Source organism: Enterococcus sp. GPZ-007 (assembly GCF_059374735.1).
Genome location: NZ_JCAFYN010000003.1, coordinates 57,672 through 115,342 on the forward strand (window position 1 = coordinate 57,672; position 57,671 = coordinate 115,342).

57 protein-coding genes and 2 tRNA genes (2 of these 59 cut by a window edge) are annotated in these 57,671 nt (G+C 41.4%); 9 read left to right on the forward strand and 50 right to left on the reverse strand.

Annotation, left to right across the window (positions count from 1 at the left end; translation table 11 throughout):
* The 3 genes from AC4J95_RS03035 to tyrS form a co-directional block, all read right to left on the reverse strand.
* A protein-coding gene (locus tag AC4J95_RS03035) for a deoxyribonuclease IV (protein ID WP_494548555.1) crosses the window boundary here: on the reverse strand, positions 1-750 show its 5' portion. The gene continues 141 nt to the left of window position 1, outside the view; the window shows 750 of its 891 coding nt (coding positions 1-750); the start codon lies at positions 748-750; its stop codon lies beyond the left edge, outside the window.
* Positions 751-772: 22 nt separating this feature from the next.
* Positions 773-1,678: an AEC family transporter gene (locus AC4J95_RS03040; RefSeq protein WP_494548556.1), complete on the reverse strand. Its 906-nt coding sequence runs from the start codon at positions 1,676-1,678 to the stop codon at positions 773-775.
* Between the two features lie 169 nt (positions 1,679-1,847).
* Positions 1,848-3,110: a tyrosine--tRNA ligase gene (gene tyrS / locus AC4J95_RS03045; protein WP_494548557.1), complete on the reverse strand. Its 1,263-nt coding sequence runs from the start codon at positions 3,108-3,110 to the stop codon at positions 1,848-1,850.
* A gap of 329 nt (positions 3,111-3,439) precedes the next feature.
* Between tyrS and AC4J95_RS03050 the strand changes: the two genes are divergently transcribed.
* The 4 genes from AC4J95_RS03050 (at position 3,440) to AC4J95_RS03065 (ending at position 7,584) form a co-directional block, all read left to right on the forward strand.
* A complete protein-coding gene (locus tag AC4J95_RS03050) occupies positions 3,440-5,830 on the forward strand; it encodes a transglycosylase domain-containing protein (protein ID WP_494548558.1) in 2,391 nt (796 codons plus the stop codon).
* A 158-nt stretch (positions 5,831-5,988) separates the two neighbouring features.
* Complete coding sequence (locus tag AC4J95_RS03055; protein ID WP_316404264.1) at positions 5,989-6,210, forward strand: DUF2829 domain-containing protein; 222 nt, start codon at positions 5,989-5,991, stop codon at positions 6,208-6,210.
* A complete protein-coding gene (locus tag AC4J95_RS03060; protein WP_494548559.1) occupies positions 6,207-6,959 on the forward strand; it encodes a 3-oxoacyl-ACP reductase in 753 nt (250 codons plus the stop codon). Before AC4J95_RS03055 ends, AC4J95_RS03060 begins: the two co-directional genes overlap by 4 nt.
* A 118-nt stretch (positions 6,960-7,077) precedes the next feature.
* Positions 7,078-7,584, forward strand: a complete 507-nt coding sequence (locus AC4J95_RS03065; RefSeq protein WP_494548560.1) for a QueT transporter family protein — start codon at positions 7,078-7,080, stop codon at positions 7,582-7,584.
* Positions 7,585-7,615: 31 nt separating this feature from the next.
* Here AC4J95_RS03065 and treC read toward each other — a convergent pair whose 3' ends face one another.
* Together treC and treP are read right to left on the reverse strand one after the other, a co-directional pair.
* Positions 7,616-9,238 (reverse strand): alpha,alpha-phosphotrehalase, encoded by a 1,623-nt coding sequence (treC, locus tag AC4J95_RS03070; RefSeq protein WP_494548561.1) that lies wholly within the window; start codon positions 9,236-9,238, stop codon positions 7,616-7,618.
* 16 nt (positions 9,239-9,254) lie between these two features.
* Positions 9,255-11,201, reverse strand: a complete 1,947-nt coding sequence (gene treP / locus AC4J95_RS03075; RefSeq protein ID WP_494548562.1) for a PTS system trehalose-specific EIIBC component — start codon at positions 11,199-11,201, stop codon at positions 9,255-9,257.
* A gap of 327 nt (positions 11,202-11,528) precedes the next feature.
* Here treP and treR point away from each other — a divergent pair, with 327 nt between their 5' ends.
* On the forward strand, positions 11,529-12,251 hold the full coding sequence (treR, locus tag AC4J95_RS03080) for a trehalose operon repressor (protein ID WP_494548563.1): 723 nt from the start codon (positions 11,529-11,531) through the stop codon (positions 12,249-12,251).
* Positions 12,252-12,316: 65 nt separating this feature from the next.
* On the opposite strand, the gene ccpA is transcribed toward treR, so the two are convergent.
* Entirely contained in the window at positions 12,317-13,321 is a 1,005-nt protein-coding gene (gene ccpA / locus AC4J95_RS03085; RefSeq protein WP_316404255.1) for a catabolite control protein A, read from the reverse strand.
* Between the two features lie 195 nt (positions 13,322-13,516).
* Between ccpA and AC4J95_RS03090 the strand changes: the two genes are divergently transcribed.
* Positions 13,517-14,617 carry a M24 family metallopeptidase gene (locus tag AC4J95_RS03090; protein WP_494548564.1) on the forward strand — a complete coding sequence of 367 codons (1,101 nt, stop codon included), beginning with the start codon at positions 13,517-13,519 and terminating at the stop codon, positions 14,615-14,617.
* A 38-nt stretch (positions 14,618-14,655) separates the two neighbouring features.
* Here AC4J95_RS03090 and AC4J95_RS03095 read toward each other — a convergent pair whose 3' ends face one another.
* The 33 genes from AC4J95_RS03095 to AC4J95_RS03255 all read right to left on the reverse strand — a co-directional run bounded on the left by AC4J95_RS03095 (position 14,656) and on the right by AC4J95_RS03255 (position 44,106).
* A complete protein-coding gene (locus AC4J95_RS03095) occupies positions 14,656-15,135 on the reverse strand; it encodes a helix-turn-helix domain-containing protein (RefSeq protein WP_494548565.1) in 480 nt (159 codons plus the stop codon).
* Positions 15,136-15,325: 190 nt separating this feature from the next.
* The gene (locus AC4J95_RS03100) at positions 15,326-15,892 is read right to left on the reverse strand and encodes a YtxH domain-containing protein (RefSeq protein ID WP_494548566.1); all 567 of its coding nucleotides are present in this window, start codon (positions 15,890-15,892) and stop codon (positions 15,326-15,328) included.
* Positions 15,893-15,894: 2 nt separating this feature from the next.
* Complete coding sequence (locus AC4J95_RS03105) at positions 15,895-16,332, reverse strand: DUF948 domain-containing protein (protein ID WP_316404249.1); 438 nt, start codon at positions 16,330-16,332, stop codon at positions 15,895-15,897.
* 117 nt (positions 16,333-16,449) lie between these two features.
* On the reverse strand, positions 16,450-17,010 hold the full coding sequence (locus AC4J95_RS03110; protein ID WP_316404247.1) for a TetR/AcrR family transcriptional regulator: 561 nt from the start codon (positions 17,008-17,010) through the stop codon (positions 16,450-16,452).
* Between the two features lie 165 nt (positions 17,011-17,175).
* On the reverse strand, positions 17,176-18,069 hold the full coding sequence (gene galU / locus AC4J95_RS03115; protein ID WP_316404246.1) for a UTP--glucose-1-phosphate uridylyltransferase GalU: 894 nt from the start codon (positions 18,067-18,069) through the stop codon (positions 17,176-17,178).
* Positions 18,070-18,088: 19 nt separating this feature from the next.
* The gene (locus tag AC4J95_RS03120; protein ID WP_494548567.1) at positions 18,089-19,108 is read right to left on the reverse strand and encodes an NAD(P)H-dependent glycerol-3-phosphate dehydrogenase; all 1,020 of its coding nucleotides are present in this window, start codon (positions 19,106-19,108) and stop codon (positions 18,089-18,091) included.
* Between the two features lie 153 nt (positions 19,109-19,261).
* The gene (lgt, locus tag AC4J95_RS03125) at positions 19,262-20,092 is read right to left on the reverse strand and encodes a prolipoprotein diacylglyceryl transferase (RefSeq protein WP_494548568.1); all 831 of its coding nucleotides are present in this window, start codon (positions 20,090-20,092) and stop codon (positions 19,262-19,264) included.
* Between the two features lies 1 nt (position 20,093).
* Complete coding sequence (hprK, locus tag AC4J95_RS03130) at positions 20,094-21,029, reverse strand: HPr(Ser) kinase/phosphatase (RefSeq protein WP_494548569.1); 936 nt, start codon at positions 21,027-21,029, stop codon at positions 20,094-20,096.
* A 299-nt stretch (positions 21,030-21,328) separates the two neighbouring features.
* Positions 21,329-21,691: a phage holin family protein gene (locus tag AC4J95_RS03135; RefSeq protein ID WP_316404241.1), complete on the reverse strand. Its 363-nt coding sequence runs from the start codon at positions 21,689-21,691 to the stop codon at positions 21,329-21,331.
* A complete protein-coding gene (locus AC4J95_RS03140) occupies positions 21,691-22,026 on the reverse strand; it encodes a PspC domain-containing protein (RefSeq protein WP_316404239.1) in 336 nt (111 codons plus the stop codon). The genes AC4J95_RS03135 and AC4J95_RS03140 overlap by 1 nt, the downstream gene beginning before the upstream one ends.
* 25 nt (positions 22,027-22,051) lie before the next feature.
* Positions 22,052-23,602, reverse strand: coding sequence for a daptomycin-sensing surface protein LiaX (gene liaX / locus AC4J95_RS03145; protein WP_494548570.1), 1,551 nt, complete (start codon positions 23,600-23,602; stop codon positions 22,052-22,054).
* 133 nt (positions 23,603-23,735) lie between these two features.
* Positions 23,736-24,620, reverse strand: a complete 885-nt coding sequence (locus AC4J95_RS03150; protein ID WP_494548571.1) for an SDR family oxidoreductase — start codon at positions 24,618-24,620, stop codon at positions 23,736-23,738.
* A gap of 4 nt (positions 24,621-24,624) precedes the next feature.
* Positions 24,625-25,041, reverse strand: a complete 417-nt coding sequence (locus AC4J95_RS03155; protein WP_494548572.1) for a MarR family winged helix-turn-helix transcriptional regulator — start codon at positions 25,039-25,041, stop codon at positions 24,625-24,627.
* A 123-nt stretch (positions 25,042-25,164) separates the two neighbouring features.
* Positions 25,165-25,842, reverse strand: a complete 678-nt coding sequence (phoU, locus tag AC4J95_RS03160) for a phosphate signaling complex protein PhoU (RefSeq protein ID WP_316404232.1) — start codon at positions 25,840-25,842, stop codon at positions 25,165-25,167.
* Between the two features lie 27 nt (positions 25,843-25,869).
* Positions 25,870-26,625, reverse strand: a complete 756-nt coding sequence (gene pstB, locus AC4J95_RS03165) for a phosphate ABC transporter ATP-binding protein PstB (protein ID WP_494548573.1) — start codon at positions 26,623-26,625, stop codon at positions 25,870-25,872.
* A gap of 17 nt (positions 26,626-26,642) precedes the next feature.
* Positions 26,643-27,443, reverse strand: coding sequence for a phosphate ABC transporter ATP-binding protein PstB (gene pstB, locus AC4J95_RS03170; protein ID WP_494548574.1), 801 nt, complete (start codon positions 27,441-27,443; stop codon positions 26,643-26,645).
* A 50-nt stretch (positions 27,444-27,493) separates the two neighbouring features.
* Entirely contained in the window at positions 27,494-28,381 is an 888-nt protein-coding gene (pstA, locus tag AC4J95_RS03175) for a phosphate ABC transporter permease PstA (RefSeq protein ID WP_494548575.1), read from the reverse strand.
* The gene (gene pstC / locus AC4J95_RS03180; RefSeq protein WP_494548576.1) at positions 28,374-29,306 is read right to left on the reverse strand and encodes a phosphate ABC transporter permease subunit PstC; all 933 of its coding nucleotides are present in this window, start codon (positions 29,304-29,306) and stop codon (positions 28,374-28,376) included. Before pstC ends, pstA begins: the two co-directional genes overlap by 8 nt.
* Before the next feature lie 233 nt (positions 29,307-29,539).
* Positions 29,540-29,794, reverse strand: coding sequence for a helix-hairpin-helix domain-containing protein (locus AC4J95_RS03185; RefSeq protein WP_494548577.1), 255 nt, complete (start codon positions 29,792-29,794; stop codon positions 29,540-29,542).
* A 6-nt stretch (positions 29,795-29,800) separates the two neighbouring features.
* Positions 29,801-30,193 (reverse strand): VOC family protein, encoded by a 393-nt coding sequence (locus AC4J95_RS03190; RefSeq protein ID WP_494548578.1) that lies wholly within the window; start codon positions 30,191-30,193, stop codon positions 29,801-29,803.
* Between the two features lie 69 nt (positions 30,194-30,262).
* Positions 30,263-31,039 (reverse strand): helix-turn-helix domain-containing protein, encoded by a 777-nt coding sequence (locus AC4J95_RS03195; protein WP_494548579.1) that lies wholly within the window; start codon positions 31,037-31,039, stop codon positions 30,263-30,265.
* A 76-nt stretch (positions 31,040-31,115) separates the two neighbouring features.
* A complete protein-coding gene (locus AC4J95_RS03200) occupies positions 31,116-31,964 on the reverse strand; it encodes a phosphate ABC transporter substrate-binding protein PstS (RefSeq protein ID WP_494548580.1) in 849 nt (282 codons plus the stop codon).
* A gap of 213 nt (positions 31,965-32,177) precedes the next feature.
* Entirely contained in the window at positions 32,178-33,626 is a 1,449-nt protein-coding gene (gene cls / locus AC4J95_RS03205; RefSeq protein ID WP_494548581.1) for a cardiolipin synthase, read from the reverse strand.
* Positions 33,627-33,686: 60 nt separating this feature from the next.
* A complete protein-coding gene (locus AC4J95_RS03210; protein WP_316404219.1) occupies positions 33,687-34,124 on the reverse strand; it encodes a GNAT family N-acetyltransferase in 438 nt (145 codons plus the stop codon).
* 49 nt (positions 34,125-34,173) lie between these two features.
* Entirely contained in the window at positions 34,174-34,494 is a 321-nt protein-coding gene (locus AC4J95_RS03215) for a DMT family transporter (RefSeq protein WP_316404381.1), read from the reverse strand.
* A gap of 358 nt (positions 34,495-34,852) precedes the next feature.
* Positions 34,853-35,737, reverse strand: coding sequence for a permease-like cell division protein FtsX (gene ftsX / locus AC4J95_RS03220; RefSeq protein WP_494548638.1), 885 nt, complete (start codon positions 35,735-35,737; stop codon positions 34,853-34,855).
* Positions 35,730-36,419 carry a cell division ATP-binding protein FtsE gene (gene ftsE, locus AC4J95_RS03225; protein ID WP_016181267.1) on the reverse strand — a complete coding sequence of 230 codons (690 nt, stop codon included), beginning with the start codon at positions 36,417-36,419 and terminating at the stop codon, positions 35,730-35,732. Before ftsE ends, ftsX begins: the two co-directional genes overlap by 8 nt.
* A 97-nt stretch (positions 36,420-36,516) precedes the next feature.
* Positions 36,517-37,627 (reverse strand): peptide chain release factor 2 gene (prfB, locus tag AC4J95_RS03230; protein ID WP_494548582.1). Its coding sequence is split into 2 segments (ribosomal slippage): positions 36,517-37,554 and positions 37,556-37,627, totalling 1,110 coding nucleotides; the frame shifts between segments, so codons are not numbered across the junction.
* 623 nt (positions 37,628-38,250) lie between these two features.
* Positions 38,251-40,782 (reverse strand): preprotein translocase subunit SecA, encoded by a 2,532-nt coding sequence (secA, locus tag AC4J95_RS03235; RefSeq protein ID WP_494548583.1) that lies wholly within the window; start codon positions 40,780-40,782, stop codon positions 38,251-38,253.
* Between the two features lie 267 nt (positions 40,783-41,049).
* Positions 41,050-41,595, reverse strand: coding sequence for a ribosome hibernation-promoting factor, HPF/YfiA family (gene hpf / locus AC4J95_RS03240; RefSeq protein ID WP_316404215.1), 546 nt, complete (start codon positions 41,593-41,595; stop codon positions 41,050-41,052).
* Positions 41,596-41,733: 138 nt separating this feature from the next.
* Positions 41,734-42,399, reverse strand: coding sequence for a ComF family protein (locus AC4J95_RS03245; protein ID WP_494548584.1), 666 nt, complete (start codon positions 42,397-42,399; stop codon positions 41,734-41,736).
* Positions 42,389-43,693 (reverse strand): DEAD/DEAH box helicase family protein, encoded by a 1,305-nt coding sequence (locus tag AC4J95_RS03250; RefSeq protein WP_494548585.1) that lies wholly within the window; start codon positions 43,691-43,693, stop codon positions 42,389-42,391. Before AC4J95_RS03250 ends, AC4J95_RS03245 begins: the two co-directional genes overlap by 11 nt.
* Before the next feature lie 131 nt (positions 43,694-43,824).
* A complete protein-coding gene (locus AC4J95_RS03255; RefSeq protein WP_494548586.1) occupies positions 43,825-44,106 on the reverse strand; it encodes a DUF7662 domain-containing protein in 282 nt (93 codons plus the stop codon).
* Between the two features lie 110 nt (positions 44,107-44,216).
* Between AC4J95_RS03255 and AC4J95_RS03260 the strand changes: the two genes are divergently transcribed.
* Positions 44,217-44,858 (forward strand): YigZ family protein, encoded by a 642-nt coding sequence (locus tag AC4J95_RS03260; protein ID WP_494548587.1) that lies wholly within the window; start codon positions 44,217-44,219, stop codon positions 44,856-44,858.
* Positions 44,859-44,867: 9 nt separating this feature from the next.
* Here AC4J95_RS03260 and AC4J95_RS03265 read toward each other — a convergent pair whose 3' ends face one another.
* Positions 44,868-45,572, reverse strand: coding sequence for a GntR family transcriptional regulator (locus tag AC4J95_RS03265; protein WP_316404208.1), 705 nt, complete (start codon positions 45,570-45,572; stop codon positions 44,868-44,870).
* 363 nt (positions 45,573-45,935) lie between these two features.
* The gene (locus AC4J95_RS03270; RefSeq protein ID WP_494548588.1) at positions 45,936-50,177 is read right to left on the reverse strand and encodes an acyl-CoA dehydratase activase-related protein; all 4,242 of its coding nucleotides are present in this window, start codon (positions 50,175-50,177) and stop codon (positions 45,936-45,938) included.
* Positions 50,178-50,353: 176 nt separating this feature from the next.
* Between AC4J95_RS03270 and AC4J95_RS03275 the strand changes: the two genes are divergently transcribed.
* Positions 50,354-50,962, forward strand: a complete 609-nt coding sequence (locus AC4J95_RS03275; protein WP_494548589.1) for a TetR/AcrR family transcriptional regulator — start codon at positions 50,354-50,356, stop codon at positions 50,960-50,962.
* Between the two features lie 57 nt (positions 50,963-51,019).
* On the opposite strand, the gene AC4J95_RS03280 is transcribed toward AC4J95_RS03275, so the two are convergent.
* On the reverse strand, positions 51,020-51,190 hold the full coding sequence (locus AC4J95_RS03280; RefSeq protein ID WP_494548590.1) for a hypothetical protein: 171 nt from the start codon (positions 51,188-51,190) through the stop codon (positions 51,020-51,022).
* Between the two features lie 308 nt (positions 51,191-51,498).
* Here AC4J95_RS03280 and AC4J95_RS03285 point away from each other — a divergent pair, with 308 nt between their 5' ends.
* Positions 51,499-52,374 (forward strand): helix-turn-helix domain-containing protein, encoded by an 876-nt coding sequence (locus tag AC4J95_RS03285; protein ID WP_494548591.1) that lies wholly within the window; start codon positions 51,499-51,501, stop codon positions 52,372-52,374.
* An 898-nt stretch (positions 52,375-53,272) separates the two neighbouring features.
* Here the strand turns inward: AC4J95_RS03285 and AC4J95_RS03290 are convergent.
* From AC4J95_RS03290 to AC4J95_RS03325, 8 genes are all read right to left on the reverse strand, one after another.
* Positions 53,273-53,344, reverse strand: a tRNA-Gln gene (locus AC4J95_RS03290).
* 1 nt (position 53,345) lies between these two features.
* Positions 53,346-53,429 (reverse strand) — tRNA-Tyr (locus AC4J95_RS03295).
* An 82-nt stretch (positions 53,430-53,511) separates the two neighbouring features.
* Positions 53,512-53,742 (reverse strand): DUF2969 domain-containing protein, encoded by a 231-nt coding sequence (locus AC4J95_RS03300; protein WP_316404596.1) that lies wholly within the window; start codon positions 53,740-53,742, stop codon positions 53,512-53,514.
* A 76-nt stretch (positions 53,743-53,818) separates the two neighbouring features.
* The gene (locus AC4J95_RS03305; RefSeq protein ID WP_494548592.1) at positions 53,819-54,463 is read right to left on the reverse strand and encodes a CBS domain-containing protein; all 645 of its coding nucleotides are present in this window, start codon (positions 54,461-54,463) and stop codon (positions 53,819-53,821) included.
* A gap of 3 nt (positions 54,464-54,466) precedes the next feature.
* Entirely contained in the window at positions 54,467-55,168 is a 702-nt protein-coding gene (locus tag AC4J95_RS03310) for an ABC transporter ATP-binding protein (RefSeq protein WP_494548593.1), read from the reverse strand.
* A complete protein-coding gene (locus AC4J95_RS03315; RefSeq protein WP_494548594.1) occupies positions 55,168-55,944 on the reverse strand; it encodes an ABC transporter ATP-binding protein in 777 nt (258 codons plus the stop codon). Before AC4J95_RS03315 ends, AC4J95_RS03310 begins: the two co-directional genes overlap by 1 nt.
* Entirely contained in the window at positions 55,925-56,899 is a 975-nt protein-coding gene (locus tag AC4J95_RS03320; protein WP_494548595.1) for a branched-chain amino acid ABC transporter permease, read from the reverse strand. The genes AC4J95_RS03315 and AC4J95_RS03320 overlap by 20 nt, the downstream gene beginning before the upstream one ends.
* Before the next feature lie 9 nt (positions 56,900-56,908).
* Positions 56,909-57,671, reverse strand: partial view of a branched-chain amino acid ABC transporter permease gene (locus AC4J95_RS03325; protein WP_316404605.1) — the 3' portion only. It continues 116 nt past the right edge of the window; only the last 763 of its 879 coding nucleotides appear in the window; its start codon lies beyond the right edge, outside the window; the stop codon is at positions 56,909-56,911.

Below are 57,671 nucleotides of genomic sequence, written 5' to 3' on the forward strand. Positions count from 1 at the left end.
CAATTTTTCATGATGCACGATATAATTCAGCGCGTCAAAGCCAATCGTTCCAAAACCAATATTCGCATGACGATCCTTGTGGGAACCCATCGGATTTTTCGAATCATTTACGTGAACCACTTTTAAACGATCCAAGCCAATCACGCGATCAAATTCTTCTAGTACACCATCGAAATCATCCTTCACATTATAACCTGCATCATTTGTGTGGCAGGTATCAAACGTGACCGAAAGCTTTTCATTCAACGTCACCCCATCAATGATATACGCCAGCTCTTCAAAGGTTTTGCCTAGCTCTGTTCCTTTTCCTGCCATTGTTTCCAAAGCGATTTGCGCGCGTTGATCTTTGGTCAGTACCTCATTCAATCCTTTGATGATTTGATCTAAACCAGCCTTTTCGCCTGCGCCAACGTGCGCTCCAGGATGCAAAGTAATCTGCATTGCCCCTAAAGCCTCTGCTCGCATGATTTCATCCCGTAAAAATTGAATAGCGAATGGAAACATCTCCGGCTTTTTCGTATTGCCCAGATTAATGATATACGGGGCATGCATGACGATATTCGACAGACCGTGCTCCTTCATGAATGCCTCTCCCGCAGGAATATTCATTTCATCAACCGGCTTGCGGCGGGTATTTTGCGGTGCGCCACTATAGATCATAAACGTTGATGCTTCATAGCTGGCTGCCTCCTGCGCTGCGCCCAGTAGCATTTCTTTTCCTTTCATACTTACATGAGAACCAATTAACATAAAAACCTCCAGATTTTTTATTTTATAGGAATAACAATAGACTCGTCATCAACGGCAAACTGATCAGAAAACTTAGAGACGAGGTAAACCCAACCACTTCCGCTCGCATTCCTGCAGCCACACTATTGATCACGCCAAATGTCGGAATCGGTCCGACTGAAACAAGACATAAAACGACTTTGATGATAGCCGGTAACGGCAGCAGCATGAATAGAACTGTCAGTAGTAATCCAGCCCCATACTTAATCGCTAAGACACGAGCCACTAAAGCTAGATCCTTTTTCGGTAAACGAAGCTCCAAAAACAAGCCAATCATGAACATCGATAAAAAGGTATTCGCATTTGCGATCGGCTGTGCCATCTGAAAGAACGCTTGTGGCAGATCAATCTGCAAGATTCGTAAAGACAGCATGATCAAATAGCAAAGAAACGGAACCGAACGAAACAAACGACTGAGAACCTTTTTAGCACCAGGACTTTCCATGTTGCTCCCGCTGATACCCTCGATCACTACATTTGACCCACCTGCCAGCATGACACTATTACCGATATCAAAAAAGGATAAGATCGGAATCGCTTGCGGCATGAAGCTTTGGACAAAGGGGATTGCAAAATTTCCAATATTATAGCCAGAAACACCATACATTAAGAACTCTCGCTCGACTCGTTCCTGCTTCTTTGATAACAAATGGCCAATAATGATCATCACGAAATTTAACAGTAATCCAGCTAAAATCAGCAACAGCAATTGATTCTTTACCACCAAGGATTGCAGATTCACAATGATCGCTGCCGGCAACGTGACATTGACAACGATTTTCGAGATCATCGAACCATCTGCCTTCATCAAAACGTTGAAGCGCTTCGTTAAATAGCCTATTACGATAATAACAAATAATCCCAACGAATTTAATAAAACTGCTCCCACACACTCACTCCTATATCGTATTAAGTGACTTGCCTATAGCTTGATTCTTTTTATCCTAATAGGTTGCTAAAAAAGAAACTAAGACTCATCTAATCTTTAAAACGCTTTCCATCACTACATAGAAAGAGGATTGCTCCAAAAAATGGTACAATCCCTTCCTTAGTTTTAACTAAAATTGTAAAACAAAATATTTCTTCTTGCCGCGACGAATAACGATGTACTCATCTGACAGCTTATCTTGATCACTTAATGTATAAGTTACATCCTGTACACGATCGCCATTGACGTAGATTGCTCCATTATTGATGTCTTCACGTGCTTGACGTTTGGATTTTTCAATCCCTGCTGTCAATAGGATTTCAACTAAATTCAAGTCATCTTCCGCTTGAACCTGGTAGCTTGGTACATTTTTGAATCCTTGTTTGATTTCATCAGCATTCAAGTTTTTCACATCACCGCTGAATAACGCCTCAGAAATATGGACTGCTTGATTATACGCTTCTTCACCATGAACCAAAACAGTCACTTCTTTAGCCAACGCTTTTTGGGCTGCTCTTTGCTCAGGTGCCGCAGTGAACTCTGCTTCGATTGCGGCAATCTCTTCTAAGCTTAGGAACGTGAAGTATTTCAAGAATTTAACGGCATCACGATCATCCGTGTTGATCCAGAATTGGTAAAATTCGTATGGTGAAGTTTTTTCGGCATCTAACCAAACAGCATTCCCCTCAGTTTTACCAAATTTTGTACCGTCTGCTTTTGTAATTAAAGGCATCGTCATACCAAACGCTTGCTTACCTTCTTCACGACGGATCAGTTCGATCCCTGAAGTGATATTGCCCCACTGATCGCTGCCGCCTAATTGTAAAAGACAGCCATAACGTTTATTTAATTCATAGAAATCGTAAGCCTGCAGCAATTGGTACGCAAATTCCGTGTAAGAAATCCCCGATTCGATTCGGCGTTTAACACTTTCCTTACTCATCATGTAATTGATCGTAAAGTTTTTACCGACATCACGTAAAAAGTCGATCAATTTCAGCTCACCCAACCACTCGTAGTTATTTGCGACGATCGCTGGATTTTCTTTGTTTTCGAAGTCAATAATCCCTGAAAGCTGATTCTTGATACTTTGCGACCAGCTTTGAACAGTATCTAACGTATTCAATTGACGTTCTGCATCCTTAAATGAAGGGTCTCCGATCATTCCAGTACCGCCGCCAACCAAAGCGATTGGCACGTGTCCGTTCTGTTGGAAACGACGCAACGTCAAAATCGGTAGTAAATGACCAATGTGCAGGCTATCTGCGGTCGGGTCAAAGCCGATATATAGTTTAACAGACTCTTCGTTTAATTGTTTTTCTAGGGCTGCTTCATCTGTTACTTGAAAAATTAAGCCACGGGCTTTTAGTTCTTGAAAAAAGTCTGAATGCATGTTTTATCCTCCTAATTATTCTTGATGCTCTAACAAAATGTTAGGCATATGCTCATTACGCATATCATTCCTAAATGATTTATACTTTCCCATATTAACCGAAAAAACACGGAAATAAAAGCCATTCATCAGATTTATTCCAAGTTCTAGCCCATTAGAATCGGACATATTCTAAAATGATCAGTCACAATATAATAATGCTTGTTTTGTTTTACTTAACAATTAGTTGAAGTTTTGATTACAAACATTGCATCCGCTTGTTAATAGAAGTAAAACTTTGCTATAATTCAACAGATAATTAAAATGTAGAATCTAATGAGGTGGACTTTTTGGCTCACAAGAAAAAAATAAATAAGCAATCGAAAAAGGGCAGCAAAAGCAAATCAAGAACTAGTCTTGGAGGGCCTTTTGCACTAAACGTCTCTTTACGAGTGATTAAGTCCTTATTGCTGGGCTTCATTGTCGTGCTCTTTTTAGGCGGCATGCTCGTCGTCGGGATCGGCGCTGGGTATTTTGCCCATCTTGTCGAAGGGACACCGACGCCGACAAAATCAGAAATGAAGCAAAAAGTCGGCGATATCGCGGAATCGTCAAAATTACTCTATTCAGATGATCGCGAAATTGCGACGATTCAAGCAGATCCAATTCGCGAAAAAATCAATTCTGATGAAATTTCTCCGTGGGTAAAAAAAGCTTTAGTAGCGACCGAGGATGAAAACTTTTATGAGCACCGAGGAGTTGTTCCAAAAGCTGTCGTACGTGCCTTATTAGGGGAAGTCGTTGGATTTGGTGCTGGTTCTGGTGGTTCAACCATAACGCAGCAATTGATTAAACAACAAGTATTGACCAATGAAACTTCCTTCAAGCGAAAAGCAAATGAGATCGTCTTATCTTTAGATTTAGAGAAATATCTAAGCAAAGATGAAATTTTAACTGCCTATTTGAATGTCTCTCCATTTGGCCGTAATAACAAAGGTCAGAATATTGCTGGTGTTGAAGAAGCAGCTATTGGCATTTTTGGTGTCCATGCAAAAGATTTAAATTTACCACAATCCGCATTTATCGCTGGATTGCCGCAAAGTCCTATATCTTATAGTCCCTATACCAACACGGGAGATTTGAAACAAGACTATTCACTGGGAATGGATCGAAAAGATGATGTGCTCTTCAATATGTACCGAGAACAAATGATTTCCAAGAAAGAATATGAAGATGCTAAAAATTACGATCTGGCAAAAGATTTCCAAGGACGTCAAGATGTAGAAGTTCAGCAACATGGCTTCCTATACTACACTGTTTATAATGAAGCAATCAGCATCGTAGCGAAGCAGCAGGCGAAGGAAGATGGCGTCAGCGATGCCGATTACAACAAAGAAGACGTCCGCAATCGCTACGTTGAACAAGCCAAAGTCAAAATGCAAAATCAAGGTTTGGTGGTTAAATCAACGATTGATAAAAATATTTATGATGCCATGCAACTAGGGGTCGCTGAATATGGTCAGTACTTAGATGATGGCTCTGGTGCTACAATCGAACCAGGTACAGTCATGATGGACAATAAAACCGGCCGCATCTATGGTTTCATCGGCAGTCGTGATTACAACACGAACCAAAACAATCATGCCTTTGATACAGCACGACAAGCTGGTTCATCGATCAAGCCAGTGTTAGTCTACGGACCAGCAATCGATCAAGGCTTATTAGGCAGTCAAACAAGAATCGCCGATTTCCCTATGAAGTATCAACATGGAAAAAATGCGGGCAAAGAATTGAAAAATGCAGAAAATGATGGATCGAAAACCTTCCAAACTGCTCGACAAGCCCTTGTCCAATCGACAAATATTACTGCCTACCATGTTTATCAGGATTTGCTGACAAATAAAGGCTCCGATCAATTTGCCTATGACAATTACTTGAAGAAAATGAATTATCCGACTTCAGACAACTGGGGAGTTGAATCCGCACCATTAGGAACCACAGAGGTATCGACTCTAACTGAAGTCAACGGTTTCCAAACGTTGGCTAATGGCGGTGTCTATCAGCAGGGCTACCTAATCGACTCAATTACAGACAGTACCGGAAAAGAAATTTATAAGCATGAGGAAGCACCCGTTCAAGTGTATTCGAAAGCAGCTGCATCCATCATGAACGACATGATGCGCAGTGTCATAAATGAACAGCATACCACCCCATTCAAATCTATTCTAAGCGGCGTAAATTATTCGCTAAGTACAGCGGACTGGGTTGGTAAAACCGGGACGACTGATAACTATACCGACAACTGGTTGATCGTCTCCACACCTACCATCACATTAGGTACCTGGACTGGTCGGGATGATAATAAACCGATGTTGGGTGATAATGCAGGAAATCGGACAGCGACTTACATGGCGTATCTGGCTGGTCGTATCTATCAAGTCAATCCAAGTGTCTTTGGAGAAGAGGAAAAATTTGAATTATCGGATGATGTCAAACAAATCAAGGTATCTGATTTCACCGGCTTGAAGCCTGGAAAAGTCAGCCATAATGGAACAAACTATCAAGTACCAAGCGGCGAAGCTACTTCCCTTTGGGCGAAAGACGGTCCGGCAGAAAATTCTTATGAATTTGGTATCGGCGGCACTGACGATGATTACAAGACATATTGGAACACCCGTAACAAACTAAATGCCAAAGAAAAAGAAGACAAAGAAGATGAAGATGCAAAGACAGATGACTAATCTTCTCAAGGCAAAAAGCTGAACGATCAGCTTTTTGCCTTTTTCTATATCTTTGCTATTTAACAAAGTAGCGTACTTCTGATGACCTACCTTGTAGCTGGTCCTGCTTTTTGGTATTCTAGCAAAAGAAATCATTTTGAAATGATGGAGGAAAAAACATGACATTTGAAGAAATTTTACCTGAGTTAAAAAAAGGAGCTAAGATTATCCGCGCAGGCTGGGGCGGTTTTGAATTATATGTGACCTTGGTTGAAGGAGAAGTTTTTGACGGTTCGCCAGTTACTCCCTATTTCTTGATCAAAACGGCAGATGAAGGCTTCTCAAGCTTTGCTCCGACAGTTTGCGATATCTTAGCCGAAGATTGGAAGATCGTTGAATGATGAGCTTCGATTTTTCGAATAAAATCGTTTTTGTCACAGGTGCAGCCTCCGGTATCGGTGCGGCTCAAGCCTCCACTTTCTTGGAATCCGGCGCACAGGTCTTCGCTTTTGATCAACAAACAGCGGGTCTACAAACATTAAAGGATAGTTTTCCCGATCGTTTTGAATTCTTGATTGGAGATGTTCGAGACAAAAAACGACTGCAATCTGCGATCAAAAAATGTCACGAAGTATTCGGCACAGTCGATATCCTGCTAAATACTGCTGGCGTATTGGATGACTACTTGCCGCTGGACCAAACAGACGAAGAGCTGTGGGAGCAAATTTACGAGATTAATGTTAGAAGTATGTTCACACTGACTAAATTATTACTACCTGAACTACTGGATAATCATGGAACAGTCATCAATATGGCTTCAATCGCAGGTCTGGTGGCAGGCGGTGGCGGCATCGCCTACACCACTAGCAAGCATGCGATCGTCGGATTTACTAAGCAACTCGCTTTGGATTACGCGGACAAAGGGCTCCATATCAATGCAATCGCACCTGGAGCGATTAGGACCCCGATGAATCAGGCTGACTTTATCGGTGATGGTCAGATGGCCAAATGGGTCGCTGAAGAAACACCTGTCAAACGCTGGGCAAAGCCTGAAGAAGTAGCCTATGCAACCCTGTTCTTAGCAAGTGCTGAGGCTCGTTATATGCAGGGAAATATTTTACCAATCGACGGCGGCTGGTTGCTAAAATAGCTTGCAATTATTTTAAAATCCTCTAAGATATAGGTTAGCGAGAAATTCGCACTGCGGCACTTCAATCCTTTGGTCGCAGTTATTAACGAGACGCTGTCTTGTAAAGGAGAATGATAAAATGCATCTTGAAAAAAGTACAGCACAACGCTGGACTACCACTGACACAGCCAAAATGGCTGTTGTGACAGGACTTTATGTCGCTGTTACGATCGTTCTATCCGTCATTAGTTTTGGCGCGATTCAATTCCGCCTTGCGGAAATGTTCAACTTCCTACCACTTTTCAACAAACGCTATACCATCGCAGTAACCCTAGGAGTAGCAATCGCAAACTTGGCTTCCCCACTTGGTATCGTCGATGTATTATTCGGCAGTATCTCCACACTGATTGTTTTGCTGATCTGTCATGGTGTTACTAAAAATATCACCAGTCTTAAGAAAAAAATGATCATCACCGCTTTGATTTTCGCCTTTTCGATGTTTACAGTCGCGGGTCAACTGACCTTCTTCTATCAAGCACCGTTTTTCTTCAATTGGCTGATCATCGGTTTAGGTGAATTACTTTCTATGTCATTAGGTGGCGTGCTGATTTACTTAGTGAATAAACGAGTCGATTTAACGAAATAAAACGCGCGAGCATTTTTGCTCACGCGTTTTTTTAACGATAGATTGCAATCGTTTGATAGGATTTTAATGTCATTTCTTGTTCAAGAGTTTCTGTATCATAATTTCCAATCAGTACTTTACCTGATAAAAACTCCTCTGGCAGTGCAATCGTCGTCTCCTGTGGAAAGAAATTATTAAGAACCAATAATGAATGATCTTCTAGTCGACGAACATAACCGTAAATCTGTGGATGCTCCGGTAAAAAGGCTTCATAGCTTCCACTTGCAATCACCGGGTACTCTTTTCTCAGCTTGATCAACCGTTGATAATAATTAAAGATCGAACCTTCTTGTAATTCTTTCGCTACATTTATTTCATCAGCAGACTTTCCAACCCCTAACCATGGAGCAGCCTTTGAGAAACCGCTGTATTCTCCGCTGTCCCATTGCATCGGTATGCGAGAATTGTCACGAGACTTCGCTTTGACAATCTTAAAAGCTTCTTGTTCTGATTTTCCAGCGGCTAGCAGCTCCTGATAGGCATTTAGGCTTTCAACATCTACATATTGTTTCATTGTGTCGAAGTCCGGATCCAGCATGCCAATCTCTTCTCCCATGTAAATATAAGGAGTCCCGCGATTTAAATGAATCGAGCTAGCCAACATTTTAGCGCCAGCGACTCGATAGTTATCCACATCAATGAAACGGTTTAGTGCTCGCGGCTGATCGTGATTATTCCAGAAAAGTGCGTTCCAGCCGCTTCCCTCGCTCATCTGCGTTCCCCACGTATGAAACAATTCCTTCAGCTTGGCAAAATCAAATGGCATTTGAGTCCATTTTTTCCCGTTTTCGTAATCTACCTTTAAGTGATGAAAATTAAAGGTCATATTCAGTTCTTCACGCTCAGGATTTGTGTATAAAATACAATCTTCTATAGTGGTAAAGCTCATTTCACCAACCGTAATGATTTCATTATCCTTCCCGTAAGTGGCTTGATTCATCATGTGAATGAACTCATGAGCGATTGGACGATCAGTATACGCTGGTTTGCCATCATATTCTGGACAATCCTCCAATACTTCATCCTTGCCGATTACATTGATCACATCAAAACGGAAGCCTTTAATGCCCTTATCCATCCAAAAACGCAGTACTTCAAACAACTCTTCACGTACCTGTGGATTTCGCCAGTTCAAATCAGCTTGTGTAACATCATATAGATGGAGATAGTATTTTCCAGTATCGCCAAAGGGCGCCCAGGCATTTCCACCAAATTTAGAGACCCAATCGGTTGGCTCATCCCTTAAAATAAAGTAATCTTGATATTTCTTGTCACCGGCTAATGCCTTTTGAAACCATTCATGTTCAGTAGAAACATGATTGAACACCATATCCAGCATAATTTCAATGTTGTGCTCTTTTGCTGTTGCCATCAAGCTTTCAAAGTCACTCATCGTACCGAACACTGGGTTAATTGATGTATAATCAGCGACATCATAGCCATTGTCATTTTGTGGACTTGGATAGATTGGGCTCAACCAAACCATATCCACGCCTAATCGCTTTAAGTATGGCATTTTTTGTTCAATTCCCGGCAGATCACCTATTCCGTCCTGATCCGTATCCAAAAATGATTTAGGATAAATTTGGTAAATTACCTTCTCTTTAAAACTCATGTTGTCCTCCAGCTTTCTATAGTTCTGTCGCAAGTAAGATTTTTTCATTGTTTGTAACAGCTGCTTCTTCCATTAAAGGATCTACTTGGAAATCAGTTGAATTTGTCACGATGATCGGTGTTTGCACTTCATAACCTGCTGCTTTGATCGCCTCAACATCGAACTCCATCAATAGCTGACCTTTTTTCACGCTGTCCCCCTGTTTCACGTGGCTAGTAAAATGTTTCCCTTCCAGCTGTACAGTGTCGATCCCGATGTGTATCAACACTTCCGTTCCTTCCGTGCTGACTAATCCAATAGCATGTTTGGTTGGGAAAAGCAAACTGATCTGTCCGTCAAACGGTGCATACAATTTCCCTTCACTTGGATCGATTACGACGCCTTGCCCCATCATTCCTTCGGCAAAAACCGGATCTTTAGCACTGCTTAATGGATGCAGCATGCCAGCGATCGGTGCGAATAATTCAACGATTGTTCCGGGTTTTTTTGTTGTTTCACTACCTAATGTTGGAACATTACCTTCTTCCATACGATCAAGCTTGTTGAATAAGCCAATTCGGCGGAAGGTTAAGGTTAATAAGAATGGAACAGCAATCGCGATTACCATACCGATGGCAAAGATCAAATAGTCTTGCGGGCGAATGGCTAAAATCCCTGGCAACCCGCCGACTCCGATTGACAATGCTCTTACTTTGAATAGAGTCACGAATAACCCTGCGGCACCACTACCGATCATGGCTGCGATAAATGGATAGGTGTATTTCAGGTTGATCCCGAACATCGCAGGTTCAGTCACCCCTAGCCAAGCAGAGATAACGGATGGAATTGATACTTGTTCTTCTTTTTTATTGCCGCGATGAGCAAATACAACCGCTAGAACCGCCGCTCCTTGAGCGATATTTGACAAACAGATCATCGGCCACAAGTTCGTTGAGCCAAAGTCAGCAATTAATTGAGAATCGATTGCTAGTGTTGTATGATGCAGTCCGGTTATAACTAGCGGTGAATATAATGCTCCGAATATACCGCCGAACAACCAACTGAAGCTGGAGGTTAAACCAGCATTCACAACCGCAGAAATCGCCGTTCCGATTTTCCAGCCGATTGGTCCTAAAATGATATGTGCGGCTAAAATCGTCGGAATCAATGAGAAGAATGGGACAAAAATCATTGAAACTGCTTCTGGGACATGTTTACGGAAGAATCGCTCTAGATAAACGAGTAAGAAACCAGCCAGCATTGCTGGAATAACTTGTGCTTGGTAACCAATCTTATCCACCGTAAAGAATCCGAAATCCCACGTCCAATTCTTAGCGATCTCTGCGGCAGTTGTACCATTAACTGCGTAGGCATTCAGTAGCTGCGGAGAAACTAATGTAATCCCTAAGACAATTCCAAGGATCTCAGTCGCTCCCATCTTACGGGCAATGCTCCATGTAATACCCACTGGCAAGAAATGGAAAATCGCTTCGCCCGGTAACCACAAGAACCCATTAACACCGTTCCAAAAAGTTGAAGCCTCAACGATCGTCTGCCCATTGAGCCAGCCCATCGGTACAGCTTCTAAAATATTCCGAAATCCTAAAATCAAACCGCCGACAATAATTGCTGGTAATAATGGTGTAAAAATTTCTGCTAAAACAGTAATGGCACGTTGAATTGGATTTTGATTTTGTTTCGCGGCTGACTTGGCTGCTTCTTTAGAAACCCCTTCGACACCTGAAACTGCGGCAAACTCGTTGTAAAATACTGCAACATCATTTCCGATAATTACTTGAAACTGACCTGCGTTCGTAAACATTCCTTTAACACTGGGAATATCCTCGATTCGCTCCTCATCTGCCTTTTTTGGATCGTTCAAAACAAAACGCATCCGTGTGGCACAGTGAGTGACTGCGGAGATATTTTCCTTGCCACCAATGGCCGCCAGCAGGTCCTTTGTGTCCTTCTCATATTTTCCCATCTTTTTTCCCTCCGAATAATTTTTAACTTGTATGGATAAGTTCAGCTGATATGTTTACTATAAAGGGTAGAAGCTTTTTTGTAAATCGCTTACATTTAGAGCATTTCGAAAAATATGAGAACTTTCTAATTTAAATAGAGAATAACAAGTTTTATAAACTAAATGTCGGTATTATGTATGCCAACAGGTTGGCTAATAACCCAACAAGTCTACCAAAAAATAAAAGTTTTCTCATTTTATCTTTCAATGCCCACTAGAAAGCGTTTTACTTTTAGATTTCTTATTTGTATAATTAATATACATATACGGACAAGTTAGGAGGATACGATGAAAAATTATGAAGTAATCTATCAAGCAATCGAGCGTGGGATTTTAAAAGGCGTTTATGAAGCGGGCTCTTACCTGCCGAGCGAGAATAAACTGCGACAAACCTACCATGTATCAAGAGATACTATTCGGAAAGCTTTGTCTCTATTAATGGCGAATGGCTACATTCAAAAAATTCAAGGAAAGGGTTCGCTTGTCTTGAAGCGAGAACAATTACGTTTTCCCGTTTCTGGTCTGACCAGCTTCAAGGAGCTGCAGAATTCTTATGGTTATGAAAGCAGTACGAATGTCGTCAGCCTGAAAAAAATTACAATCAATGAACGAGACGCCCAGGTAACTGGCTTTGAAGTAGGTTCTGTCTGCTGGGAATTGATTCGTACTCGAGCGATCGATAAAAAAAAAGTCATCCTCGACAAAGACATTCTACTAACAACGATCGTACCAGAGTTAGATACTGAGATTGCTAAGGATTCGATCTATCGCTATTTTGAGAATCAATTGGGATTGAATATTTCTTTTGCAGAAAAAGAAATCACGATCGATGCCTTAACAGACGAAGACCGTGATCTGCTGGATCTTAATCAACACGATATCAATATCGTTTCGGTAAAAAGTCGTGTCTTTATCAGTGACGCCCGCCAGTTTCAATATACTGAGAGCCGTCATCAGGTTGATAAATTCCGCTTCTTCGATTTTGCGAGACGTCATCCTTCTACCATGTAGCCGCCAAGTTCTATTGAGTATCAAAAAAAGTGCCAAAATCATTTTTTGATTTTGGCACTTTAACTTTATTCTTTTGTTGAACCTTTTTCGAAGATGCCATGAGGCAATTCGATCGTTTTTTGTTCGATTTCTTCTTTGTTCATCATTTTTGTCAATAGACGCATTGCTACGGCACCGATATCATACAATGGTTGAGTCACACTGCTTAGACGTGGACGAGCTACTTCAGTAAGCAATGAGTCATTGCTTGTGATGATTTCGAAGTCTTCTGGCACTTTCACGCCTTTGTCGATCAAGCCATCTAATAAACCGATTGCTAATTCATCATCAGTCACATAAGCTGCTGTCGCACCGCTGTTCAAGATACGGTCAGTCAATGCCAAGCCTTCTTTGAAGTTGTACGGTGCTTCAAAGATCAAGCCTTCATTATAGTCTAAACCATTTTCAGCTAAAGCTTCTTTGTAGCCTCCCATACGAGCTTGTCCGTTGATCGCGTCGATCAACGCACCGCTGATGAAAGCAATTTTCTTATTGCCGTGTTTAGCTAATAAGTCGATTGATTCTTTTGTTGCTGCTTTGTAGTCGATGTTTACACTCCCAACTTGTTCATCAGGATCGATTGAACCAGCCAAAACGATCGGTGTTTTTGAACGAGAGAATTCCGCACGGATCTCATCAGTGATTCGATGACCCATGAAGATCACGCCGTCTACTTGTTTCGCTAATAAGTTGTTCAGCACGTTCACTTCTTTTTGTGCTTCGCCGTCAGAGTTGGCTAAAATAATATTATATTTGTACATCGTCGCAATATCGTCGATTCCGCGAGCTAATGATGCAAAAAACATGTTGCTGACATCAGGAATGATGACACCGACTGTCGTTGTTTTCTTGCTTGCTAGTCCTCGTGCGACAGCGTTTGGACGATAATCTAGACGTTCAATAACTTCTAACACCTTTTTACGTGTTGTTGGTTTCACATTGGGGTTGCCGTTGACCACACGAGAAACGGTTGCCATTGAAACGTTTGCTTCGCGGGCAACATCATAAATCGTAATTGTTTGCTTTTCCATGGATATGCTCCTTTAAAATTGTTTTCAGAAAATATCATTTACATTTCTAAAAGATAATAGCACGTTGTTTCACTGATTGCAACCGTTTTACACATTTTTTCTTAAAATTTTGTAAGCGTTTTATAAGAATCGTTTTTCAATAAAATTTATTAGTGTTACAATGATAATAACGCTGAAGGAAAGAAGGATGTTTTAATGAACCAAGAAAAAGTTTCAGAATTACGCAAATGGATGCAATCAAACGAAGTAGATTTAGCTTATGTATCGGATGCAAGCCATATCGGCTACTTCTCTGGATTTGACAGTAATCCAATGGAACGTGTATTAGCGTTATTCATTCCACTTGAAAAAGACCCATTTCTATTTGCACCTGGTCTGGAGGTAGAAGATGCGAAGGCCAGCAGTTTTGAATATGACGTGGTGGGCTACTTAGATAGTCAGGACCCATTCGCCATTATCGTGGATGAAATCAAAAAACGTTACGGTTCGCCTAAAAAAATCGCCTTAGAGAAGAATCAATTAGTGTTGGATCGTTACCAGCGCTTAAGTGAAGCCTTCCCAGCTGCTGATTTCTCAGCTGACCTAACTCCGCTAGTTCAAGAATTACAATTATATAAGACCGAAGAGGAATGCCAACGCTTAATCGAAGCCGGCTCAACCGCTGATCTTGCTTTTGAAATTGGTTTTAGACATGTGAAACCTGGCGTGACTGAAGAAGAAATCGTAGCAGAGATCGAATACGAGTTGAAGAAAAAAGGCATCAAACAAATGTCCTTCCCGACAGAAGTTCTAGCTGGGCCAAACGCTGCTAGTCCTCACGGAACACCAGGAAAGAACACTTGTAAAGAAAACGAACTTGTACTATTTGACCTTGGTACAATTGTTAATGGCTATTGCAGTGATGCGACTCGAACTGTTGCTTGCGGCAAACCAACCGATCACCAAAAAGATATTTACAACATCGTATTAGAAGCGCATATGGCTGCACTAGATGCTGTGAAACCAGGCGTCACTTGTGGACAGTTAGATAAGCTTGCTCGTGATGTGATCGAAAAACAAGGCTATGGAGAATACTTCAACCACCGTCTAGGCCATGGAATCGGTACAACGATCCATGAATTTCCGCAAATCGTTGGCGGCAATGACCTGGAAGTTAAAGAAGGCATGTGCTTCTCGATCGAACCAGGTATCTATTTGCCAAATGATGTCGGCGTCAGAATTGAAGACTGCTTGTTCGTAACCAAAGATGGCTGCGTTCCATTCACTAAGACTTCAAAAGAATTAATCGTCTTGTAGATACTAAAACCCCCATTCTCCTTTGAATGGGGGCTTTTTTAATTACTTACTGCTTTTTTATCACTGAAAAAATAATAACTTGTGATCAAATATGCCACTAGGATCAAGCCTAAAAATAAATAGAACACGTGATCCTTAAGTGAATGAAGATACCATAATGAAAAAGCTAAAAGTACAGGTATCAGACCGAAACGAATCCCTAGGTGCTCCGAGTGCCGACGAAGCATAATCCATAGGAAACGCAGCGGGAAAAATAAAACACCAAACAACACAACTCCAGCAAACCATTGAAATTTTTTCATAATACCTTCCTCCTCATTCTTTGTTGAAGAAGACTCCTCGACGAATTGAACAGCTAAAATAGCTTCCAGACTTTTTCTTGAAATAAGATCAGGCTCACTTTTTCCCAATTCCCATTTAGAAATTGTTTGTCTAGTAACGTAGAGTTGATCTGCTAACTGCTGCTGAGTCATCTTCAGCTCTTCTCTTTGTGCACGAATGATTTTGCCTATTTCCATTTTTGTTACATCCCTATTATTGATTACTTTGACTCAAGAATACAGCAACGGCAGGCATTGCGCACGCAATGGTTGCAGGTTGCAAGCCATTTATCCTTGCTTTTCTAAATCAGCATCCTCCCAAACTTCACTTTGGCAAAAAAGGACAAAAAAATAGCCCTCCTTACAGAGGACTACAATAGAATCGTTTTTATTCCGGATTGTTTTTTTCTACTTCCTCTTTCAGCTCTTCTTTGACTTCTTCAAAAGCTGGCTTTTCTTCATTGATTTCATTCACTTTATCCGCTAGATCATCGGCACCTTCAGCGACTGTCGCTTTTGCTTCTTCTTTTGCTTCTTTAGCATCGATCACGATATCTTCTGACGCATCTTCAGCGACATCTTTGGCATCGCCGGCAGCTTTACGAAAACGATCAGACAGAGCAGAACTTTGACGTTTCAGATCTTCTAAAGTATTAGAAGTAATATCATCCATATCATCCATTGAATCGCTGACCTTTCCTTTTACACTTGAAGCCAGATCACTTGCTTGATCTCCCAAGTCAGAGGCTCGATCTTTTACGATTGAACCCATTTCGCCTGTCTTAGAAACAAAATCATCTGTATAATCTGACGCTAAATCTAACCACTCATCTGTTTTTTCTGCCAAATCTTCACGTAATTCTTTTCCTGATTTTGGTGCCAATAGCAATGCGACTACTGCCGCTGCTGTTCCGCCAATCAAGGCACCTGCTAAAAATCCTCCGCGTTTTGCCATTCTTATCCCTCCGTTTTCGTTGTTTTGTTACGATCTCTAAAGAATCTCATGGTTGTTGCGCCAACTTTTCCTGCAACACTCGCTTTCGCTGCATTCTTACCAACGCCGCCAACTTTTCCTGCCAGATTTCGACTCGTCGTATTTAAATCAGAAACACTCTGACTCAAATCAGCTACCGCTGTAAACAGTGGATCAATCGTCTCCACTTTCCCATTGATATCATTCAGCAGGTGATTGCCCTTAACTAGCAATCCTTCTACCTGTTGCATGAGCAAATCTACATCCTTGGTAAGGACGTCAATCGTAGTATTAGCCTCAGTCACTGTTGTCTCCACCTTTTCGACCGTTTTTGAGACTTGGCTCAAAACACGAACTAAAAAGATGACCAAAACAACAAATGCGAGTGCTGCAATAATTGCTGCAATGCCGCCTAAACTCATTCAATCGCTCCTCTCATTTTTCACTCATAATGCTAACTTAAATTATACCATTCCCATAGAAATTAATGAAAGAGAAAGAGTTCTAATCAATTCTAATAAAAAAATATCTCAAATAAATTATTGAGATACTTTCGAAAAATTTTGCAGGATGCCATTATAAAGGATTTCCAAATCGCTGATCAGCTCAGCTTCTTTGAAATTTGTGTCTGCGAACCCATCTGCATGACCGCGGAAATAATTGGTCATCACACGTTCAACTTGAATCAGTTCCTGATCAGTCAGGTTGCATTTTAAGAAGATTCGTTCAAAGGCGGCTCTTAGAAAAACCGAAATACTCTTTTCATAAGAGTCTATGTATTCTTTTTCGTAAAAAACAGTATAAAAAGCATGTTGATTTTTGGCATAAGCTGCCCAGGTTTTCCCTAACTCAACAAAAGCACAGAGATCTGCTCTGCCTAATAAGGAATCTACTAATTGCTCACGAAATCCTTCCATTGCACGTCCGATGACTGTTTGGCGTAATTCTGTAACACTACCTGTATGCGTATACAAAGAAGGGGACTTCACATCCAAGCGATCTGCGATTTTATTTAGGCGTAGTCCATTGATGCCAGACTCGCAAACCAGATCCATCGCACACTCGATGACGATTTCTTTATTTAGTCGAGAAGTTTTCATTCAATCTCCTTTTTTCAATCGTTATTTTCAAAAAACATTATATAACAAAATAATTAATATTTTCTATTAATTATAGTGATAATTAGCATTAAAAAAACCAATAATTCTTTCGTTTAAAATAACTGATAATATAAAAAGCGCAGATTCACTTCTGCGCTTCAATAATTATTTTTTTGTTTTATTTTGACCGCTTAGTTCTTTGCCTAACGCGATGATGTAATCATGTAATTTATCTTTGATTTCTGGGTGTTTTAAGCCATATTCAATGCTGGTTGTCATGAAGCCGAATTTATCGCCGACATCAAAACGTTTTCCGTTGAATTCTTGTGCAAAGACGCGTTGTGTCTTGTTCAAGGTGTCAATGGCATCTGTCAGTTGGATCTCGTTACCAGCACCAGGTTTCTGTGTTGCCAATACATCAAAGATTTCAGGTGTCAGTAAATAGCGGCCGATGATCGCCAAATTGCTTGGTGCTTCTTCTGGCTTTGGTTTTTCCACAAAGTTCTTCACATTAAACAAGCCTTTAGAAACTTCCTCGCCTGGATTAATGATCCCGTATTTAGATGTATCTTGTTTTGGTACGCGCATTACCGCAATAGTTGATGCATGAGTTTGTTCATAATCGTTCATCAATTGCTTCGTTAAAGGCACCTGATCTTCCATTAAATCATCACCCAGCATGACAACAAATGGTTCATTGCCAACGAAGGCGCGGGCTTGTAATACAGCATGTCCAAGACCCATTGGATGTGACTGACGAATAAAGTGCAGATTCACATCTGTCGTTTCTTCGACTAATTTTAATAGTTCTGTCTTGCCTTTTTCTCGCAAATTCGTTTCCAATTCAATGTTTGAGTCGAAATGATCTTCAATTGGGCGTTTTGCTTTTCCAGTCACAATCAAAATATCTTCAATCCCAGATTTTAATGCTTCTTCAACGATAAATTGGATCGTTGGTTTGTCGACGATTGGCAGCATTTCTTTGGCCATCGCTTTTGTAGCTGGTAAAAATCTTGTTCCCAACCCAGCGGCTGGAATAACTGCTTTTTTTACTCGCATGAATCTTGTCCCACTCTTTCTATTCTAAAGTAAATTCATTTTCAAACGTACCTTCACGCATCATCAACTCGCGACAAGCCTGACGCACGTCTTTATCATTATATAAAACATCATAGATCGTTTCAGTGATCGGCATGCTGACATCCATACTGTCAGCCAGTTCTTTCGCAGCTTTCGTCGTAGAAACACCCTCGACGATCATGCCCATATTGTCTAGAACCTCATCTAGCTTATGCCCTTTACCTAAAAGATTTCCCGCACGCCAATTCCGTGAATGAACAGAAGTACAGGTTACAATTAAATCACCGACACCGCTCAAACCGATGAAAGTCAATGGATTAGCACCCATCTTGACCCCTAATCGACTGATTTCCGCTAGTCCGCGAGTCATGATTGCTGCTTTCGCATCATCTCCGTAAGAAAGACCTGCTAAGGCGCCGGCACCTAAGGCGATAATATTTTTCAATGCCGCTCCCATCTCAACACCGATCACATCTGGATTCGTGTAGATTCTAAGATACTCATTCATAAACAGCTTCTGAACATATGCTGCCAGCTTTTCATCTTCGCAGGCAGCCGTGATCGTAGTAATATCGTGTACCGCTACCTCTTCCGCATGGCTTGGCCCAGATAATACGACCACGCCTTGACGACGTTCTTCTGGAATCTCTTCAATCAAAATTTCAGAGATTCGTTTATGCGTTTCTTGTTCTAATCCTTTACTTGCATGTATGATGACAGGCTTGTTTTCCGCTACTTGAGCAAATTCCTGCGCAACCGAACGAATTGCTTTGGTTGGAACAACGAATAAAACTGCATCCGCATCCTTCACCGCATCCTTCAAGTTTTTCTCGCCCTTAATGCTCTCGGGAATTTTTAAATCTGGCAAATAATGACGGTTCGTATGATACGTATTGATTTCGTCAATTTGCGCTTCATGATTTCCCCAAAGTTTTACCTCGTGGCCATTTTCAGCTAATGTTTGTGCTAGTGCCGTCCCCCAAGAGCCCGGGCCTAATACTGCAACTTTTTGCTTCACAGAGATTTCCTCCTAGTTCATAATAGAGCATTTAATTGGAATTTATTCTTTCATCCAGCAGCCTCTTTAAAGCCGGCAGCGAATGACGTGAAATTGATCTGATTAACAACATTTCTATCTACTATCATAGCATAGATAGCTGTTAATCCGTTATTATATTAACGCTTGATTAGTACCTTTATCTCGTTCATATTGTTTGATATCCGTGCGTTTTTTTCGCCGATAGATCAACAAAGCAATCCCTCCAACAAAAAGTACCAGTGATAATACTTGGGATACTCGCAATCCGCCAAAGAAATAGAGACTGTCTGTCCGCATTCCTTCGATAAAGAAGCGCCCGAAGCTATACCAAGTCACATATCCTAAAAAGAGTTCGCCACGTTTGACCGTCATTCTTTTTCGGATAATCAAAATCAAGATGAAACCTAGCAGGCTCCACATGGATTCATAGAAAAAGGTCGGTTGGCGAAAGGCACCATCAATATACATATTATTGATAATAAACTGTGGCAGATGGATACTCTCCAAAAACTGACGCGTCGTTTCTCCGCCAAACGCTTCATGGTTGGTGAAGTTTCCCCAACGTCCCATCGCCTGCGCCAACATCACACTAGGGGATACGACATCTAAAAACAACCACGGATCAATAAAATTGTGGCGCGTGTATACGATTAAAACAATCACTGCCGCAATCAGACCACCATAAATAGCTAGACCGCCGCTTCTTGTGTTAAATATCTGGATGGGATCAGCAAGATACGGTTCTAAATCAAACAAAATATAATACAAACGAGCTCCGATGATCGCGATCGGCAGCGCCCACAAAATGAAGTTGGTCATGTCATCTTCCTTTAGACCAACTCGTAATGCTTCGCGGTTAGACAACCACAAAGCGATCGCAATCGCTGAAACAATAATAATCGCGTACCAATAAATTTGTAGACCAAACAAATCAAAGGCCACGCGATTAATTTGACCAGCCATCTTATTGCCCAGAGTTTTCTTCGATTAATTGGGTCAGACGATCTTCAAAGGTCTTCGTCGCGTCGTACCCCATTGTCCGCGCACGGAAATTCATTGCCGCAACTTCAATAATGATTGCGACATTTCGTCCAGTTTTTACCGGAATCTTTACTTGCGGGATTTTTACTTCCGCGATTTCCACTTCTGTGTTGCCGCTGCCTAGTCGATCATATTTCTTATCTTTAGACCAGCTTTCCAAATAGACGACTAATTGGACGGGCATTGAGCCGCGAACGGCACTGGCACCGAAAAGATTCATCACATCAATGATCCCGATCCCGCGAATTTCGATTAAGTGCTGTAAAATTTTTGGCGGTTCACCCACAATCGTCAATTCATCTTGTTGATAGACATCTACACGATCATCTGCAATCAAACGATGCCCACGTTTAACTAGCTCTAACGCTGTTTCACTCTTACCGATCCCGCTATCCCCTTGGATCAAAACGCCCAAGCCATAAACATCAACCAATACGCCGTGAACACTCGTCCGCGGTGCTAAGCCGCCATTTAAAAAGCTTGATATCTCGCCTAACAAACGAGAGGTCGAAATTGGCGAACTTAACACCGGAATATTCCGTTCGCTAGCGGCATCAATCATTTCCTTTGGCGGAGTCAATCCGCGAGAAACGATGAAAGCAGGTGTATCGTCACTGCACATCCGACGCAAGACCATCAAACGCTCTTCCGGCATCATCCGTTCAGCGAAGGTGATTTCTTTATTTCCAAAAAGCTGCAAACGATCATGAGAATAATAATTAAAATAGCCGGTCAATTCTAGACCTGGACGAGAAATATCGCCAGTAGTGATGACCCGCTCAAGACTTTCTTCATCACCCGTTACTACTTCCAATGAAAGTTTATCAACTAGTTCTTTTACTTTTACTGTTTCAGCCATTTAATCCCTCTTTTCTACACTTCCGCTCTATTTTATCATTTTATCCATGGAGTGACTAGGTTGAGACAACCATCTCCGGACAGAATAAAAAAAGCCTTTACAAATAATTCATAAAGCTCAAGGGATGGCGATCATTTAATTGGTTTTTAGAAAACTTTTCGTGATACACTTGCTTGCAAAATAAAACAGATTAGCAACTGAAGGCCAGGTCGAGAGTAAAGTATTTATTTTTTCCAAACCTGTGAAAAATGTTTTGTTTTCATCGCAATTAATGAAACACGCAAAACGGATAGGTAAATTTACCTATCCGTGTACTTGTCGATATTATGATCTGAAACGATCGCATTGACAATCGCCATGACGACTGCCACCATGATTGAGATGGCAAAGCTTGAAAAGCCAAAACGATAATTTCCTATTAGGTTGGAAGTCAATTGCAACATACCAGCGCTGATCACAAAACTGAATAACCCTAAAGTCAAAATATTCAACGGTAATGAAAGCAATACTAAGATTGGTTTCACTAAGGTATTCAAGATTGATAGGATAAAGCTTGCGAATATAGCCATCGTCAGACTTTCCACATATACCTGGTTAGGAAAGAGCACTGATAGTGAAATAAAAATCAGTGCATTAGCTATTAAGCGCTGTAAGTAAGTCATTAAAAGTCGCTCCAGTCATCTTCGTCGATTTTGTCCGCTTTTTTGCGTTTAGGGGACGTTTTTCTCTCATAGTTGTCATAGTCGCTGCTACCGTAGTCATTGTTTCCGTAATATGGATTGTTGTGTCCATAAGAATCCCGGCCTCCTCTTGGGCCCGCTGGAATCACTAATGCTAACAAGACATATAGTACAATCGGTGAGCCGATCAAGACGAAACTCAAGAAAACATAAATCACACGTACGATCGTCGCATCGATCCCGAAGTATTCGGCAATCCCGGCTAAGGTACCTGTCAGCACCACATTTGTTCGTGACTTCTGTAATCTCTTTTGCATATGAATCTTCCTTCCTTATTATTTCCTAATTGTCAAAATCTTTCAAGAAAATACTACCTGTGGTCGTTGAGACCTCAATTTTCGCCATATCCTCGGCTACCCGACGGAATTGCAATAAGCGGTTCGTTTTTTCTTTTTTCTCTCTGATCACTTCATAATTTGATAGACGATCATTGATACTACCCAAGCTGGTTTTCGCCAATCCTTCCAAGCCAATCGTTTTTCCTACAGAAACTTTGACATTTCCGTTAACTGAGCTTGCTTTGATTTTTTGTAAGCTGGCATGTCCAGCCGTTAACTTCACATCACCATTAACTAATGAGATGCCGTAATTTTGAATAGCTGCTTTAGTCGTGATGTTTCCATTAACTGTTTCGATGATTGAGTCTAAGATCGCACCTTCATTGATAGTGATATTGCCATTAACACCTTGAATCTCAAGCATTGTTGCATCGATATGTTTGAAGTTGATATTGCCGTTGGTTGATTTCGCATATACATCCTTGGCATCCATCTCTTCAACAGTCAAATCACCATTCAGTAATTTAACAGCTACATGATCGTAAGTCCGTTTTGGCAAGTAGAAAATTAATTCTGCTTGAACACGTTTATTCGGAATTTGGAATGAGATATGTTCATCATTCACTTCGATCTGGCTGCGTTCCATCAATGATTGTAGTGGTGTTGCTTCATTCATTTTACCATAAAGTTTGATTTTCGCATCTACTTTGATAGCTGCGTCATCCCAAGCCTTTAATGTAACTTTACCATTTGCCAGCTTGATATCAATCAAGGTTGGTTCAACATCTGTATACAAGAATTGATGTTCAAACTTAGAAGTTACTAGACCAGGAACTTTGACATTGAAGTCTTTCCAATCAACATTTTCTTCGACTGTGTCAGAAACAGTTTTCCAAGTTTTCTTCATCAAGCGCCCTAATTGAACGCCGGCTTCTCCCAATTTTTCACCAACTTGCGAGAAAGTTTCGCTCGCTTGGTCCTTCAAATCATCAGGAATATCAAAGCGTGTGCCTTTACGTGCTTTACGAGACTCATCTTGGTTGTCCTGCACGTTCTTTAATTCATCTTCTTGCTCTTCGACCTGTTCATCTAAGTCAGCGATTTGTTCTTTCAACTCATCGATTGCTTCTTCAACTGCTTCACGGATGTCATCATCTTCATCTGATAATGTATCCAATTCTTCCTTCGTGTCTAACTCCATCAAAACTTCTTGTTTTTCATGAAGTGCAGCTTTAAGTTCCTTTTTCTTTTGATTGATTTCATCAATATGAGCAGAAATCTGGTTGGCTTCTGTTGCTAAGTCATCAAAGTATGCTTCAAGATCTTCCAAGTCCTGTTCTTCAGATCCTTTAGCATCTTCTGTGTCTTTTCCTGTTTCCCATTCATCAACTAAATTCGTTGCTTGGTCGCGGTGATAAGAATCCACTTTGTCGGCAGCCTGTTTGATCTGCGCTTCATCCTTCGCCTTGGCCATGCTTTCTAATAAATCTAAACCTTCTTCAGTTGATAAAATACCTTTTTTAACTAATTCCAAAATTCGTTGTCTTTCATTCATAGAAATTGCCTCCTTCAAAAAGCAAATACATTACTTTTGTTTACATTCATATTATGCATGGTTTTTGTGAGTTTGTCATAGGACTAAAGACCCATCTTTTTATCCGACTTCTTGAAGAGCGTGTTTCTTCCTATTATAATGTAGAATCTTTGTGCTCATTCAGGAAAACTTTTTTATGATCTTCCACAAATTTTGCGAATGAAATTGGTTCTCGTGAAAGAAGCTCTTGGACTGTATGAGTAACTTTTTTCGCATTGCCTAACTGAGTAATCAGATAAAGCATGACCATCACATTCACATAGTCCTTTTTCATGCCCCGTCGCAGCATCGTTTTACGAAATTTAAACAGACTAGGTTTACTGTAAGTTATCGGTGTCTGTAATTCCTCAGTCATAATTTGGCTTGCTTCACCGTAAGTCAATGCTTGGGCACCAGTGATCTCTAATTCTTGATTTAAATACTGCCTATTCAGTAAACACTCCGCTCCCACTGCACCAATATCTCGCGTATCAATAAAACTAGTTTTTGAATTTCCGGCAGGAACAAAGAGATCATGATTTTTTTGGATATCCTCTAAATGAGTCGTACTCAAATTCTGCATGAAAAAACTTGGTCGGATAAAGGTATGGGGAATTCCTAGTTCAAGAATTTTTTTCTCGATTTTATGATGAGGCGTCATCGGATTCTTCTCCACACCAATCAAAGATACAAAAACGATTTGCTTTACCTTTTCAGCTTTGGCTGTCTCTAAAAAAGGATACATGTCCTCTTGGGGATTCGCTAACTGCGGAGGACGAACGAAAAAAATCCGATCCACACCAGCAAGTGCTGTTGCGAATGTCGAAGCATCCGTAAAATCAAAAGCTTTGACCTGTACATTTGAAAATGGTCTGAAGTTCTCTTGGACTTTATTAGGATTTCGTACACCAGCGATAATTTCTACTTCTTTCATACTTAAATTTTCTATCAATGGCCAACCGATATTTCCTGTAGCTCCAATAACCAATATTTTTTCCATGTCCTCACTCCTGATTCAGTTTTTGCAGCAAAGTATTTAACGATTCTTGTTCCTCTGCCGACAATGGCAGTATAAAATTTTTAAGCACCTTATCACTTGTGTTCTTTGCGAATTCATAAGCTTCTTTTCCCGTTTTTGTTAAATACAAATCGTATGATCGATTGTCATGATGACTTTTTCTTCTATTAATAAGTTTTTTTTGCTCCAATCGTTTAATGATGGCCGAAATTGTCGGCTTATCCATATCCAACAGTTTCGTTAATTGAATGGCGGTAATCGACTGATTAGTGTCCTCGAATCGTTTCAGTTGTTGAATAATCGCCCATTGAGGCGCAGTTAAATTTTTTTCACGTAAGGCTTTATTTAACTCATAGGTTAGTTTTTTGGAACTGTTCATGATTAGATAACCTGTATTTTCCATAAATAATCCTCCAATGCAATATAGTTAGTTTACTAACTATATTGTTAAAAGTAAAGAAGGAATATCCCAGCAGACAAAAAAACCAGATAGAATCATTTTCTATCTGGCTCATCTAACCTCTTATTAAAATGTTTCATTTCGATTGCTATTAAGTTCCGTGATTTTCCCAGTCGCCAAGTAAACGATCCATTCACAGATGTTTGTTACATAGTCCCCAACACGTTCTAGATAACCCGCAACATGCAGATAATCGGTTCCACTAATGATTGTATCGGATTCTTTTTCCATCGTGTTGGTAGTCATATCATAGATTTTTTGGAAATAATCATTCACACGTTCATCCATCTTCGCGATCATTCGAGCATCTTTTTCATCGGTCTTTACGTAAGCGATCAAGACATTGTCCACCATCTTTTTCACGTAGTTGGACATTTCATTGATTTCTTTTTCGACCTCTAAGATTCGAGGAAGTCCTTTTAAGCGAATCGTTGATTTTGCGACTGAAACAGCGTGGTCGCCCATGCGCTCCAAGTCAGAGCTAGCCTTCATGATCGTAATGATCGTCCGCAAATCCGTTGTGACTGGCTGCTGTAAAGCAATCATTTCAAAGCTTTTTTTCTCTAAACGGACTTCCATGTCATTGATCTCGATGTCGTGATCAATCACCTCTTGTGCTAGTTTTTTATCATGGTCAATATATGAACGGACCGATTTATGCACAGCGCTGGAAACCATCATACCCATTTCATAAAACTGATTGTGAAGATTCAGCAAATCTTCTTCAAATTGTGTACGTAACATCGTTGCCCTCCTTAAATGAATTGATTTCTATCCAAATTTTCCTGAGATATAATCTTCAGTTTCTTGTTTCGCTGGATCTAAGAATATCTTCTTCGTCTTGTCGAACTCAATCAGCTCGCCTTGTAAAAAGAAAGCCGTACGATCTGATATTCGAGAAGCCTGCGACATATTATGCGTCACGATAATAATCGTATAATTTTCTTTTAGCTCCAACAGCATGTTTTCGATCTTCCCTGTTGATACAGGATCTAGGGCACTAGTCGGTTCATCCATTAGGATAACTTCAGGATTCACGGCTAAAACACGTGCGATACATACCCGTTGTTGCTGCCCACCAGATAAAGACAACGCACTCTCATGCAGCTTGTCTTTGACATCGTTCCAAACCGAAGCGGCTTTCAAACTTTCTTCGACCACTTGATCCAGTTTATTTTTATCCTTCTCACCCTTTAATTTTAACCCATAGATGACATTCTCGTAAATCGAAAATGGAAAAGGATTCGGCTGTTGAAAGACCATCCCGATTTCTTTGCGCAGCTTAACTGTATCCGTCTTAGGGCTATAGATATCTTTGTCCTTATACATGACGCTGCCAGTGATTGTTACACCGGGGATCAAATCATTCATCCGATTCAAGGAACGTAAATAAGTCGATTTTCCACAACCAGAAGGTCCGATCATCGCGGTGATTTCACCTTTTTCAATTTCCATATCAATGCCTTTTAAGGCTTCTTTTTTACCATAATACAAATGAAGGTCTTTGGAAGTAATAATCTTCGACATTCAATTTCCCCCGTCTCTTAACCAAAATGTCCAGACACATAATCTTCGGTCGCCTGGATTTTCGGCCGTGTGAAGATTTTAGCTGTTTCATCATACTCAATGACATGGCCTAAGTAGAAGAAGGCCGTGTAATCACTGATCCGCGCAGCTTGCTGCATGTTATGAGTCACGATGATGATCGTGTAGTTTTCCTTTAATTGAACCAACGTCTCCTCCACTTTACCGGTGGAGATTGGGTCCAGCGCACTGGCAGGTTCATCCAATAATAAAATATCCGGTTTCATAGCGATTGCTCGCGCGATGCAAAGGCGTTGTTGCTGTCCGCCAGAAAGAGCCAAGGCACTTTTATCCAGATTATCCTTGACTTGATCCCATAAAGCCGCTTGCTTCAAGCTGGTTTCAACAGTTTCCTCTAGTTGATGCTTATCACGCATTCCGTGCTGCTTCAGTGCAAAGGTAATATTATCGCGAATCGATTTACTGAAGGGATTTGGCCGTTGAAAGACCATCCCGATTCGTTTGCGCATTTCATAAACATCGATGTTTGCTGCGTTAACATCTACCTCTTTATACACGATCTTTCCTGTCACACGAGCACTGGCGATACCGTCATTCATCCGATTCAACGAACGCAGATACGTCGATTTGCCGCAGCCTGAAGGCCCGATTAAAGCAGTGATTTTATTTTTTTCAAATTCCAGGTCAACACCTTTGATCGCTTCGTTGTCACCATAATATACGTGCAGATCTTCCGTATGCAACGCAATTTCGCCTGGCATTTTTATCAGGTTTCGTTCATCCCAATTGTATTCTTTCATTAAAGTTCTCCTATATTCGTTCTCAGTTTCAATGTCTTAACATCAACGGGTTACGTTGAAGTCATTCTTTTATGCAGTCGTTTACCGATTGCCCGAGCTCCGAAGTTAAACAACAGAACCGCTAAAATCAAAACTGCTGAAGCACCTGCTGAGACAGAAGTTCCATCCGGCATCGTGCCTTCTGTGTTGATTTTCCAAATATGCACAGCCAATGTTTCAGCTTGGCGGAAAATACTCAATGGACTTGAAACACTTAGTGGATTTAAATTGGTAAAATCCAAAGCTGGAGCACTTTGCCCTGCAGTATAGATCAACGCTGCCGCCTCACCAAAAATCCGGCCAGAGCTCAAGATGACCCCAGTCAAAATTCCCGGCAATGCATCTGGTACGACAATTTTTGTGACCGTCTCCCACCGTGATAAGCCTAAAGCTAACCCAGCTTCGCGCTGAGTATAATGAATCGCTCTTAACGATTCCTCAATATTTCTTGTTAGTAACGGTAAGTTGAACAAAGTCAGTGCTAAAGCCCCTGAAAGAATCGAGAAGCCGTAACCAAACTGAATAACAAAGATCAAGAAGCCAAACAAACCGACAACCACTGAAGGTAAAGAACTCAAGATTTCAATCGATGTACGAATGACATTCGTCACCCAATTTTTCTTTGCATATTCAGATAAGTAAATTCCAGCACCTAATGAAATAGGCAAACTGATGATCATCGTGATCAACAGCAAGTAAACAGAGTTGAACAATTGAATTCCGATCCCGCCACCTTTTTGGTAGGCTTTTGAAGGCGAAGTCAAGAATTCCCATGATACGTGGGGCAAGCCGCGAATCAAAATATATAATAATAGAAAGGCAAGGATCGCAACGATCAAGCCAGAGACCGTGTATAAAACACCGGTCGCGATTTTATCCGCGCGTTTTGCTTTATCCATTGCTTATTTCCCCTTTCTTTCCGATGTAACGAATCAAAATATTGAATACTAAAGACATGAACAACAGGATCAATGCTAATGACCACAAAACGTTATTTTCAACTGTACCCATGATGGTATTTCCAATTCCCATCGTCAAGATTGAAGTCAACGTTGACGCAGGTGTGGTCAGGCTTGTCGGCATTAATGCCGCATTCCCGATTACCATCTGGATCGCCAAGGCTTCACCAAAGGCACGAGCCATACCGAAAACAACTGCCGTTAAAATTCCCGGAACTGCCGCACGTAAAACGACTTTGTAAATGGTTTGCCAGCGGGTTCCACCCAAAGCTAATGATGCTTCGCGGTAATGCCGCGGTACTGATTTTAAGGTATCTACCGTCATCGTTGTAACTGTTGGTAAGATCATAACGAACAAAACGAAGGTTCCTGACAAGATTCCGAACCCTGTTCCGCCGAAGATCGAACGAATAAAGGGAACGATTACCGTCAAACCGATAAACCCATAAACAACCGAAGGAATCCCAACCAGTAACTCAATGACCGGTTGTAAAAATTTCTGTCCTTTGGTTGGAGAAATTTCCGTCATGAAGACCGCCGCCCCAATCGCAAATGGTGTCGCTACAATCGCAGACAAAAATGTCACCATAAATGAACCTAAAATCATTGGCAGCGCACCAACTAACGGCTTGCCATCCGGTCCAGTCGCACTAGGATTCCAGACTGTTCCAAATAAAAAATCAAACACATTAATCTTATCTACAAAAAAGGTCGACAACCCTTTGCTTGCCACAAAATAGAAAATCGCTCCAACAACAAATACGATCAACGCGATACATACAAAACTTACAAACCGTCCTCGCTGTTCGATCCTCGCACGCTTTGATTTCGTCGTGAGCGCTTTTTTTACATCTTCATTATCCAAGGCCTACTCCTCCTGATTCCTACAAACTAATCCACTTGGTTTTTTACAAACCAACAAAGCCATTTTACCTGTTGAAAATCAATTTCCTTTTAACCTCCTGTAACGCTTCCATGACATTTGTAAAGAAAGTGTAAACCAGATTGGAGACCCACTGCAACTGAACTGCTTGGAAATACAAAAGTCCCCCTTCAATCCTGTGTCAACTAGTGACCAAGGTCGAACGAGGACTTAAACTATTTATCTTGCCATTCCCACCAATTTTGTTTATCTGGCGGAAGTTCGCCATCATGATCCGCATAATGCACAGCCAACCGATAGACATACAACGCACAGCGATCAACTTTTTGCCCTTGCGTTACACAATCCTTCAAATAAATTGCTTCAGGATCCTGCTTCTTCAAAGAATCTATATCAGGATAGCCCGCATTAATCAAATGCTGCGCCATATTTTTTCCGATACCCGGAATCGCCTGCAAATCATTTTTCATCTCTGATCACCCTTCTTTGTATTCGGTAAAGGTTAATACATAATTGTCAGGATCGGTAATTGCGAATTCTTGTGCACCATAAAATGTGGTATGTGGTTCAGTATAAATCGGATAACTACTTTTAACATCTGCATAAAATTTTTCAAAATTCTCCACCGTAATATACAACGTAATTGACGGCTGAATCTTTTCGGCAGCCAAGATCGGATACTCTTCACTTAAATTGCTTTTTTCCTGCAGCATCAATGTCATAGCCTCTTTTGCTAAAATCGCAAATTGCAACGTTTGGTCTTTAGCCGGTACTGACGCCACCACTTCTAAACCAAGCACTTCTTGATAAAACTTCACTGATGCATCCACACTTGTTACCATCAAATTCGTCGTTATATTTTTATACATTTTAACCAGCTCCTTTAATTTATAGTCTTATTCTAGCAAGACCTGACAGCTAGTTATTGTAAAAATGCGTCAATTTTTATAGCGAGCCAGCAATTCCAGCGGCGTGATTCCTAAATGATGTTTAAAGTCTTTATTGAAATGTGGTTGATCGTAATAATTTGTGACTGCCAAAATATCAGCTGGTCGCGCTTGTTCTGAAGTTAAGATCTGCAAGCATTTTTGAAAGCGTAGAATACTCAGTACCATTTTAGGCGTCAAACCAAAATTTTTCGCAAAGATTCGCTGACATTGCCTCGGGCTGAAATAAAGCAGCTCATATAAATCCTTCGTTGTTTGCGGAATTTTCTCAGATAATTTCGGAAAGAGTTGAGTGAAATCATTGGGCTGCTTCTCTTCAAATTTTGCGACTAAATAATTTTGAAAGATCTCTTGTGCTTTTTCAAATGTCTCAGTAAATAATTCTTTTTGATCTAAGTCATCAAAAACTTCTGAAAGTAAGATGAACTGATCCATGGCTGCTCCTGCCGGCAAACCTGTCAATTGATGGAAAGCCCCCGGCATCATGCGCGCACCGAAAAAATGTGCCGGTGTTTGGATTTCATAATCAAAATCAGTCTGCTGGTTTCCGGTAAAAAAGATCATTCTTTGATCGAAATCCACAATCAGATCAATGCAGCCATCCGCAATGATCACATTCTTAACACAAGCCTGTTCTTGCGTTTTCGACTGTATCGACCAAAAACACAAGACGAAATCACTGCATCCACAAATTATTTTTTCGCGATAGCTCATCACTCGCGTAAAATCATCACTCAAAAGAAATGGCAATTGAATCGGATAGTACATCGAATTAATCCTCCTATTGCTATATTAGCTAATTATATAAAAAGGGACATGGAAATTCATCCATGTCCTCACAAAATTATTGTATTACATTTCCCTGCCAATCACGCTCGACCTTCATATCAGAAATAGGAATATACCCAAGTTGAGGAACAACTTTTCCTTGAACTTCTTTTGAAAGCATATAATCGAGAAAATCCTTCACCAATTCAGTTGGCTGCCCCTTCGTATACATATGCTCATAGGCCCAAATTTTCCAGCGATTGGTAGTCACATTCTCATCTGTTGGCTCAATATTATCGATATTTAGTGTTTGCACTTCTTTCGTTACATAAGAGAAGGCCGTATAACTAATTGCTCCGGGTGTATCGGCGACGATCTGACGCACCATTCCACTTGAATCCTGCTCTTGCGCGCGAACCGCTGTCTTACCATCCAAGACCCACTGCTCAAAGGTCGAGCGTGTGCCGCTACCGCTGGCTCGGTTCAAAATGACGATATCTTGATCTTTTCCGCCAAGCTCTTTCCAATTTTTGATCTCACCAAGAAAAATCTTCCGCAGATTCTCCAATGAAATATTCGTTACCCCAACGCCCTTATTAACGATCGGAGTGATGCCGACAACTGCGACCTTGTGATCGACTAACTTCTTCGCGTCGATCCCATTTTTTTCTTCTGCAAACAAATCTGAATTACCGATCTCAACTGCTCCCGATTGTACCTGACTCAAGCCAGTCCCGCTTCCGCCACCCTGGACATTGATAAATCTGCCAGGATTCTTACTTTGATATTCTTCTGCAACAGTTTCAACAAGCGGCTGCAGAGCAGACGATCCGACTGCAGTAATTGACTCGCCGCGGTCGATCCATTTTGAACAACCGGACAAAAGTAAAAGCGTACCTAATAGAGGAATTAACCATTTCTTCATGAAAAAGCTCCTTATTTCAATTAATTGAGCCAACTCTAGTAAAATGAAAAAATTGTGTCAAATTTTCTGACTAGCGTTGGCATATGATCCCACTAACGTCTTAAAAATGAAATTGGGACTCGCAACTGACATCTTATTCATTTCCTAAATGTTTGACTTACTAAACAAGCTAGTTCATTTTATACTATCAAACCATGAAAGCGCAAATGATTTTTACAGGAGAGGAGAAATCAAACGTGCAATTCCTTCTTTGAACTTAATAACAATCCCGCGCTGATCGTATTTTTCTTGAGTCAAAAGTTCTGATTTCATAGAGTCTTTATAAAATTCTTCACGCAACTCCTCGGCAAACGCCGCGTCGTAAACGATCGTATTCACTTCAAAGTCCAATTTGAAGGAACGAACATCGATATTGGCTGATCCCACTGAAGCGATTCCAGCGTCAATCACCATCGTTTTTGCGTGAATAAAACCATTCTCGTAGGTCTCGATGATTGCTCCATATTCCAGCAGCTCAGCTGAAAAAGAATAGGTCGCCCAATAAACCAGCATATGATCGGGTTTATTCGGAATTTGAATACGAACCTTGACCCCTGATAATAATGCCAGCTTCAATGCCTCATGAATCGGTGCATCTGGGATGTAGTAAGGCGTTTGAATCAGAATTTCTTTCTTGGCTAAATTGATCATTTTCAGGTAGGTCAATTTAATTTGCTCGTGCTCACTATCAGGTCCGCTGCTGACCATTTGCAAGGCCAGCTTCCCTTCTGATTCGATCTCAGGGAAATAATCCGGTTGATAAACCAGTTCATGTTTTTGCTGGGAATTCCAATCCATCAAAAAACGGTTCTGCAACGTGTAAACAGCATGACCGTGAATGCGCAAATGATTATCTCGCCAATAGCCGAACTTTTCGACTAATCCTAGGTATTCATCCCCAACATTGAAGCCGCCAGTATAGCCGATCTCCCCATCGATCACCACGATTTTCCGATGATTGCGATAATTCATACGCGGATTCAAATACGGTAAAAATAGTGGGAAGAAAAAATCCACTTCTCCCCCTGCTTCGATCAGTGGGGCAAGAAAACGGCGATTGACCTGGGTAGAACCCCACGCATCTAAAAGCAGTCGAACTTTTACTCCACGAGAGGCTGCGGCTACTAATGCTTCCCTTACTTCAAGCCCCAGATCATCTGCACGATAAATATAGTACTCCATATGGATGTGGTATTTTGCCTGTTTGATATCCTCAAGCAGCGCGTCGAACTTTTCGCGTCCATCAGTGTATAGAATAACCTCATTATTGGTCGTATATAAAGAACTCTCAAACATCGTCAGCATATAGATCAGCTGCTTCGGATCAACTTGATTCGTTGTTGGCTTTGGAAAAAGGCCTCGTGCCAATGCTCGCTGCTGCTGCTGGACCTCCACGTTCATCCCGATTTTGGTCTGCATCTTCAAATCAAAGATCCGTTCCTTCGAAATTCCCTTTCCAAAAAAGACATATAAAATAAAGCCGAGAACTGGAATGAAGGTCAGGACTAACAACCAAGCCCATGTATTGACCGTGTCCTTCCGTTCTCGAAAAACAATAATAAATGATAAAATCGTATTAATAATCAGGAACACTAATCCCAAGTGCTCTGTCACAAAAGACATGTTTCCACACTCCTTCTACTAAAGAATAGCCGAGAAGAAGCTGATTGTAAACCACGTGCTTTAGCGTTTTTTTTCATTTTGCAACAACATGTCAATGTGAGGGATTTCATCCTCTAAATAAACATCGGAAGTTTTTTCAAAGCCAAATGAACCGTAGAAATCAGCTAGGTGCGCTTGCGCTGAAATAATAACTGGACGATTGGGATAGCGGACTTCAATCTCGCCTAATGTCTTCCTTACAATCTCTCGACCTAACTGCTGTCCTCGGTACTCTTTCACCACTAAAACTCGACCAAAATGAACCCCGTCCTCTTCATCCAAAATACGCGCATAAGCTTGCAACGTTCCATTTTCCGCTATGCAAACGTGAACCGCCTGACGATCTGCCTCATCGACTTCTTGATAAGGACATTTTTGCTCCACAACAAAGACTGCTGTACGAGCCTGTAAAATAGTTACTAATTCTTGTGGTGTTAATTCATCCGTTGATTTGATCATAGATTTCCTCCAGGATTTTATATTAAAAATAGTTTAACTTACTTTCTGCTTAATGTCCGCTAGTAACCTTGATTCCGATAATTCCTGCGACCAAAAGTATGACAAAAAAACTGGTCAATAACGATAGATGATCTTTAAAGAAAATGACTCCGATCAAAATTGAGCCTACCGCTCCGATTCCTGTCCAAATCGGATACGCCAAACTCATTGGTAACGAATGAAGTGATTTTGCCAAAAAATAGAAACTTGCGATCATTCCAATCACCGTTAATAGTGAATAATTGATTTTACTGAAGCCTTCACTCAGCTTCATCATCGTCGCCCAAAACATTTCAAACACTCCTGCTACGACTAAAGATACCCATGCCATCATAAAAATTCCTCCTAAACACACCGCTAATTCATTTCAAGGTATTCATTTTTCCAAAAACACGAAAAATGAGTTCGATTTTCATTACGCATATCATTATGCTAAATCGCCTGCCTATTAACTGGTTAAAAATTGATCCCTTCGACACAAACCAAATAGACTGCAAAAAGCATAACTGACAAAATAAGGGAGTCCAATTTCTTCAATGACCTAACGAAATTGGCTCCCTTGCTCGGTAGCGTTATATAATTGATTTCTATCTTAGAACCTTTCATAAAAAAAATCAAGGAATAGCTTTTCTGATTTTATTAAGGAACAAAAAAACTTCTCCGAATTTGTTTCGAAGAAGTTTTGTTTATTAAATTTTTAAGAAGCGACGCATTGAAATGACTGACCCTAATGAACCAATCAAGTAACCTCCGACTGCCATCGTGATATCCAAAATCCAAACGATTTGGTTCGGACGCAGCAGTTCTAGATTGGACTGTAAGAGATACGGTGCAGCTAATCCGTATACTTGTGAGTATCCGTAGGTTAAGACTAAAATCGGCACGATTGAACCAATCAAACCGATCCAACCACCCTCAAGGAAGAATGGCCAACGGATATACCCATTTTTAGCACCAACCAAGCGCATGATTTGAATCTCGGTTTTCCGTGAAATGATCGTGATCCGAATGGTATTCGAAATCAAGAAGATTGCCACGAAGACTAATAGAGCAGCTGCTGCTAAGCCCCAAGTCCGTACGACCTTCGACATTTGAATGATTCGGTCAGCAGAATTTCCGCCATAATTGGCACGGAAAACATTTGGTAATTGACTTGCTTCTCGGGTTACCGGACGAATATATTGTGCGTCTGTTGCTTTTACAACATATACATCATAAAGCGGGTTGCTGTCGCCTTCAAATAGGTCCCAGGCATCTCCCATTTGTTTTTGTAATTTTTTCAACTGCTCTTCTTTACTAGAAAAGGTCACCTTATCTACATGGCTGATATCTTCCAGATCTGTCTTCAACTCTTTTAAATCCTTTTCCTTCGTACCGATATCAACAAAGACGGTTACTTCGACATTGCCTTCAACATCCTGAGCTAATTTCGTCGCATTCATGATCACTGCCATGAAGATTCCTGCCATCGTCAAGGTGATCGTTACCGCACTGACTGAAGCTAAGGTCATCCAGCCGTTACGTTTGACACTCTTGATACTTTCCAACAAGTGCCGGAAGAAATTTCTAATCATCAAACTCGTATTCTCCTTCCGCTTCATCCCGAACGATCAAGCCATTTTCAATCGCGATCAAGCGATGACGCATTGTATCTACGATCGTTTTGTTATGAGTCGCCATGACGATCGTTGTTCCTTGATTATTGATTCGTTCTAATAGATGCATGATTTCCCAAGAAGTATCCGGGTCCAAATTTCCTGTCGGTTCATCGGCGATCAACACTTTCGGGGTATTCACGATCGCGCGAGCGATTGAAACCCGTTGTTGCTCCCCACCAGATAGTTCACTTGGGAACACGCGGACTTTATGCTTCAACCCAACAAGGTCTAGCACTTCCATAACACGTTTTTTGATGTCCCGCGGTTTACGTCCAATAACCTGCATTGCATACGCAACATTTTCATAAACGGTCTTGCGGGGCAGTAGTTTGAAGTCCTGGAAAACGACGCCGACATCACGACGTAAATAAGGAACTTCTTTATTTTTGATTTTTAATAAATCGTGACGGGCAACATCTAATACTTTTCCAGAGGTTGCTTTTTCTTCACGATACATCAACTTGATAAAGGTAGACTTTCCACTACCAGAGGGGCCAACGACATAGACGAACTCACCTTGATCGATACGGACCGAAATCCCACGTACAGCAGTTGTCTTGTTAGGATATTTTTTTGTTACATCCTGCATTTCAATCATGCTTTATCTCTCCAAATCCTCTTAAATTCTTTGTTATTATAGCATGCCAACATTGCAACTGGCTTTCATTACTTTACAGTTTGATTTCATTTTGGCCTTAACCCTCTTGAGCTAAGCGCCATTTCAAGTAAGCGTCAATGAAAGGATCCAATTCGCCGTCCATTACTGCCTGTACATTTCCTGTCTCATGTTCGGTGCGGTGATCCTTCACCATCGAGTAAGGATGAAATACATAAGAACGAATTTGCGAGCCCCAGCCGATTTCCTTTTGTTCACCACGTAATGCAGCAGCTTCCTGCTCCTTCTTCTCGATCTCTAATTGATAAAGCTTCGCCTTCAGCATCTGCATCGCCGTTTCGCGGTTATGGAATTGCGAACGCTGTGCTTGACTGGCGACAACGGTGCCGGTCGGTAGGTGCGTGATTCGAACGGCTGATGAAGTCTTGTTGATATGCTGACCGCCAGCACCGCTGGCGCGATAAACATCGACCTTCAGATCATCTGGATTGATCTCGACTTCGATATTTTCATCTAATTCCGGCATCACTTCAACCGAACAAAAAGAAGTATGGCGTCGGCTAGCTGAATCAAAAGGTGAGATTCGTACTAAACGATGAACACCCTTTTCTGACTTCAAGTAGCCATAAGCATTCGTTCCCTTGATCATCAGCGTCACACTTTTGATACCCGCCTCGTCACCTGATTGGTAATCGATCGTCTCAACCGAAAATCCATGCTGCTCAGACCAGCGTGTATACATCCGCAAAAGCATCGAGCCCCAGTCCTGAGATTCTGTTCCACCAGCACCTGGATGCAATTCCACGATCGCATTATTTTTATCGTAAGGTTCATCCAGTAAAAGAGACAGCTCAAAGCCAGAAACTTTTTCCTGCAATTGGCCTAACCGTTCTTCAAGTTCACTCTGCAGTTCAGCGTCATATTCTTCCTGCTGCATTTCCCACATGACATTCAATTCATCGGTTTCATTTGCGATCGCTTGAAACTGGTCATATGTATCCTTTGCTGCATTGTTACTATTGATCAATGCCTGCGCCTTTTCCGAATCATCCCAAAAATCTGGAGCGGTCATTTGATTTTCCGCCTCCGCGATGTCTTCTTCTAATTGCTCTAGGTCAAAGAGACCCCCTGAAGCTTACGACCTGCTCTTGCATCGTGTCTAACAAATTTCGTATTTCTGCATTTTCCACATCTATTCCCTCTTTCTTCCGGATAAAAAATTACCCGTAAAACCATGAATCAAAAATATTCGTACTTCAATCTCAATACACATACCATTCTGCTCAAGGTTTTGTCAACCATAAAAAAGTATTTATTACAAAATGAACCTTTAAAAAAGATTTGATAAAACATGATTCTCAGTATGTTCTATATACGATTACACTATGTTTTTAAGTCAAGACTCTTTAAAAATCAAGCTGTAATAAGCAAAACTGGCAGCTAATTCGTTTTAAAGGATTAACTTTTTCAAAGAGCGAAAAAGTTAGGTTTATTCTCATCGCGCATACCATCCAACTAAACATCACGTATCAATACCGTATTTCAAGCCTTTTAATTGCTAGTCCAACTTTGAGCACTTCGAGAAGTTGGACTGGCAGCTAGCTCATATTAAAGTAATCATTTTTCGAAACCCACGAAAAATGAATCTGATTCTCGCCACGCGTACGATTACGCTAAACCATTCGTGCCTTATTTCATCAGAACATATCAACTTAGATTTCGTTCTATATCAAACTGCTAAGAGCGTAACTCGCAAAACAAACGAGACATAGTAGCTATGTCTCGTCCTAAGTCCACTCTTTATCGTAAAAAACTATTGTCCTTTGCCGTGGCAATTTTTATATTTTTTACCACTGCCGCATGGACAAGGATCGTTCCGTCCAACTTTTTCTACATGAACTGGTTTTTGTTTCGTATGAGTCAAGTTTTTCGGATCGCCATCGGCTTCTACCGGATGTTCTTGCTGGTTTTGCGCCACTTGTTCACGTTGAACGTTTTGGCGTATTTCTGCCTTCATGAAGAGACGCGTCACTTCAAATTCGATCGCCCCAACCATGTCTTCGAACATCTTGTAGCCTTCTGTTTGATACTCAACCAATGGATTATTTTGTCCATAGGCACGCAGACCAACGGATTGACGTAATTGATCCATTGCATCAATGTGATCAGTCCACTTCGTATCCACGACACGCAAGATAACGACTTTTTCAAATTCCAATAATTGTTCTGGACTTTGCAGCTGAGCTACCTTCGTATCAAAGACTGCTTTCGCACGACCATACAGATAGTCTTTCATCTCTTCTGGTGTCTTGCCTTCGAAATCCGCTTTTGAGATAGAGTCTTCATGAACTAGCGTCGTTCCAGCAAAATCAGCCAAGGCTTCAAGATTCCAGTTTTCCTTTTCTAATTGCGTATGGCTATCCACAACCCGTGCGATCGTCCGACGTACCATGTTCAATAAGTTCGGCGTCAAATCTTTTTCGCCCATAATAACATCTTGACGTTGTTTGTAGATAACTTCCCGTTGTTCACGCATCACATCATCATATTGCAGAACGTTTTTACGCGTATCGTAGTTATTTCCTTCTACTCGTTTCTGAGCAGATTCTACTTGACGGGTCAGCATTTTACTTTGGATCACCGCATCTTCGTCTTCGACCTTCATCCGATCTAAGAATGCTTTGATTCGTTCAGAACCAAAACGTTTCATCAAGTCATCTTCTAATGAAAGGTAGAACTGAGTAACACCAGGGTCCCCTTGACGACCTGAACGTCCACGCAGCTGATTATCAATACGACGTGATTCATGACGTTCCGTACCAATTACGGCTAGTCCGCCTAATTCAATGACACCTAGACCTAACTTGATATCGGTTCCTCGACCGGCCATGTTGGTAGCGATCGTAACGGAGCCTTTTTGTCCGGCGTTCATAATGATTTCCGCTTCTTTAAAGTGGTTCTTCGCATTTAAGACTTCATGCGGAACTTTTTCGCGATCTAACATGTTTGAAAGTAACTCAGACGTTTCAACGGCTACGGTACCGACCAAGATCGGTTGTCCTTTACGATGACGTTCTTTGATGTCTTGAACGACCGCATGGAATTTACTTTCTAGTGTTGGGTATAACAAATCCGCGTTATCTTCCCGAATAATCGGGCGGTTCGTTGGAATTTGGATAACTTCGATATTGTAGATTTCACGAAATTCTTCTTCTTCCGTTTTGGCAGTACCTGTCATCCCGGCTAACTTCTTGTACATCCGGAAATAGTTTTGGAAGGTGATGGTTGCCATCGTCTTCGTTTCGTCTTCGATCTCAACGCTTTCCTTAGCTTCGATCGCTTGGTGCAAGCCATCGGAATATCGACGACCATCCATGATCCGTCCAGTAAATTGGTCAACGATCAACACTTTTCCTTCTTGGACCACATAGTCGATGTCACGAATCATAATGTAATTTGCCCGTAACGCTTGGTCTAAATGGTGAGTCAACGCAGTATTTTCCAAGTCATATAAGTTTTCCAAGCCGAAGTTTTCTTCCGCTTTTTCGATTCCTTGCTCAGTCAAACCGATCGTTTTTGATTGGATATCGATTTTGTAGTCTTCATCTTCTTTTAACCGTTTGACGAAATTATCTGTCCGTGTGTATAACGCTGTAGATTTTTCAGCGGCACCAGAAATAATCAATGGTGTCCGCGCTTCATCGATCAAGATCGAATCGACTTCATCGACGATCGCATAACTCAACGGACGTTGAACCATCTGATTCTGATAAACGACCATGTTATCACGCAGATAGTCAAATCCTAACTCGTTATTCGTACTGTAAGTGATGTCGCAATTGTAAGCTTCCCGTTTTTCGTCAGATGTTTTTGAATTGATATTCAATCCAACACTCAAGCCTAAGAAGTTATACAATTCACCCATTTCAGTGGAGTCACGTGTTGCTAAATATTCATTTACTGTTACAACATGGACACCTTCACCTGTCAAGGCATTCAAATAAACCGGCATCGTTGCTGTCAACGTTTTCCCTTCACCGGTTTTCATTTCAGGGATATTTCCATCGTGCAATACAATACCACCCATTAATTGGACGTGGTATGGATAGAGACCCAAGACACGCTTCGCTGCTTCACGCACTACCGCGAAAGCTTCCGGTAGTAGATCATCTAATGTCTCTCCCGCTTGATAGCGCCCTCTGAATTCTTCTGTTTTGCCACGTAATTGACCATCTGACAATTTTTCCATCTCTCCGGAAAATCCTTCGATCTTGTCAGCAATCCCGCTTAATCGTTTCAATTCTTTTTTATCATTTTCAATCATTCGTCTCAGAAAGTTTGCCATTCGTTTATCTTACTCCTTTAATTCTTTTCATTTTCTATTTTATGATAGAAACCCGCTAGTATATTTTATCATTACTCCTTGAGAAAAGAAACTTATCATAGCGAATAAAGAACGACTTATATAATGATTAATCTTTTTTGTGAATTTCTAAATAGCTCATGATACCAAGAAAAACCCCTTAGTGGAAAACTATTGTATTCCAAATACTTTATTTTCAATGAAAATATAAAAACCTTCCAGCATCAGCTGGAAGGCCGTAAATTTAAATTAATCTGTTTCGATTAAACCATATTTGCCATCTTTACGACGATAAACGATACTAGTGCCATTAGTTTCAGCATCTTCAAAAATAAAGAAGTTATGACCAAGCATGTTCATCTGTAAAACTGCTTCTTCGCTGCCCATTGGTTTCAATGATAAACGTTTTGTTCGAACGATTTCTAATTCAGATTCTTCTGAACCTTCTGCGTTCACTAACACTTCAACTTCACGTTCAGGCACGCCCGTTTCACGAGCTTTGCGATTAATTTTTGTTTTAAATTTTCGGATCTGACGTTCTAATTTATCCACAACCAAATCAATACTTGCATATAAATCTGGTGAAGTTTCTTCCGCCCGAAGAACCAAGTAAGGTAATGGAATCGTTACTTCAACTTTTGCCGTTTTTTCTGTGTAAACTTTCAAATTGACATAAGCAGTTGCGTCCGGAACATCAGTGAAGTAGCGTTCTAACTTTCCTACTTTCTTTTCAACGTAATTACGGATAGCTTCAGTAACTTCGATGTTTTCTCCACGAACATTATATTTGAACATACGTATTGCCCCTTTCGTCTTGCCAACTGAAGAGAAGGAAGGACCACTCTTACCTCTTCTTCTTAATCCTATTATATCGAAATCTAATCCTTTTGCAAAGTAAATCGCTATCAATTTTCGAAGTAAAAACGATGCATTTTAACGTGAAAAAGTCAAGCTCTTCACTGTTTCGGCGCCATTTTCATATAATAATTCAGCCGCATGGAAGAGCGTTCGCCCCGTCGTATAAACATCATCAACTAATAAAACTCTTTGTTTTCTAATTTTTCTATTTGATACCAACAATTCGAAAGGCTGTTCCATTTTCAACCGCTCTTCCCGTGATTTTTCTGACTGAGGAGACAGCTCTTTCCGCTTCAACAAAAGCTCAAAAGAAACCCTCGTAAAAGCCAAACAGCTGCTAACCTGATTAAAACCTCTTTGCTCAAATCGCTCTTTTGAAAGAGGCAGCGGACAAATCAAATAATCTTGATAGTTCCGCATTATCTGCTCCAGTTCAGTCGCAAAAGCTCCCCGCAGACGATAGTCTCCTGTAAATTTATAGGCTTCAATCCATTCTCGAAAGCCTTCATCGTATTGAAATAAGCTTTTATTCTCCAGCACAAAACCAAGGTTCTGCCGCCACAGCCGACAATCTGAACAAAGCTCTGACGAATTTGCCCGACCGCATCCTGGACAAGCAGTCGACTGATTGATTTTAGTAAACAACTTTTCGCAGTGATAGCATCGTTGACTGGTCGAAAAAAAGAGTTCTCGCAGAGTTAGATTCCGTGTCAGTTGCTTTTGGCAACAGCTACATCGCATCGATCAAGCCCTCCTGCATAGCACGCTGATTATTATCTTTGATCTCCTTGATCGCAGACTTGATCGAACGAGTCACTTCGCTGGTCACAAAGATCACCTCAGCTTTAGAAAAGTCCCCTTTACGGTCTGCTCTGCCAGCAATCTGGACCAGTGCAGCTTTTTTGAAAACACGGTGGGAAGCCTGCAATACAATGACAGATACCTTTTCAAAGGTGACTCCCCGCTCAAGAATTGTGGTTGTCAGCAGCAGTTGATACCTTCCAGCACGCATATTTTCCACCTTGACTAGACGTTCTTGGTCCTGTGAAAAAACAGTCGTCAATCTAACCTCGGGAAACATTGCCTGAATACAGTCAGCCATTTTAGCCAATAGGAGAATATTCGGACAAAAAAGCAAGACATTGTTTTCCTCTAATAGTGCAGCTATCTTCATCAAAATTTTCTTTGACAAACGTCCCGCCAGCAGATCTTTTTCTAAACGCCATGAGAATAATAGTTCAGGAACAGGCAGTGGGCGGCGATGGTATCGTGCTGGCAGATAATAAACACGATCTACTTGCTTCTTCAAGTTATCAGCAGGAGTAGCACTTAAATAGACACGTTTTCCCGACTCTCGCTGAGCCTTATCCACTGCACGATGCAGTAAGGGATCTTCTGCATAGGGAAAGGCGTCCACCTCATCGACAATCAACAGGTCAAAATAATTATGGTAGCGCAGAAGCTGATGAACCGTACATATCACAAACTGATCCCCAGTATCCTTTCGCTCCTGTCCGTGGAAAAGACTGATTTTTTCGTTAGGAAACGCTTGGCGAAAACGCAGAAATAGTTCGTTGCACACGTCAACTCGCGGAGACGTTATGGCGATCCGCTTTCCTGCCTGCAAAAAAGCCGTTAACAAAGGAAATAAAATTTCGGTTTTTCCAGCCCCTGTTACCGCCCAAAGTAAGAAGAACTGCCTATTCAATTGATCCTCCAATAAATCTTCGGCAATTTTCCGTTGTGCAGCGGAGAGTTTTCCCGACCAGCTAAGCTCAACCTTTCTTGGAAGCAACTTTTTAGCAGGAAAGAAATAAAGAAAGCTGCGGTTATCTATGCGTCCCAACGCTAGACAAGCCGTACAATAATAAAAGCCGGCAGGAACTTTTTCTCGAGAAACTTCTCCACAGCGCTGACAGAACCAGCCTGTTTCCCTTTCGCTCATCGCAGGGACTTTTTCGGCATGCGCCAAGTTTACTTGAGGATAAAAAGTCTGCCATTCATTCAATAGTAATCGTTGACCCGTAATTTCCATTCATGCTCCCCTCACTAAAGCTTTTCAAAAAAATACGCAATTTCTCAATTTTGGCTTCGACTATTTATATCTAACAGATGCAAAAAACGGAAGCACGGCAATTAATTGCCGCACTTCCGTTAATTACTTTATTATATCAACCAGCTTGATTTTACTAATTTGTTAAAGACCACGTACTCCTTGTCGAGGTTGACCTGAACGACTTCATAATTCGCGTTCAACCAGCCATAGGCACCTTTTTCCGGATGACGATAATCATTTGCCCACCAATCCAGATCTTGTCGCGCGGTTTGCGGCAAGCCGCTGCGAGGAAATAGCAACTCGTCAAATTGAGTAAAAGTCAATGTTACCTGTGAACCATTATTACTTTTCAAATAATGAGTAATTCCATCGTATTTTTTTGCACGTGTCATGCACATCCCTCACCTTCAAACAAAATCCTTCTGGCAAACAAGCCGCTAGTTGAAACTTACCCCGCTTTTCTCCTATACTAAGGTAGATAAAATAAAAGTGAGGCAAAATCATGCTGCAAAATTATCGAACCATCAAAGAAGACAATCAACACGAAATCGAGATCAAAAAATCTCGCTTTATTTGTTTTTTAAAACGTATCGAATCCGAAGAGGAAGCCAAAGACTTCATTCAGCAGATTAAAAAGGAGCACTGGAAAGCCAATCATAATTGCAGTGCCTTCGTGCTGGGCGAGCGCAGTGAGATCCAACGCTCTTCAGATGACGGCGAACCTAGCGGAACTGCCGGCGTCCCCATGCTGGAGGTACTGAAAAAAAATGAGCTGATCAATGTTTGCGCTGTTGTGACTCGTTATTTCGGCGGAACCAAACTAGGCGCTGGCGGATTGATCCGTGCTTACTCTGGGGCCGTTGCTCAGGCGATCGCTGCAACAGGCATCGTTGAAGGCCGGCTACAGCAAGAAGTTTTCGTTAAGCTTGAATACCCTAATTGGGGCAAAATGGAGAACTTCATTGCCAATGAACATTTAGCCGTCAAAGATACCCACTTCACCGATCAGGTCGTAGTGACCTGCATGGTCGATGAAAATCAGATCGATGCCTTTGAAGCGCAAGTAACCGATCTGTTAAATGGCCAAGTCAGCTTCACTCTCGGCGAGGTCGCTTACCACGAACAACTGATCCAAGAGGCCTAGCCACTTGGATTATTTTTCTAGATAAAACTCGAAGCGGCTGCCGACATATTGGGTTCTCACATATTCAAATGGGCGTTTATCCGCTAAATAGGACACTTGGCGCAGCCGTAGAATCGCGTCCCCGCGTTTTACTGCTAAATATTCTGCGATTTGTTCCGAAGCTAGGGTCGCAGATACCGTTTGATTGGCCTGCCCAATCTCAAATCCTTTTTCCTGCAGGCTGTGATAAAACGATTCAGTAATTTCTTCCTTACTGAATCCTTCGATCAGCTTAGCCGGAATACTGGCGACTTCAAAACAGATTGGCAGATCATCCGCGTAACGAATCCGCTCCATCCGTAAAACCTGTTCGCCCTTTTCCAAACCTAATTTTTCCGCTTCACTGGAGCTGGCCCGCGAATGGAAGAAAGAAATTGTTTTGCTGGAGGGCACTTTGCCCAAGGATTCCATGATATCGGTAAAGCTTGTGGTTCCAGTCATTTTTTCTTGGACCTTTTGACTTGCCACATAGGTTCCTGAACCAATCTTACGTTCTAAGATCCCCTCATCCGATAGTGTTTGGATCGCTTGCCGCAGTGTCATTCGACTGACACCAAAGCGCAACGACAGTTCTCTTTCAGAAGGCAGGCGAGCACCGACCTTCCATACACCGTTTTCAATTTCATGTTTTAACTGATCATGTATTTGAATATATACTGGCACTTGATTCGCCATACTCTGTCACCCCGTTCAATTTTCTATCCTTATTATAACTGGTATATACCTAATGTACAACAATAATCCTTTTTATCTTCAAATTGGTTCATCTTTTTCGGTGGATCATTTTTGCCGTGTCTTCATCATTTACAATAGAAAAAAGGAAATAATTTTTGTTTATTAGCCTGACATAATTCTTGGTTAACAATAGTGCAGATGATTGATAGCTAGCGAATTGAATAGGATTACGTTTTCCCAGGAATAGAAAAATAAGTCGTTTTTTGTGCGTGTTGCATTTTTCTAATCGTGGCAAAGCACGAAAAAAAACTAAAAAAAGAGCAGACCTTTTATTAATTGGTCTACTCTCGTAATCAACGATAATCAACTTTTGACTTCTTCTTTTAATTGCTTATTAGCCGTTGCCATCATCAAACGAATTCGATTAAGCTGATTCACAATCGAAACCCCTGGATCGTAATCGATCGCGGCAATGTTCGATTTTGGAAACTGATGCCGTAATTCTTTAATCACACCTTTACCAACCACATGGTTCGGCAAACAACCAAACGGCTGCATGCAGACGATGTTGTTAACTCCGGTCTTCAATAGATCGATCATTTCACCCGTCAAGAACCAGCCTTCACCTGTGTGATTTCCAATAGAAAGAATCTTGCTGGCATCCTCGGCTAATTGATAGATCGAATGGATTCCGGTGAAGCGTTCAGAGGCACGTAAAGCTCGGTCCATTGGTTTTTCAACAAACTCAATCAGCTTAATCGCCATTTCAGCCAAGTTTTTGTTTTTCTTCGGCATCCCCATGTTGTCGTATTTCCAAATCTGGTTATACAAGGAATAGTTCATGAAGCCGATTAGATCTGGAACCACCGCTTCAGCGCCTTCTGCTTCTAACAAGCGGACGATGTCGTTATTGGCTGTTGGTGAGTATTTCACTAAGATTTCGCCTACGACACCAACTTTCGGTTTGACCTCATTTGAGATCGGCACCATATCGAAGTCTTGAATGATTTTTTTCATATTCATGTTAAAGAGCGTCAGTGAGCCATTCCGAACATTTCCTTCGACTTTCTTCAGCCATTTTTCATGCAGCGCATCGATTTGTCCTTTTTCCAATTCATAAGGACGCGTGCGGTAAACGACGCGTTCGAACAAGTCACCGTAAAGAATCGCAACAACAATTCGTTTCAGCATCGGCAAGGTGTATTTAAAGCCAGGATTGCTTTCCACTCCTTTATTCCCAAGTGAAACAGAAACTACTGGAACCTGTGGGAAGCCGGCATCGTTCAAGGCTTTTCGCAGTAGTGGAATATAGTTTGTCGCGCGACAGCCGCCGCCAGTTTGACTCATCATGACACTGGTGTTGTTCAAATCATACTTGCCACTTTGCAACGCTTCGACTAGCTGCCCAATCGAAATGATCGCTGGATAGCATGAATCATTGTTGACATATTTCAAGCCAACATTGACCGCTTCACGATCCATCGCTGGCAAGCATACGACATTGTAGCCAGAGGCCTCCAACGCGATATCAAACAAGCCTGATTGATGGATCGGACTAAGCATTGGCAATAGCAAGGTATGCTTTTTGCGCATTTCTTTTGTGAAGACGATCTTCTCTGGTTCTTCGAAACGTTTGACCGGTTCATATTTTGATTTGTCCCGTTCGTTGACCGCTGCTTTTAATGAGCGTAGACGGATTCTGATAGCCCCAAGATTGGAGCCTTCATCGATTTTCAGAACAGTATAGATCTTACCATATTGATCCATGATCTCTTCCACTTGGTCCGTGGTTACCGCATCAAGTCCGCAGCCAAATGAATTCAATTGAACGAGCTCAAGATTTTTCGATTTTGCGACAACGCGAGCCGCTGCATATAAACGAGAATGATAAACCCATTGATTGACCACCCGTAGATTGCCGACATCGCTTAAATGAGAAACACTGTCTTCCGTCAATACGTGGAAGCCTTCCTGTGTAATTACTTCCGCAATCCCATGGTTGATCTCAGGGTCCAAATGATACGGACGACCGGAAAGTACGACACCGCGTTCGCCTTTTTGATTGAGCATCAGCAAGGTTTCTCCCCCTTTTTGACGAACGTCTTCTTTGAAGGCTTCTAGTTCTTCATAAGCATGATGCAGGGCACTATCAATTTCAGCTTGCGTAATACCCAAATCCTGGAAACAACGACCCAGTACCTTAGCTACTGAAGCTTCATTGGCTAAATTCAAGTAAGGATTGCGATAATCGACTTTACCTTCGCGAATATCATCGACGTTGTTGCGAATCACGTCAGGATAGCTTTGAACGATCGGACAGTTGAAATGATTATCCGCTTCTTTGGATTCTTCCCGTTCAAATACGACACCTGGATAGAAAATCATCGGCACGCCGCCGTCGATCAACGCTTGGATATGTCCATGGGCGATCTTCGCTGGGTAACAGGCCGTGTCACTCGGAATAGTTTCCATCCCTTGTTCATAGAGTTCTTTGTTTGAGCGTGGTGATAATTTCACGCGGAAACCTAGATCACTGAAGAAGGTATGCCATAACGGATAATTTTCATACATGTTCAAAACTCGCGGAATCCCGATCTCGCCTCGCACCGCTTCTTTCTTGCGTAGTGGCCGATATTTGAATAAGCGACGGTATTTGTAATCCACCAGATTGACTTTTTTATCTTCCCGTTTAACTTTGATCCGTGCGCCGCGTTCACAACGATTTCCAGTGATGAACTGACGACCGTCAGAGAACAACGTCACTGTCAGCATGCAATTATTTTCACATAATCCGCAGTGAGTGAATTCCTTTTCAGCTGTGAAGCTATCAATCTCCGCTAAAGAAAGGGTTTCGGTTTTTTCACCGACTTCGTAATTTTCCAACGCGATTAAGGCAGCACCAAAGGCTCCCATTAAACCAGCGATCGAAGGGCGAACAACTTCACGTCCTGTGACTAGTTCAAACGAGCGCAAGACTGCTTCATTATAGAAGGTTCCGCCTTGGCAGACAATCTTTTCTCCAAGCTCTTCCGGGCGACGCACTTTGATTACTTTGTAGATCGCATTTTTGATGACTGAATAAGACAGTCCAGCAGAAATATCGCCGACAGAGGCGCCCTCTTTTTGTACCTGTTTTACTTTCGAGTTCATGAAGACCGTACAACGAGAACCTAAGTCGACCGGTGCTTTTGATTTTAAGGCAGCCTTAGCGAAATCTTCGACATTATAATTCAACGATTTAGCGAAGGTTTCAATAAACGAACCGCACCCTGAAGAACAGGCTTCATTTAATTGGATTGAAGATAACGCACCGTCTTTGATCGTCATAGCCTTCATATCCTGCCCGCCAATATCTAAGATGAAATCTACACCCGGTTGGAAATGATTGGCAGCTTTATAATGCGCCATTGTTTCAACTTCGCCGATATCAACCTTTAAAGCATTCTTGATCAATTGCTCGCCATAGCCGGTTACTGCGGCCTTCCCAATGAAAACATTCGCTGGTAATTTCGTATATAGATCCTTCAATACCGTCATGGTCGTTTCCAACGGTTGCCCTTGGTTATTCCCATAAAATGAATACATCAAATTTCCGCTGTCATCGATCAAGGCGACTTTTGTGGTCGTAGATCCAGCATCAATCCCTAAGAAGGCAACTCCTTCATGTTCAGCCAAACTTTTTTCTTGCGCTTGTGCTTGACCATGACGCATCCGAAATTCTGCCAAATCGGCTTCATCTTCAAATAACGGCTCTAAGGTATCTGAAGGTGATAAATGACCTTCTTCGGCAGTTGTTAGACGATGCAATAGCCCTTCTAAAGAGGTCGCGTCAGCTTCTTCTGAATAAAAAGCAGCACCCATTGCTACAAAAAGCTGTGGATTTTCTGGAAAGATCACATTCTCCGGCGCGATATCCAACGTTTCGATAAAGCGTTGACGCAATTCAGACATGAAGAATAGCGGTCCACCGAGAAAAGCGATGTTTCCCTTAATTTTACGACCAGCGGCTAAGCCAGCGATCGTTTGATTAACAACCGCTTGGAAGATACTCGCCGCAATATCTTCCTTCGCAGCCCCTTCATTAATCAGCGGCTGTACGTCTGTTTTCGCAAACACTCCGCAGCGTGAAGCAATCGGATAGATCGTTTTATAATTTTTGGCTAATTCGTTGACGCCATTGGCATCGGTCTTCAGTAAAACAGCCATCTGGTCGATAAAAGCCCCCGTACCCCCAGCACAGCTACCGTTCATCCGTTGCTCCAAAGCCCCTTCAAAAAACGTGATCTTCGCATCTTCTCCGCCTAGTTCGATAGCCACATCCGTTTCAGGAATGATTTCCTCTACGGTGCGTGTACACGCGATCACCTCTTGGACAAAAGGAATCGCCAGCACATCTGCCAAACCCATCCCGCCGGATCCAGTGATGCTCATGGTCATTTCCTGATTACCAATCACAGCTTCAGCTTCTCGCAGCACGCGTTCTGTGGCAGCTTTCACATCTGAAAAGTGACGTTCATACTTTGAAAATAAACTTTCATTTTGTTCATTTAAAATGACCAACTTGACGGTTGTAGAGCCAACATCAATCCCCGCTCGTAATGTCATAATTTTTCCTACCTTCCATTTTAACAACACATGTTGATTAACTTACAAAGTGTTTGTTATACTACTCACGTATATTCTAAAAACATTTCGAAGGTTATGCAATACGCAAAACCTTTTCATTCGTGCGATAAGCAACAATCCACCCAATTATGTTGTCAAAATGAAAGGATTTTACCATGCCTAAAAAAATTGATCTCCGAGTAAAGCGAACCAATAAAATGATAATGGAAGCTTTTATTCATTTAGTAGAAGAAAAAGGTTACGACAATATCACCATCCAAGAAATCGCGGATGAAGCAATGATTAACCGCGCGACCTTCTACGCCCACTTCAAAGACAAGCAGGATCTCTATGATCAAATCTTTAAACAAGCCATTGATGCCTTCGCTTCCGTGCTGGATCCTGATCAAATCGTCCAAGGCAATCGCCTAAAGGTTCGCAAGATTGAAATGGTATTAAAAAACATTTACGAACAAATTCAGGCAAATCGAAAATTCTTTCTAACGATCATGGACGCATCCGGGAATGAAATCTTGCGCAAAAAAATCGCAGAAATTTTAGATGAAAAGTATTCCCATATCTTCAAGCGGTTAAAAATCACCGAAAACGATATTGAAGTCCCGTTGGATTTTATTATCGAGTATATGACCTCGATATTTGTCGGCACCCTACACTGGTGGATCACAAGCGAGACAGATATGAGCGCGGACAGTCTTTCAAAACTGGTAATCAAATTAGTTGGCAACGGACATCTGACGATTTTAGGGATTGAGATCGATCATTAAAAAAAGAAGCGTCCAGATTATTTCTTCTGGGCGCTTCCTTTTTTGATAGTTACTTGATTAATGGTTTTTCGCTTTCCATTTGATCGTGTGGCGAGTTGGACGAACATTTCGCACACGGGGAGCTTGTCCTTTTTCTTTTGTTACTTCTATTGTACTATCTTTGATTGTACTGTAAATTTTTGCCACCGTATCGGTCAGCATTTCTTTCACTTCTTCTACTTTACTCACAATTATCGACTCCTTTCTGATTCATCTAAAACAATCCAATTACCATTGTGCCGATGATTTTTCTTAATAAAAAATGATAGCAACACAACAAATAAAATTCATCACGTAGCACAACCTATACCCTTTACTTAACTTTAGCGCATTTTAAAAACAGCAGCAAGTGAGAGAAACTTTCTACGCTCATTTTTTTGAGAAAGCTTGATTTATCAAGACTCTACGCAAAGTAGAATCACTTTTTCACTGGATTTTATACCCATTTCGCTGCTAATCCGCTATGCTAGATTTATCAATAAGAAAGAGGAATTGAAATGGGAAATTTTTTAGGGAAGCAATTAAGAAATTATCGTCAGCGAAATGAACTGACGCAAAAACAACTAGCGAATATCTTGTATGTATCGGATCGAACCGTTTCCAAATGGGAACGTGGGGCCGGGTACCCCGACATCGATACGCTAAAACGTATCGCGCAATTACTGGATCTTTCGCTGGACAATTTGTTAAATGAACGTGAACCAGAATTATATTTTGAATATCGCTCGGCAACAATTTTATTCAACCTGCCTTTACTGCATATCATCATTCCAAATCTTTCAGAGCTGTTGTGGCACAATCGTCGATTTGCACTCAGTACTTTGCGCCATAAAAAGCAATTGATTCCAACAGCACATGGCATATTCAGTATCGGCTTTTTCTCATCTGGAATTTTTTCATTAGGGGTTTTTACTAGAGGGATTCTTTCGATCGGATTCTTATCCTTAGGTATATTTTCAGCAGGCGTCTTAACACTAGGAATTGTTGCCACTGGAAATCTAGCCATAGGTGCGATCGCGTTGGGAAATCTAGGTATCGGATTATTTACTTTCGGCAATCTTGTCGTCGGTTTCTTCGGATTGGGAAATTTTGCTTTAGCTTATCTTGCTATTGGTAACAAAGCCTTTGGCGCTTATACCAGCATATTGCCGGAGCATAGTAATCTTCCCGAAATCTCTAAAGCATTTGCTGAAATACAGCAACAAGTACCCGATGCTATTCGCAAACTAATCCTTGAACCTTTTATATCAGTAACTCAAGCATCGCTATTTCCATATGCCGCATTATCGTTTGTTCTTTTTTTAGTCTTTCTATTTTGCCTCATCGGCTTCTTAGGTATTCAAAAAATACGACGCAATCTTACTAATCAATAATCTCTGAAGCGACTTAAATAAAAAATAGCCGAATGACTGCTCGCTATCACTTGTGATAACAAAATGTCAATCGGCTATTTTTTTATTAACTGTTCCGATGGATTGTTAATAAAGCACCACAATTTGAATTCATCGGAAAGCAAAGCAGCTTGGTTTGTCTTGATAAATTGAACAGCACAAAGAGATATGCCTTTCAGCATACCTGCAAAATAATTATCTGGGCTGAATCCAACTCAGTTTATCCCATAACAAATAAACCTGCTGCCTATTCAGTGCTCGTACAGCGAGACTTTAGCAATCGTAAGAGAGAGCATCCTCAAGGCGAATACTCGCTTTTTGAATGATCGCCGCAAACTCTTTGTGAGTTTAATCAACGTGATTCTCTACTCAAGAACCAGATTAGCGCGCACTCCTCTGATTTCTTTTTGGATGAATCACTTCGATGTTCTTCACAAAAATCAACGGCTCCTATCTCCTAGATCGCTCTGTTGAGTCAACCAAAAAGACAGCTTTAATACACCAGAGACGCCACAGCCAATCCGCGGTTGTCGGCTGGTTGGGACTTCGGGTCTTCATTGATTTATTCCAGCCACCTTCGCTTTTTCAAACGGTTCCAACATCTGACAGTAATTCAAACTGATATTTTAAAATCCTGCAAAAGCTATCAGATAAACACGTAGCAAGAGTCTAAATTGTTGTTTTATAGCCTTTAAGCAGTGGTTTTTTGATTATTTGACAGTCCGTATCTGACAATTTTGACCCTAGGTAGATACAAAAAAAGAGTCTTCAGCAGAAAAACTGAATGCCCTTGCGAATCCTGCTATATTTGAAGCTTCTTCTTGCAGCTTTAACTGCTAAAAACAAAAAAAGTGAGCTGCATCTGCAACTCACTGAACGACTGGGGTAGCTGGATTCGAACCAACGCATGAGGGAGTCAAAGTCCCTTGCCTTACCGCTTGGCTATACCCCAATGGTGGAGGAGAGTGGATTCGAACCACTGAACCCTAAGGAACGGATTTACAGTCCGTCGCGTTTAGCCACTTCGCTACTCCTCCAGCTAGGTTTTTTATTATTTAAAAACCCGACTCAGTTATAATACCTAATCTTCAAAAAAAATGCAAGTACTTTTTTCAAAAATTATTCATGTAAATTCCAGTTGCGAATTAGGGCTTCAATACCATCATCTAAAGTCTTGAAATTCCCTAGTAAAACCCCGTCATTAAAGGCTTGAAAATTTTTATTTTCAGGAATAATCTCGCCAATCATTTTTTTGCCGATTACTAATTGCGTGACAATTTGTTTTTCTCCATTGATCAGGCGCTCTTCTTCTTTGACCTGAACTTGGATATCTTTGTTCTTTTTAGACATGTTTTCCCCTCCGTCCTGAATAAGTTTATCATACAACAAAAGAAAAGGACAACTGATCACTCAGTTGTCGCTAAAGTTAAGGTTGCGTTATCGCGGCTCGCAAAACTTCGTAGCCATTGTCTGTCAGAAGCTGTTTGATCTTTTCTGTCTCTTTGCTAGCTAATTGGATTTCAACAATCGTTGCGTTGGTTTGATGATCAACGATAACCGTCAAGATGCTGAAGTCGTTGTCAGCTAATATTTTCGCGACTCTGGCTAGGACACCCTTTTTATCTTCTAAGATTTTTAGTTGAACGCGGGTGCCACCTTCATGATAACCCGTCAATTTTAAGAAAGCATCGAAGATATCATTATTCGTGATGATTCCTACCAATTTTTCGTCCTCTAGCACTGGCAGCACGTTGATTTTGTTTTGACGCATCAAGTAGATGCCGTCTTCCAGTTCCGCATCAGGTGCGATTGTTTTGACATTCTTGATCATCACATCTGCTACGACTGTTTTGTTCAATAAATAATTGACTTCATGAACGCTCAAGCTCGTTGCTTTTGAAGGTAGAGCCTCTTGGATCGTTCCCTCTGTGATCAAACCGACTAAATGATCGTTCTCAACCACTGGCAAGCGGTGAATATCATATTTTTTCATCAAGTCAACGGCATCAAAAATCTTGGTTTTTGGCGCGACCGTTACTAAGTCTGCTGTCATAAAATCTTTTACACTCATGTTTTATCCTCCTAGATAAGCTTTCTTCACTTCTTCACTTTCTAGCAATTCTTGACCGGTTCCTGATAAGACCACTTTTCCAGTCTCTAACACATAGCCGCGGTCGGCAATTGATAGAGCCATCTTGGCATTCTGTTCAATCAATAAAACGGTCGTTCCTTGTTTTTGAATCTCCTGGATGATATTAAAGATCTCTTGAATAAAGATTGGTGCTAGCCCCATTGACGGCTCATCTAACAGCAATAAACGCGGCTTAGACATCAGAGCCCGTCCCATCGCTAACATTTGCTGTTCCCCACCAGAGAGCGTTGAAGCATCCTGATTCAATCGTTCCTTCAAGATTGGGAACTTCTCGTAGACATGCTCATAATCTTTTTGCATATCCCCGTCTTTTCGCAGATAAGCACCCATTTCCAGATTTTCCAAAACAGTCAGTCCAGGGAAAACATGACGCCCTTCAGGCACTTGGGAAATCCCTTGGGCAACGATTTTTCTAGGCGCTTTCTTTTGGATCGCTTCCCCTTCAAAGGTGATCGTTCCTTTAGATGGCTGATTCAGCCCTGAGATGGTGCGTAAAATGGTCGTCTTTCCCGCACCGTTCGCCCCAATCAGTGAAACGATCTCGCCTTGATTGACTTCAAAGCTAACATCACGTACTGCTTGGATCATGCCGTAATGAACCGAAAGATTTTCAATTTTCAGCATTATAGCTCACCTCCAAGATAGGCTTTGATCACTTCTGGATTGTTTTTGATTTCTTCTGGATTTCCTTCGGCTAAAATGCGGCCATATTCTAAAACATAGATACGCTCACAAACATCCATAACTAAGCTCATATCATGTTCAATCAAAAGAATCGTGATCTCAAACTCCTTTTGGATCTTTCTGATCAGCATGGTTAGTGCCGCTGTTTCCTGCGGATTCATCCCTGCTGCTGGTTCATCCAAGAAAAGAATCTTCGGCTTTGTTGCTAAAGCCCGCACGATCTCTAAGCGTCGTTGTTCCCCATAAGGCAAATTCCGGGCTAAGTTCTCAGCTTTATCCTGTAAATCAAAAATCGTTAATAATTTCAGAGCTTCTTCCTTCAGGGCTTCCTCTTTATTATAGAAGGCCGGTAAGCGAAGAACACTGGAAAAGAAGCCTTCTTTATTTTTACTATTCATGGCAATCAAGACATTGTCTAAAACGGACAGGTCTTTGAACAAACGAATATTTTGAAACGTCCGGCTCAACCCTAAGTCAGCGATCGCGTATGGTTTTCTACCATTCAAACGCTGATTCTGTCCATCGACTTCTAGTAATACATCGCCTTCACTTGGTTCATAGACTCCAGTGATCAGGTTAAACAATGTCGTTTTCCCGGCACCATTCGGCCCAATCAAACCAACTAATTGATTCTGTTCTAATGCGATATTGACATTGGAGACCGCCGCCAAACCGCCAAAGTTTTTGGTTAACTCTTTAATTTCCAACAGAGGCATTCTGGTCATCTCCCTTTTTAAACTTGTTCAAAATTTTCTTGACGGATAGCTCTTTCGTTCCTAACAATCCGCCCGGCTTAAAGATCATCAAGATAATCAATGCCAATGCGTAAATAATCATTCGTAATGTTCCGAAATCTTGTAGATACATATTGATGATTCCTAGAAGAATCGCCGCAATAAAGGTACCTGTTACACTACCAATCCCGCCTAATACTACTAGGATCAAGATATCAACGGATTTCGTGAAAGCAAAATCCTTCGGTGCGATCGATTGCAAATAGCCTGCATAGAGTGATCCTGCGATACTCGCTGTCATGGCACCAAAGGTAAAAGCCATAACCTTATACTTGGTTGTATTAACCCCCATTGCTTCTGCTGCAATCTCATCTTCACGAATTGCCATCGTGGCACGTCCTGCACCTGAACGAATGTAGTTGACGATAAACAGCGTAGTGATCGCCATATAGCCATAGACCATCTGCCAATCAACAAAAGGCTCGATCCCAAACAAACCTGAGGGACCATTGGTGATTTCCTTAAAATTAATCAGTAAAATTCGAATAATTTCTGCTACACCCAGCGTTGCGATTGCTAGATAGTCCCCGCTCAAACGCAATGTTGGGATACCTACCGCTACAGCCACGAGACCTGCAATAATCACACCGACAGCCATCCCTAAGAAAAAACCGCCGTATGTTGGTGTATTCATAGAAATAAGTGCTGCTGAATAGGCACCGATCGCCATAAAACCAGCATGACCTAATGAAAACTGACCAGAGAAACCAATAATCAGGTTCAATCCGACTGCTAGAATCACATTGATACCGATCTGAACTAAAATATTATCTAAAAATAGATTGACCATCCCAGCTGAATAAGCGATGTACAGTACCGCATATCCAAGCACGATCAAGGCTAGCCAAATCAAATTGTATTTCAAATTCTTTTTCATTTGACTCACCTACACTTTCTCTTTCACATGTTTGCCTAAGATGCCGGCTGGACGAACTAATAAAATCAAGATTAATACCGCGTAAACCACTGCATCTTTGAAATCAGAAAAACCTAGCGCAGTCGTGATCGTTTCGATCAAGCCGATTACGAACCCGCCAATCGCAGCTCCCGGAATAATTCCGATCCCGCCTAATACCGCGGCGATAAATGATTTCAAACCAGGAATATAGCCCATCATCGGATCGATCGAGTTATAATACAACCCGATCATCATACCGCCGGCCGCAGCTAGCGCTGATCCTAAAGCGAAGGTAAAAGAGATTGTCCGATTCACATCAATCCCCATCAGCTGCGCAGCATCCGTATCAACACTTACAGCCCGCATCGCTTTACCCATTTTGGTTCTTTGAACGATCAAATTCAACGCGATCATCAAGAACAGCGATAATCCTAAAATCAATAACTGAATATTTGTAACCCGTAAGAAACCAATATTGAAGACCTGCATTTTGATTACCTGCGGAAAAGGTCTTGTCGTAGAACTGAAGAAATAGATCATTGTATTCTGCAAGAGGTAAGACACACCGATCGCCGTGATCAATGCGGCGATTCGAGTTGAATTTCTTAACGGCCGATAAGCTAAGAATTCAATCACAACACCTAAGATCGCACTGCCAGCCATCGACAAAACTAATGCTGGGAAAAATCCCATATTGAATTGATTAATCAAAAAATAGCCGATAAACGACCCGATCATATAAATCTCGCCA

Bases quoted from the DNA above. Each gene is read 5' to 3' on its own strand.
- AC4J95_RS03310 (WP_494548593.1), bottom strand. From the start codon at position 55,168: ATGCTGAAAATTGAAAATCTTTCGGTTCATTACGGCATGATCCAAGCA.
- liaX (WP_494548570.1), bottom strand. From the start codon at position 23,602: ATGAATGAAAGACAACGAATTTTGGAATTAGTTAAAAAAGGTATTTTA.
- hprK (WP_494548569.1), bottom strand. From the start codon at position 21,029: ATGGCTGAAACAGTAAAAGTAAAAGAACTAGTTGATAAACTTTCATTG.
- phoU (WP_316404232.1), bottom strand. From the start codon at position 25,842: ATGTTACGTACACAATTTGAAGAAGATTTGCTGAATCTTCACAATCAG.
- AC4J95_RS03300 (WP_316404596.1), bottom strand. From the start codon at position 53,742: ATGTCTAAAAAGAACAAAGATATCCAAGTTCAGGTCAAAGAAGAAGAG.
- AC4J95_RS03195 (WP_494548579.1), bottom strand. From the start codon at position 31,039: ATGTACTATCCGATTCAATTGCCATTTCTTTTGAGTGATGATTTTACG.
- AC4J95_RS03200 (WP_494548580.1), bottom strand. From the start codon at position 31,964: ATGAAGAAATGGTTAATTCCTCTATTAGGTACGCTTTTACTTTTGTCC.
- AC4J95_RS03245 (WP_494548584.1), bottom strand. From the start codon at position 42,399: ATGCGATGTAGCTGTTGCCAAAAGCAACTGACACGGAATCTAACTCTG.
- AC4J95_RS03095 (WP_494548565.1), bottom strand. From the start codon at position 15,135: ATGGAAATAGGCAAAATCATTCGTGCACAAAGAGAAGAGCTGAAGATG.
- AC4J95_RS03150 (WP_494548571.1), bottom strand. From the start codon at position 24,620: ATGGAAAAAATATTGGTTATTGGAGCTACAGGAAATATCGGTTGGCCA.
- AC4J95_RS03110 (WP_316404247.1), bottom strand. From the start codon at position 17,010: ATGAAAACTTCTCGACTAAATAAAGAAATCGTCATCGAGTGTGCGATG.
- AC4J95_RS03155 (WP_494548572.1), bottom strand. From the start codon at position 25,041: ATGGAAAATACAGGTTATCTAATCATGAACAGTTCCAAAAAACTAACC.
- secA (WP_494548583.1), bottom strand. From the start codon at position 40,782: ATGGCAAACTTTCTGAGACGAATGATTGAAAATGATAAAAAAGAATTG.
- pstB (WP_494548574.1), bottom strand. From the start codon at position 27,443: ATGAAAGAATACAATTGGGATGAACGAAACCTGATAAAAATGCCAGGC.
- cls (WP_494548581.1), bottom strand. From the start codon at position 33,626: ATGTCTTTTGTGACAGAGCACTTGGGATTAGTGTTCCTGATTATTAAT.
- AC4J95_RS03185 (WP_494548577.1), bottom strand. From the start codon at position 29,794: ATGAAAAATGATTTGCAGGCGATTCCGGGTATCGGAAAAAATATGGCG.
- tyrS (WP_494548557.1), bottom strand. From the start codon at position 3,110: ATGCATTCAGACTTTTTTCAAGAACTAAAAGCCCGTGGCTTAATTTTT.
- AC4J95_RS03305 (WP_494548592.1), bottom strand. From the start codon at position 54,463: ATGAGTGTAAAAGATTTTATGACAGCAGACTTAGTAACGGTCGCGCCA.
- lgt (WP_494548568.1), bottom strand. From the start codon at position 20,092: ATGGCTGGTCAAATTAATCGCGTGGCCTTTGATTTGTTTGGTCTACAA.
- AC4J95_RS03135 (WP_316404241.1), bottom strand. From the start codon at position 21,691: ATGACTTACTTACAGCGCTTAATAGCTAATGCACTGATTTTTATTTCA.
- AC4J95_RS03255 (WP_494548586.1), bottom strand. From the start codon at position 44,106: ATGACACGTGCAAAAAAATACGATGGAATTACTCATTATTTGAAAAGT.
- treC (WP_494548561.1), bottom strand. From the start codon at position 9,238: ATGAGTTTTAAAGAGAAGGTAATTTACCAAATTTATCCTAAATCATTT.
- hpf (WP_316404215.1), bottom strand. From the start codon at position 41,595: ATGTTCAAATATAATGTTCGTGGAGAAAACATCGAAGTTACTGAAGCT.
- AC4J95_RS03210 (WP_316404219.1), bottom strand. From the start codon at position 34,124: ATGATCAAATCAACGGATGAATTAACACCACAAGAATTAGTAACTATT.
- pstA (WP_494548575.1), bottom strand. From the start codon at position 28,381: ATGGATAAAGCAAAACGCGCGGATAAAATCGCGACCGGTGTTTTATAC.
- AC4J95_RS03320 (WP_494548595.1), bottom strand. From the start codon at position 56,899: ATGAAAAAGAATTTGAAATACAATTTGATTTGGCTAGCCTTGATCGTG.
- AC4J95_RS03250 (WP_494548585.1), bottom strand. From the start codon at position 43,693: ATGGAAATTACGGGTCAACGATTACTATTGAATGAATGGCAGACTTTT.
- galU (WP_316404246.1), bottom strand. From the start codon at position 18,069: ATGCGAGTAAAAAAAGCAGTTATTCCAGCCGCTGGGTTGGGAACAAGA.
- ftsE (WP_016181267.1), bottom strand. From the start codon at position 36,419: ATGATTGAAATGCAGGATGTAACAAAAAAATATCCTAACAAGACAACT.
- AC4J95_RS03190 (WP_494548578.1), bottom strand. From the start codon at position 30,193: ATGTATAAAAATATAACGACGAATTTGATGGTAACAAGTGTGGATGCA.
- pstB (WP_494548573.1), bottom strand. From the start codon at position 26,625: ATGTCGAAGATTATTACTTCCAAAGACCTTCATTTGTATTATGGTAAA.
- AC4J95_RS03315 (WP_494548594.1), bottom strand. From the start codon at position 55,944: ATGCCTCTGTTGGAAATTAAAGAGTTAACCAAAAACTTTGGCGGTTTG.
- AC4J95_RS03060 (WP_494548559.1), top strand. From the start codon at position 6,207: ATGATGAGCTTCGATTTTTCGAATAAAATCGTTTTTGTCACAGGTGCA.
- AC4J95_RS03270 (WP_494548588.1), bottom strand. From the start codon at position 50,177: ATGACATTACGAGCGGGGATTGATGTTGGCTCTACAACCGTCAAGTTG.
- AC4J95_RS03055 (WP_316404264.1), top strand. From the start codon at position 5,989: ATGACATTTGAAGAAATTTTACCTGAGTTAAAAAAAGGAGCTAAGATT.
- AC4J95_RS03090 (WP_494548564.1), top strand. From the start codon at position 13,517: ATGAACCAAGAAAAAGTTTCAGAATTACGCAAATGGATGCAATCAAAC.
- AC4J95_RS03215 (WP_316404381.1), bottom strand. From the start codon at position 34,494: ATGGCATGGGTATCTTTAGTCGTAGCAGGAGTGTTTGAAATGTTTTGG.
- AC4J95_RS03065 (WP_494548560.1), top strand. From the start codon at position 7,078: ATGCATCTTGAAAAAAGTACAGCACAACGCTGGACTACCACTGACACA.
- AC4J95_RS03260 (WP_494548587.1), top strand. From the start codon at position 44,217: ATGCTGCAAAATTATCGAACCATCAAAGAAGACAATCAACACGAAATC.
- ccpA (WP_316404255.1), bottom strand. From the start codon at position 13,321: ATGGAAAAGCAAACAATTACGATTTATGATGTTGCCCGCGAAGCAAAC.
- AC4J95_RS03265 (WP_316404208.1), bottom strand. From the start codon at position 45,572: ATGGCGAATCAAGTGCCAGTATATATTCAAATACATGATCAGTTAAAA.
- AC4J95_RS03285 (WP_494548591.1), top strand. From the start codon at position 51,499: ATGGGAAATTTTTTAGGGAAGCAATTAAGAAATTATCGTCAGCGAAAT.
- AC4J95_RS03275 (WP_494548589.1), top strand. From the start codon at position 50,354: ATGCCTAAAAAAATTGATCTCCGAGTAAAGCGAACCAATAAAATGATA.
- treR (WP_494548563.1), top strand. From the start codon at position 11,529: ATGAAAAATTATGAAGTAATCTATCAAGCAATCGAGCGTGGGATTTTA.
- AC4J95_RS03140 (WP_316404239.1), bottom strand. From the start codon at position 22,026: ATGCAAAAGAGATTACAGAAGTCACGAACAAATGTGGTGCTGACAGGT.
- AC4J95_RS03105 (WP_316404249.1), bottom strand. From the start codon at position 16,332: ATGAGTTTAGGCGGCATTGCAGCAATTATTGCAGCACTCGCATTTGTT.
- AC4J95_RS03100 (WP_494548566.1), bottom strand. From the start codon at position 15,892: ATGGCAAAACGCGGAGGATTTTTAGCAGGTGCCTTGATTGGCGGAACA.
- treP (WP_494548562.1), bottom strand. From the start codon at position 11,201: ATGGGAAAATATGAGAAGGACACAAAGGACCTGCTGGCGGCCATTGGT.
- ftsX (WP_494548638.1), bottom strand. From the start codon at position 35,737: ATGATTAGAAATTTCTTCCGGCACTTGTTGGAAAGTATCAAGAGTGTC.